This is a genomic window from Rhizomicrobium sp. (assembly GCA_037200385.1).
Classification (GTDB): Bacteria; Pseudomonadota; Alphaproteobacteria; order Micropepsales; family Micropepsaceae; genus Rhizomicrobium.
Genome location: JBBCGL010000001.1, coordinates 3004312 through 3057646, shown reverse-complemented (window position 1 = coordinate 3057646; position 53335 = coordinate 3004312). Strand labels below are relative to the sequence as shown.

63 protein-coding genes (2 of these 63 running past the window's edge) are annotated in these 53335 nt (G+C 67.1%); 31 read left to right on the top strand and 32 right to left on the bottom strand.

Annotated features, from left to right (window positions below):
* Positions 1-585 carry the end of a glycoside hydrolase family 31 protein gene (locus WDM91_14510; GenBank protein ID MEI9995805.1) on the top strand. It extends 1770 nt beyond the left edge of the window, so the window shows 585 of its 2355 coding nt (coding positions 1771-2355); the start codon falls outside the window, past its left edge; its stop codon occupies positions 583-585.
* A 30-nt stretch (positions 586-615) separates the two neighbouring features.
* On the opposite strand, the gene WDM91_14505 is transcribed toward WDM91_14510, so the two are convergent.
* From WDM91_14505 to WDM91_14490, 4 genes are all read right to left on the bottom strand, one after another.
* Positions 616-1998, bottom strand: coding sequence for an MFS transporter (locus tag WDM91_14505; protein MEI9995804.1), 1383 nt, complete (start codon positions 1996-1998; stop codon positions 616-618).
* A 40-nt stretch (positions 1999-2038) separates the two neighbouring features.
* Positions 2039-3121 (bottom strand): acyl-CoA dehydrogenase family protein, encoded by a 1083-nt coding sequence (locus WDM91_14500; GenBank protein ID MEI9995803.1) that lies wholly within the window; start codon positions 3119-3121, stop codon positions 2039-2041.
* Positions 3122-3125: 4 nt separating this feature from the next.
* Positions 3126-4307 (bottom strand): acyl-CoA dehydrogenase family protein, encoded by a 1182-nt coding sequence (locus WDM91_14495; GenBank protein ID MEI9995802.1) that lies wholly within the window; start codon positions 4305-4307, stop codon positions 3126-3128.
* 221 nt (positions 4308-4528) lie between these two features.
* Complete coding sequence (locus tag WDM91_14490; GenBank protein MEI9995801.1) at positions 4529-5701, bottom strand: acetyl-CoA C-acetyltransferase; 1173 nt, start codon at positions 5699-5701, stop codon at positions 4529-4531.
* 163 nt (positions 5702-5864) lie between these two features.
* Here WDM91_14490 and WDM91_14485 point away from each other — a divergent pair, with 163 nt between their 5' ends.
* From WDM91_14485 to arsC, 4 genes are all read left to right on the top strand, one after another.
* Entirely contained in the window at positions 5865-7427 is a 1563-nt protein-coding gene (locus tag WDM91_14485; protein MEI9995800.1) for an alkaline phosphatase D family protein, read from the top strand.
* 24 nt (positions 7428-7451) lie between these two features.
* Entirely contained in the window at positions 7452-8615 is a 1164-nt protein-coding gene (locus tag WDM91_14480) for a PLP-dependent aspartate aminotransferase family protein (GenBank protein MEI9995799.1), read from the top strand.
* A gap of 61 nt (positions 8616-8676) precedes the next feature.
* Positions 8677-9303: a hypothetical protein gene (locus WDM91_14475; GenBank protein MEI9995798.1), complete on the top strand. Its 627-nt coding sequence runs from the start codon at positions 8677-8679 to the stop codon at positions 9301-9303.
* Entirely contained in the window at positions 9300-9683 is a 384-nt protein-coding gene (gene arsC / locus WDM91_14470; GenBank protein ID MEI9995797.1) for an arsenate reductase (glutaredoxin), read from the top strand. The genes WDM91_14475 and arsC overlap by 4 nt, the downstream gene beginning before the upstream one ends.
* A 12-nt stretch (positions 9684-9695) precedes the next feature.
* On the opposite strand, the gene WDM91_14465 is transcribed toward arsC, so the two are convergent.
* The 3 genes from WDM91_14465 to WDM91_14455 form a co-directional block, all read right to left on the bottom strand.
* Entirely contained in the window at positions 9696-9968 is a 273-nt protein-coding gene (locus WDM91_14465; protein MEI9995796.1) for a hypothetical protein, read from the bottom strand.
* A gap of 64 nt (positions 9969-10032) precedes the next feature.
* Positions 10033-10236 (bottom strand): cold-shock protein, encoded by a 204-nt coding sequence (locus WDM91_14460; GenBank protein MEI9995795.1) that lies wholly within the window; start codon positions 10234-10236, stop codon positions 10033-10035.
* 488 nt (positions 10237-10724) lie between these two features.
* Entirely contained in the window at positions 10725-11003 is a 279-nt protein-coding gene (locus WDM91_14455) for a helix-turn-helix transcriptional regulator (GenBank protein MEI9995794.1), read from the bottom strand.
* A gap of 1075 nt (positions 11004-12078) precedes the next feature.
* Here WDM91_14455 and WDM91_14450 point away from each other — a divergent pair.
* Complete coding sequence (locus tag WDM91_14450; protein ID MEI9995793.1) at positions 12079-13224, top strand: reverse transcriptase domain-containing protein; 1146 nt, start codon at positions 12079-12081, stop codon at positions 13222-13224.
* Between the two features lies 1 nt (position 13225).
* Here the strand turns inward: WDM91_14450 and uvrB are convergent, their stop codons facing one another.
* Positions 13226-15679: an excinuclease ABC subunit UvrB gene (uvrB, locus tag WDM91_14445; GenBank protein MEI9995792.1), complete on the bottom strand. Its 2454-nt coding sequence runs from the start codon at positions 15677-15679 to the stop codon at positions 13226-13228.
* A gap of 130 nt (positions 15680-15809) precedes the next feature.
* On the opposite strand from uvrB, the gene WDM91_14440 reads away from it, so the two are divergent.
* Entirely contained in the window at positions 15810-17612 is a 1803-nt protein-coding gene (locus WDM91_14440; GenBank protein ID MEI9995791.1) for a RiPP maturation radical SAM C-methyltransferase, read from the top strand.
* Positions 17613-17640: 28 nt separating this feature from the next.
* Here WDM91_14440 and WDM91_14435 read toward each other — a convergent pair whose 3' ends face one another.
* The 3 genes from WDM91_14435 to WDM91_14425 all read right to left on the bottom strand — a co-directional run bounded on the left by WDM91_14435 (position 17641) and on the right by WDM91_14425 (position 19927).
* Positions 17641-19197, bottom strand: a complete 1557-nt coding sequence (locus WDM91_14435; GenBank protein ID MEI9995790.1) for a hypothetical protein — start codon at positions 19195-19197, stop codon at positions 17641-17643.
* Between the two features lie 19 nt (positions 19198-19216).
* Positions 19217-19588, bottom strand: coding sequence for a hypothetical protein (locus WDM91_14430; protein ID MEI9995789.1), 372 nt, complete (start codon positions 19586-19588; stop codon positions 19217-19219).
* Positions 19589-19666: 78 nt separating this feature from the next.
* Positions 19667-19927, bottom strand: coding sequence for a hypothetical protein (locus tag WDM91_14425; protein MEI9995788.1), 261 nt, complete (start codon positions 19925-19927; stop codon positions 19667-19669).
* Between WDM91_14425 and WDM91_14420 the strand changes: the two genes are divergently transcribed.
* Positions 19926-20486, top strand: coding sequence for a TIGR00645 family protein (locus WDM91_14420; protein MEI9995787.1), 561 nt, complete (start codon positions 19926-19928; stop codon positions 20484-20486). The two genes, WDM91_14425 and WDM91_14420, sit on opposite strands and share 2 nt — an antisense overlap.
* A gap of 142 nt (positions 20487-20628) precedes the next feature.
* Here WDM91_14420 and WDM91_14415 read toward each other — a convergent pair whose 3' ends face one another.
* Positions 20629-21435, bottom strand: coding sequence for a glutathione S-transferase family protein (locus WDM91_14415; GenBank protein MEI9995786.1), 807 nt, complete (start codon positions 21433-21435; stop codon positions 20629-20631).
* Here WDM91_14415 and WDM91_14410 point away from each other — a divergent pair.
* Together WDM91_14410 and WDM91_14405 are read left to right on the top strand one after the other, a co-directional pair.
* Complete coding sequence (locus WDM91_14410) at positions 21434-21853, top strand: PaaI family thioesterase (protein MEI9995785.1); 420 nt, start codon at positions 21434-21436, stop codon at positions 21851-21853. The two genes, WDM91_14415 and WDM91_14410, sit on opposite strands and share 2 nt — an antisense overlap.
* A 10-nt stretch (positions 21854-21863) precedes the next feature.
* Complete coding sequence (locus tag WDM91_14405) at positions 21864-22595, top strand: YafY family protein (protein ID MEI9995784.1); 732 nt, start codon at positions 21864-21866, stop codon at positions 22593-22595.
* 2 nt (positions 22596-22597) lie between these two features.
* On the opposite strand, the gene WDM91_14400 is transcribed toward WDM91_14405, so the two are convergent.
* The gene (locus tag WDM91_14400) at positions 22598-22744 is read right to left on the bottom strand and encodes a hypothetical protein (protein MEI9995783.1); all 147 of its coding nucleotides are present in this window, start codon (positions 22742-22744) and stop codon (positions 22598-22600) included.
* A 243-nt stretch (positions 22745-22987) separates the two neighbouring features.
* Between WDM91_14400 and WDM91_14395 the strand changes: the two genes are divergently transcribed.
* Both WDM91_14395 and WDM91_14390 read left to right on the top strand, forming a co-directional pair.
* Positions 22988-23431, top strand: a complete 444-nt coding sequence (locus WDM91_14395) for a hypothetical protein (protein ID MEI9995782.1) — start codon at positions 22988-22990, stop codon at positions 23429-23431.
* A 91-nt stretch (positions 23432-23522) separates the two neighbouring features.
* Positions 23523-24074, top strand: a complete 552-nt coding sequence (locus WDM91_14390; protein ID MEI9995781.1) for a hypothetical protein — start codon at positions 23523-23525, stop codon at positions 24072-24074.
* A gap of 77 nt (positions 24075-24151) precedes the next feature.
* On the opposite strand, the gene WDM91_14385 is transcribed toward WDM91_14390, so the two are convergent.
* Both WDM91_14385 and WDM91_14380 read right to left on the bottom strand, forming a co-directional pair.
* Complete coding sequence (locus WDM91_14385; protein ID MEI9995780.1) at positions 24152-24544, bottom strand: hypothetical protein; 393 nt, start codon at positions 24542-24544, stop codon at positions 24152-24154.
* Positions 24545-24551: 7 nt separating this feature from the next.
* A complete protein-coding gene (locus WDM91_14380) occupies positions 24552-25229 on the bottom strand; it encodes a lipid-binding SYLF domain-containing protein (protein ID MEI9995779.1) in 678 nt (225 codons plus the stop codon).
* A gap of 238 nt (positions 25230-25467) precedes the next feature.
* Here WDM91_14380 and WDM91_14375 point away from each other — a divergent pair, with 238 nt between their 5' ends.
* Positions 25468-25824, top strand: coding sequence for a hypothetical protein (locus WDM91_14375; protein ID MEI9995778.1), 357 nt, complete (start codon positions 25468-25470; stop codon positions 25822-25824).
* 5 nt (positions 25825-25829) lie between these two features.
* Here WDM91_14375 and WDM91_14370 read toward each other — a convergent pair whose 3' ends face one another.
* Positions 25830-26432 carry a hypothetical protein gene (locus WDM91_14370; protein MEI9995777.1) on the bottom strand — a complete coding sequence of 201 codons (603 nt, stop codon included), beginning with the start codon at positions 26430-26432 and terminating at the stop codon, positions 25830-25832.
* Positions 26433-26512: 80 nt separating this feature from the next.
* Complete coding sequence (locus WDM91_14365; protein ID MEI9995776.1) at positions 26513-27124, bottom strand: glutathione S-transferase; 612 nt, start codon at positions 27122-27124, stop codon at positions 26513-26515.
* 156 nt (positions 27125-27280) lie between these two features.
* Between WDM91_14365 and WDM91_14360 the strand changes: the two genes are divergently transcribed.
* Genes WDM91_14360 through WDM91_14340 form a run of 5 tightly spaced genes read left to right on the top strand, consistent with a single transcriptional unit; the run spans position 27281 to position 30370 of the window.
* Positions 27281-27607, top strand: coding sequence for a hypothetical protein (locus WDM91_14360; protein ID MEI9995775.1), 327 nt, complete (start codon positions 27281-27283; stop codon positions 27605-27607).
* A 10-nt stretch (positions 27608-27617) separates the two neighbouring features.
* Positions 27618-28496: an MBL fold metallo-hydrolase gene (locus WDM91_14355; protein ID MEI9995774.1), complete on the top strand. Its 879-nt coding sequence runs from the start codon at positions 27618-27620 to the stop codon at positions 28494-28496.
* 31 nt (positions 28497-28527) lie between these two features.
* Positions 28528-28794: a type II toxin-antitoxin system prevent-host-death family antitoxin gene (locus WDM91_14350; GenBank protein ID MEI9995773.1), complete on the top strand. Its 267-nt coding sequence runs from the start codon at positions 28528-28530 to the stop codon at positions 28792-28794.
* Entirely contained in the window at positions 28791-29174 is a 384-nt protein-coding gene (locus tag WDM91_14345; GenBank protein MEI9995772.1) for a type II toxin-antitoxin system VapC family toxin, read from the top strand. The genes WDM91_14350 and WDM91_14345 overlap by 4 nt, the downstream gene beginning before the upstream one ends.
* Complete coding sequence (locus tag WDM91_14340; GenBank protein ID MEI9995771.1) at positions 29171-30370, top strand: amidohydrolase family protein; 1200 nt, start codon at positions 29171-29173, stop codon at positions 30368-30370. Before WDM91_14345 ends, WDM91_14340 begins: the two co-directional genes overlap by 4 nt.
* Before the next feature lie 2 nt (positions 30371-30372).
* On the opposite strand, the gene WDM91_14335 is transcribed toward WDM91_14340, so the two are convergent.
* Positions 30373-30675, bottom strand: a complete 303-nt coding sequence (locus WDM91_14335; GenBank protein MEI9995770.1) for an NIPSNAP family protein — start codon at positions 30673-30675, stop codon at positions 30373-30375.
* Positions 30676-30749: 74 nt separating this feature from the next.
* Between WDM91_14335 and WDM91_14330 the strand changes: the two genes are divergently transcribed.
* Positions 30750-31448, top strand: coding sequence for a winged helix-turn-helix domain-containing protein (locus WDM91_14330; GenBank protein ID MEI9995769.1), 699 nt, complete (start codon positions 30750-30752; stop codon positions 31446-31448).
* 7 nt (positions 31449-31455) lie between these two features.
* Here the strand turns inward: WDM91_14330 and WDM91_14325 are convergent, their stop codons facing one another.
* Together WDM91_14325 and WDM91_14320 are read right to left on the bottom strand one after the other, a co-directional pair.
* Complete coding sequence (locus tag WDM91_14325; protein ID MEI9995768.1) at positions 31456-32220, bottom strand: DUF1499 domain-containing protein; 765 nt, start codon at positions 32218-32220, stop codon at positions 31456-31458.
* 10 nt (positions 32221-32230) lie between these two features.
* Positions 32231-33865 (bottom strand): 3-(methylthio)propionyl-CoA ligase, encoded by a 1635-nt coding sequence (locus tag WDM91_14320; protein MEI9995767.1) that lies wholly within the window; start codon positions 33863-33865, stop codon positions 32231-32233.
* A gap of 165 nt (positions 33866-34030) precedes the next feature.
* Between WDM91_14320 and WDM91_14315 the strand changes: the two genes are divergently transcribed.
* Complete coding sequence (locus WDM91_14315; protein ID MEI9995766.1) at positions 34031-34165, top strand: hypothetical protein; 135 nt, start codon at positions 34031-34033, stop codon at positions 34163-34165.
* Positions 34166-34333: 168 nt separating this feature from the next.
* Here WDM91_14315 and WDM91_14310 read toward each other — a convergent pair whose 3' ends face one another.
* The gene (locus WDM91_14310; GenBank protein ID MEI9995765.1) at positions 34334-36910 is read right to left on the bottom strand and encodes a hypothetical protein; all 2577 of its coding nucleotides are present in this window, start codon (positions 36908-36910) and stop codon (positions 34334-34336) included.
* Between the two features lie 395 nt (positions 36911-37305).
* Between WDM91_14310 and WDM91_14305 the strand changes: the two genes are divergently transcribed.
* From WDM91_14305 to WDM91_14295, 3 genes are all read left to right on the top strand, one after another.
* A complete protein-coding gene (locus WDM91_14305; protein MEI9995764.1) occupies positions 37306-38691 on the top strand; it encodes an aminotransferase in 1386 nt (461 codons plus the stop codon).
* Positions 38692-39151: 460 nt separating this feature from the next.
* Positions 39152-39667 (top strand): MarR family transcriptional regulator, encoded by a 516-nt coding sequence (locus tag WDM91_14300; protein ID MEI9995763.1) that lies wholly within the window; start codon positions 39152-39154, stop codon positions 39665-39667.
* Entirely contained in the window at positions 39660-40979 is a 1320-nt protein-coding gene (locus WDM91_14295; protein ID MEI9995762.1) for a S41 family peptidase, read from the top strand. Before WDM91_14300 ends, WDM91_14295 begins: the two co-directional genes overlap by 8 nt.
* Before the next feature lie 136 nt (positions 40980-41115).
* On the opposite strand, the gene WDM91_14290 is transcribed toward WDM91_14295, so the two are convergent.
* Together WDM91_14290 and WDM91_14285 are read right to left on the bottom strand one after the other, a co-directional pair.
* On the bottom strand, positions 41116-41955 hold the full coding sequence (locus WDM91_14290) for a DUF4037 domain-containing protein (GenBank protein MEI9995761.1): 840 nt from the start codon (positions 41953-41955) through the stop codon (positions 41116-41118).
* Positions 41948-42196 carry a hypothetical protein gene (locus WDM91_14285; GenBank protein MEI9995760.1) on the bottom strand — a complete coding sequence of 83 codons (249 nt, stop codon included), beginning with the start codon at positions 42194-42196 and terminating at the stop codon, positions 41948-41950. The genes WDM91_14290 and WDM91_14285 overlap by 8 nt, the downstream gene beginning before the upstream one ends.
* A gap of 217 nt (positions 42197-42413) precedes the next feature.
* Between WDM91_14285 and WDM91_14280 the strand changes: the two genes are divergently transcribed.
* From WDM91_14280 to WDM91_14270, 3 genes are all read left to right on the top strand, one after another.
* The gene (locus WDM91_14280) at positions 42414-43052 is read left to right on the top strand and encodes a superoxide dismutase (protein MEI9995759.1); all 639 of its coding nucleotides are present in this window, start codon (positions 42414-42416) and stop codon (positions 43050-43052) included.
* Between the two features lie 128 nt (positions 43053-43180).
* Positions 43181-44431 carry a rhomboid family intramembrane serine protease gene (locus WDM91_14275; GenBank protein ID MEI9995758.1) on the top strand — a complete coding sequence of 417 codons (1251 nt, stop codon included), beginning with the start codon at positions 43181-43183 and terminating at the stop codon, positions 44429-44431.
* Between the two features lie 177 nt (positions 44432-44608).
* Positions 44609-45031 (top strand): MerR family DNA-binding transcriptional regulator, encoded by a 423-nt coding sequence (locus WDM91_14270; protein MEI9995757.1) that lies wholly within the window; start codon positions 44609-44611, stop codon positions 45029-45031.
* Here WDM91_14270 and WDM91_14265 read toward each other — a convergent pair whose 3' ends face one another.
* The gene (locus tag WDM91_14265; protein ID MEI9995756.1) at positions 45032-45490 is read right to left on the bottom strand and encodes a PIN domain-containing protein; all 459 of its coding nucleotides are present in this window, start codon (positions 45488-45490) and stop codon (positions 45032-45034) included. It lies immediately after the preceding gene.
* Positions 45480-45821, bottom strand: a complete 342-nt coding sequence (locus tag WDM91_14260) for a type II toxin-antitoxin system Phd/YefM family antitoxin (protein MEI9995755.1) — start codon at positions 45819-45821, stop codon at positions 45480-45482. Before WDM91_14260 ends, WDM91_14265 begins: the two co-directional genes overlap by 11 nt.
* An 18-nt stretch (positions 45822-45839) precedes the next feature.
* On the opposite strand from WDM91_14260, the gene WDM91_14255 reads away from it, so the two are divergent.
* Both WDM91_14255 and WDM91_14250 read left to right on the top strand, forming a co-directional pair.
* The gene (locus tag WDM91_14255) at positions 45840-46742 is read left to right on the top strand and encodes a crotonase/enoyl-CoA hydratase family protein (GenBank protein ID MEI9995754.1); all 903 of its coding nucleotides are present in this window, start codon (positions 45840-45842) and stop codon (positions 46740-46742) included.
* A 126-nt stretch (positions 46743-46868) separates the two neighbouring features.
* On the top strand, positions 46869-47870 hold the full coding sequence (locus tag WDM91_14250) for a DUF4424 family protein (protein ID MEI9995753.1): 1002 nt from the start codon (positions 46869-46871) through the stop codon (positions 47868-47870).
* A gap of 308 nt (positions 47871-48178) precedes the next feature.
* Here the strand turns inward: WDM91_14250 and WDM91_14245 are convergent, their stop codons facing one another.
* Together WDM91_14245 and WDM91_14240 are read right to left on the bottom strand one after the other, a co-directional pair.
* Entirely contained in the window at positions 48179-48445 is a 267-nt protein-coding gene (locus WDM91_14245) for a hypothetical protein (GenBank protein MEI9995752.1), read from the bottom strand.
* A complete protein-coding gene (locus WDM91_14240; GenBank protein ID MEI9995751.1) occupies positions 48442-48768 on the bottom strand; it encodes a hypothetical protein in 327 nt (108 codons plus the stop codon). The genes WDM91_14245 and WDM91_14240 overlap by 4 nt, the downstream gene beginning before the upstream one ends.
* Positions 48769-48873: 105 nt before the next feature.
* On the opposite strand from WDM91_14240, the gene WDM91_14235 reads away from it, so the two are divergent.
* The 3 genes from WDM91_14235 (at position 48874) to WDM91_14225 (ending at position 50838) form a co-directional block, all read left to right on the top strand.
* Positions 48874-49428 (top strand): hypothetical protein, encoded by a 555-nt coding sequence (locus tag WDM91_14235; GenBank protein MEI9995750.1) that lies wholly within the window; start codon positions 48874-48876, stop codon positions 49426-49428.
* A 271-nt stretch (positions 49429-49699) separates the two neighbouring features.
* Complete coding sequence (locus tag WDM91_14230; GenBank protein ID MEI9995749.1) at positions 49700-50050, top strand: helix-turn-helix domain-containing protein; 351 nt, start codon at positions 49700-49702, stop codon at positions 50048-50050.
* The gene (locus tag WDM91_14225) at positions 50047-50838 is read left to right on the top strand and encodes a DUF6456 domain-containing protein (protein MEI9995748.1); all 792 of its coding nucleotides are present in this window, start codon (positions 50047-50049) and stop codon (positions 50836-50838) included. Before WDM91_14230 ends, WDM91_14225 begins: the two co-directional genes overlap by 4 nt.
* Positions 50839-50848: 10 nt before the next feature.
* On the opposite strand, the gene WDM91_14220 is transcribed toward WDM91_14225, so the two are convergent.
* The 5 genes from WDM91_14220 to WDM91_14200 form a co-directional block, all read right to left on the bottom strand.
* The gene (locus WDM91_14220; GenBank protein MEI9995747.1) at positions 50849-51313 is read right to left on the bottom strand and encodes a MaoC family dehydratase; all 465 of its coding nucleotides are present in this window, start codon (positions 51311-51313) and stop codon (positions 50849-50851) included.
* Between the two features lie 45 nt (positions 51314-51358).
* The gene (locus tag WDM91_14215) at positions 51359-51655 is read right to left on the bottom strand and encodes a hypothetical protein (GenBank protein ID MEI9995746.1); all 297 of its coding nucleotides are present in this window, start codon (positions 51653-51655) and stop codon (positions 51359-51361) included.
* Positions 51656-51911: 256 nt separating this feature from the next.
* The gene (locus WDM91_14210; GenBank protein MEI9995745.1) at positions 51912-52385 is read right to left on the bottom strand and encodes a hypothetical protein; all 474 of its coding nucleotides are present in this window, start codon (positions 52383-52385) and stop codon (positions 51912-51914) included.
* Positions 52382-53173, bottom strand: coding sequence for a hypothetical protein (locus tag WDM91_14205; GenBank protein MEI9995744.1), 792 nt, complete (start codon positions 53171-53173; stop codon positions 52382-52384). Before WDM91_14205 ends, WDM91_14210 begins: the two co-directional genes overlap by 4 nt.
* Positions 53164-53335, bottom strand: partial view of a hypothetical protein gene (locus tag WDM91_14200; GenBank protein ID MEI9995743.1) — the 3' portion only. Its footprint extends 332 nt past the window's final position; only the last 172 of its 504 coding nucleotides appear in the window; the start codon falls outside the window, past its right edge — the gene reads right to left on this strand; its stop codon occupies positions 53164-53166. Before WDM91_14200 ends, WDM91_14205 begins: the two co-directional genes overlap by 10 nt.

Here is a 53335-nt window from a genome sequence, read left to right as displayed (position 1 = left end):
CTGCTGTGGCGCTATGCGCGCGACTATGAGCCGGCGATCCGCCCCACCTTTCTCGATTTCCCGGACGATCCGCGCACGTATGACGACAATGACGAGATGCTGCTGGGCCGTGCCTTGCTGGTCGCGCCGGTGGTCGAACCGGGCGTCGCGTCGCGCGAGGTCTATCTGCCCGCCGGCACGCGCTGGTTCGACTATTGGTCCGGCGAGATCTTCGATGGTGGGCGCGTGGTCGCGCGTCCCGCGCCGTTCCGGCGGCCGCCGCTCTTCGCCCGCGAAGGCAGCGTGATCGCGCTGAACGTCGCCGAACAGCATTTCCAGGCGCGGGGCGACACGCGCGCGTTCCAGATATTCCCGCTCGCGCGTGGCGCGTTCGAGGCGGAGATCTTCGACGACGACGGCGAGAGCGAAGCCTGGCGCGAAGGCCGCTGCCGCCTGTGGCGGGTGCGGGTGGTCTGCGATGCCGCCACCATCGTCATCGCCGTGAGCGCGACGGAGAACGACGCGGCGGTGGACTGCGACGTACCGATCGTCCTTCCCGCCACCGAGAAGCGCGATGTGACGGTCTCGGGCGGTCATCCCGCCTGATCCGATCGCACGCCGGAGCGGCGCCCGGTCCTATGGCTTGCGGAGCGGGCTTTGGCCCGTGCGATCGAAAAGCCGCAGGCTGGAGACGGCTGCTGCGACCAGGGAAAATCCGGCGCCGACATAGAGCGAGACGATCGCGCCGCCGCCCGGCGCGCGCGCGAACAGGAGCGCCACCAGCGCCGCGCCGATCGTCTGGCCGAGCAGGCGCGCGGTACCCAGCATCCCACTCGCGCCGCCCGAGCGTTCCCGCGGCGTCGCGCCGATCATCGCGCGGTTGTTGGGCGACTGGAACAAGCCGAAACCCGCGCCGGCCAGTGCCATGCGCCAGGCGATATCCGCGACGGCGGGATGCGCCGGGAGGAAGCCGAGTGCCAGCAGGCCGGCGGCGAAGACGATCAGGCCGATGGCACCCAGGAGACCCGCGGGATAACGGTCGGCGAGCCGGCCGGCAATGGGCGAGACGAGTGCGGTGGCAATAGGCCAGGGCGTGATGAGCAGGCCGGTCTGCACCGCGCTGAACTGCATCTCGCTTTGCAGCAGGAAAGGCAGCGCCACCAGCGCCAGCATCTGTGCTGCGAAGGAGCAGATCGAGGTGCCGATGGAAAGCGCGAAGATCGGAATGCGCATGAGGTCGACCGGCAGCATGGGCGCCGGCGTGGTCGCCTCCCGCCGCACCATGATGAATCCGATGGCGAGGGTGGCGGCGAATTCGGCGGCGGACAGCGCGAGGGACTCGCCATGGCCGAAGGCGTCGATGCTCGCGATCAAAAGCCCGAACATCAGCGCCACCAGAAGGGCGCCGGGGACGTCGAAGGCATGCTTGGCGCGAGGCGTATGCGGCAAAGCGCGGAGCGCAATGACGATCGCGGCCAGCCCGAACGGAATGTTGACGGCGAACAGCCAGGGCCAGGTGCCGAGCGACAGGATGGCGCTCGCGACCGTCGGCCCGGCCGCGGCGGAGATCGCCACGATCAGCGTGTTGAGCGAAAGCCCGCGGCCCAGCTTGGCGTGCGGATAGATGAAGCGGACCAGGGCGGCGTTGACGCTCATGATCCCGGCGCCGCCGAATCCCTGCATGACGCGCGCGATCGCGAGCAGCGGCAGCGTATGGGCGAGAGCGCAGAACAGCGAGGCGGCGGTAAAGAGGATGAGGCCTGCGGTGTAGATCTTGCGATAGCCGACGATGTCGCCCAGCGCCGCAAGCGGCAGCAATGAGATGGTGATCGCGAGCTGATAGCCGTTGACGATCCAGATCGAGAGCGCCGGGCTGGCGTTGAGGTCGGCCGCGATGGTCGGCAGCGCGACATTGGCGATGGCGGAATCCATCACCGCCATGATGATGCCGAGCGCGATGGTGAGAATGGCCCAGTGGCGCTGGGGCGTGGGAAGTCCGTCGGGATGAACGATCGTCATGCGTCCCTGTACCTTCCCTTTCAGGGGAGGTACAGGTCGGTTAATTCCCCACCCAGCCCTGCGCCACCGCTGCATCGTGGCGGACCTTCTCCGGCCCGCCCAGCGCCTGGCGGTCGAAGCCGATGCGCTTGAACCAGTAATGCAGGCCGAGGAGGTCGGTGAAGCCCATGCCGCCATGCACTTCGGTCGCGGTGCGGGCCACGAAGGTGCCGACCTCCGAGGTATGGGCCTTGGCATGCGCCGCCATCCGCCGTGCCTGGTCGGGGAATTCATCGAAAGCGTAAGCCGCGTACCAGATGAGCGCGCGGCAAGGCTCGAGCTCGGCGATCATCTCGGCGCATAGATGCTTGACCGCCTGGAAGGAGCCGATGACGCGGCCGAACTGCTTGCGTTCCTTGGCGTAATCGACCGCTTTCTCGATCATGCGGCCGCCGGCGCCCAGCGTATCGGCCGCCAGCATCACGCGGCCCGCATCGACCATGCGGTCGAGCGCGGCTTGCGGATTCTCGGACAGCGGCTCGGCGTCGACGGCGTCGAAGTTCAGCTCGCCGATGGCGCGGGTTGCATCAATGGTCGGGAGCGCGGTGCGCTCCAGCCCTTTCGCCTCGGCGTCGACGATGTGCAAGCCGCCGAACGCGTCGGCGACGACGAAGATGTCCGCTCCCGCGAAGTCGAGCACGAACAGAGCCTTGCCCGAGAGCTTGCCGTTCTTCGCCGCCACGCCCGCTTTCGCGCGCGCGCCCGCGGCGTGTTCGGAAAGCGCGACGCCGGCGATCAATTCGCCGGTTGCGAGATTGGGGAGGTATCGCTCCTTCTGCGCCTGGGAGCCGGCGCCGAGCAAGGCCAGCGGCGCCATCACCGAACTGGCGATGAAGGGCACCGGCGCGACGTGGCGTCCGAGCATCTCCGCCGCCAGCGCCGCATCGAGCAGCCGCAGGCCGAGGCCGCCGAATTCCTCGGGCACCAGGATCCCGGTGACGCCGAGTTCTGCGATGGCCTTCAGCACGTCCGGCGCGGCGCCGTCCGCCGCCTTGCGCACCCGCTCGAGCGGGCAGACGCGCTCCAGCGTGCGCCCCAGGCTCTCCTGCATCATCTTCTGGTCGGAGGTCAGGCCGAATTCCATTGCGCTAAACCTTCGCCGGCTTCGGCTCGCGCGGCATGCCCAGCCCGCGCTCGGAGATGATGTTCTTCTGGATCTGCGCCGTGCCGCCGCCGATGATCAGGCCGAGGTCGAACATGTAGCTCCATTGCCAATTGCCGCCGTTCCGGATGTGCGGCGAATTGTTGTAGAGCATGCCGAGCTCGCCCAGCGCGTCGATCGCGAACGCCGCGAGCTGGTGGTTGAGCTCGCAGCCCATCAGCTTGACGATCAGCCGCGCCACGCCGGGATCCTCGCCCTTGAGGCCGGCCGTCAGCAGGCGCAGGCCGTGGAATTCCATCGCATGCACCCGCGCCTGCAGCTTGAGCAGGCGGTCGCGCAGCGCCGGATTGTCCATCAGGCGCCGGCCGTCGACATCCTCCGTCTGCATCAATTCGACGATGGCCTTGAGCCGCGTGCCCGCCTGGTTGGGATCGCCCAGCATGCCGCGCTCATGCTTGAGCGTCGCGTTGGCGACCATCCAGCCTTGCCCGCGCCCCGCGACGACATCGGTCTTGGGCACGCGCACATCGGTGAAGAACACTTCGTTGAACTCGGCGCGCCCGGTCATGGTCACCAGCGGCCGCACCTCGATGCCGGGCGTCGTCATCGGGAAGATCAGATAGGAGATGCCTTCATGCTTGGGCGCGTCGGGCTCGGTGCGCACCAGGCAGAACATCATGTCGGCCTGCGCCGCGGTCGAGGTCCAGATCTTCTGGCCGTTGATGACGAAGTCGTCGCCGTCTTCGATGGCGCGGGTGGTGAGCGCCGCAAGGTCGGAGCCGGCGCCCGGCTCGCTATAGCCCTGGCACCAGATGATCTCGCCGCGCAGCGTGGGCGCGATGTATCTGCGCTTCTGTTCCTCGGAGCCGACTTCCAGCAAAGTGGGCACCAGCATGGAGATGCCCTGGCCGCTCATGCCCATGGGCAGGCCGGCGGCGAGGAATTCCTCCGCGATGATGCGCGACTTGAGGACGTCCGGCGCGGCGCCGAAGCCGCCATAGGCCTTCGGGATGGTGCGCGCGGCATAGCCGTGCTCGATCAGCAGGAGCTGCCAGTCGCGCATGTCGCCGCCCAGGGCGCCGCGCGGCGCGCGGTCCGCATATTTCGCCGTGAAGGCGCGGACTTCGTCGCGGAAGGCTTGATATTCGGGGCCGTAGGAGAGGTCCATTTTAAGCTCCGCTGTCATCCCCGGCGAGCGCTCGCGTCAGCGAGCGTGAGGGACCCCGTAGCGACAGCGTGCGGGGACCCAGGTGTTGCCGAAAGAAAAACTCTCGACAGATTATCTGCACCGCACTTGTCGCACCACCTGGGTCCCCGCACGCTGTCGCTACGGGGTCCCTCACGATCCTTCGGATCGTTCGGCCGGGGATGACAAGCGCAGCTTGTTACTTACAGCCGCTCGACGATCGTCACATTGGCGAGGCCGCCGCCTTCGCACATCGTCTGCAGGCCCCACGTCTTGTTGCGATCCTTGAGCGCATGGAGAAGCGTGGTCATCAGCTTGGTGCCCGAGGCGCCGAGCGGATGGCCGAGCGCGATGGCGCCGCCGTTGACGTTGAGGCGCGACGGATCGGCGCCTGTGTCCTTCAGCCAGGCGACGGGGACCGAGGCGAACGCCTCGTTGACCTCGAACAGGTCGATGTCGTCGATCTTCATGCCGGCCTTCTCCAGCGCGCGCTTGGTCGCGGGCAGCGGAGCTTCGAGCATGATCACCGGATCGCCGCCGATCACCGTCATGTGATGGATGCGGGCGAGCGGCTTGACGCCGAGCGCCTTCAGGCCCTTCTCGTTGACGACCAGCACGCCCGAGGCGCCGTCGCAGATCTGCGACGAGGTCGCCGCGGTGATCGCGCCGCCTTCGCGCAGCAGCTTCACGCCCTTGATGCCGTCGAGCGAGACGTCGAAGCGGATGCCCTCATCGGCGGTGTGCTGCGACTCGGTGCCGTCCTCGGCCTTGATCGCCAGCGGCACGACCTCGTCCTTGAACTTGCCGCCCTGGGTCGCCGCGATCGCCTTCTTGTGGCTGTCATAGCCGAACTGGTCGAGCATCTCCTTGTTGAGGCCGTACTTGGTCGCCATCATCTCGGCGCCGATGAACTGGCTGAACTGGATGTTCGGATACTTCGCCTGCAGCTGCGGGCTCATATAGGTGCCCATGCCGTTCTGCATCGGCAGCGCGGCGCTGGCGCCCATCGGCACCCGCGTCATGCTCTCGATGCCCATCGCGATGACGGCGTCCATCGCGCCGGACATCACGGCCTGCGCCGCGAAATGCAGCGATTGCTGCGACGAGCCGCATTGGCGGTCGACCGAGGTGCCCGGCACATGCTCGGGCAGGCGCGAGGCCATCACCGCATTGCGCGCGACATTGATCGCCTGCTGGCCGACCTGGCTGACGCAGCCGCAGATCACGTCCTCGATCAAGGCCGGATCGGCTCCGCTGCGGTCCAGCAAGGCGTTGATCACCTGCGCGCCGAGATCGACCGGATGCCAGTCCTTCAGCTTGCCGCCGCGCTTGCCGCCCGCGGTGCGTGCCGCGGCCACGATATACGCTTCACCCATGACTCTAACTCCCGTGTTTTCTGGCGGTTGTTTTAGCACCGGGGAAAGCGCGCCGCACCGCCCAATATTGCGTCTTTTTAATTGCCGCAGCGGAAACGGCCTTGCACCGATACCAGACCGTCATGCAACTCTGCTTTGAAGCGGTGCTCACCGGAGGAATCCCATGGTCGACCTCGTCCTGCCGTCGCGGCGCACGCTTCTCAAAGGCCTCGGTCTGAGCGCCCTCGCGGCGCCTGCCCTCGCGAAAGGGCTGGCGGCGCCCTCCTGGAGCGGCAATCCGTTCAGCCTCGGCGTCGCGGCCGGCGCACCGTCGCGCGACGGCTTCGTGCTGTGGACGCGGCTGGCGCCGCAGCCGCTGGCCGACGACTCCGGCATGACCGGTGGGTCGCAGCATATCGGCTACGAGATCGCGAGCGACGATGCGATGCATCGCATCGTGCAGCGCGGCACGGCGGTCGCCGACGCGGCTTATGGCCATTCGGTGCACCACCAGGTGCGCGGCCTCGAGCCCGGGCGGCCCTATTGGTATCGCTTCACCTCGGGTGCGGCGGACAGCACGATCGGGCGCGCCATGACGTTGCCCGATCCGCGCAACGCGGCGCTGAACTTCGCCTATTTCTCCTGCTCGAATTACGAGGCGGGCTATTTCTCCGCCTACCGCCACGCGGCGGAGGAGAATCCGGATTTCGCGATCTTCCTCGGCGACTACATCTACGAATATGTCGACACCAAGCATCCCACGGTGCGCACCCATTCGGGCGGCAAGGAGTGCGAGACGCTCGCCGAATACCGTGCCCGCTATACCCAATACCGCCTCGATCCCAATCTTCAGTTCCTCCATGCGAGCGTGCCGGCGCTGGTGACCTGGGACGATCACGAGGTGCAGAACGACTATGCCGACAAATGGGGCGAGGATTTCCAGGATCCGCAGGCCTTCCTGGCGCGCCGCGCCGCCGCCTATCGCGCCTTCTACGAATTCATGCCGGTCAAGCCGGTGTTCTCGCAGCCGCATGGCCCGAACATGCGGCTCTACGACCGCTATGATTTCGGCGACCTGCTGCGCGTCGATCTGATCGACGGGCGGCAATATCGCAGCCGCGAGGCCTGCTACGGCCAGCCCAAGAAGGGCGGCGGCCATATCGAGACGCCGGCGAGCTGCCCGGAGCTGATGGACCCGTCGCGCTCGCTGATCGGCCTCGTCCAGGAGAAATGGCTGTTCGACGGACTGGCGACCTCGAAGGCGCACTGGAACGTGATCGCCAATGACGTGCTGATGGCGCGTCTGCGCCAGGGCGGACAGGACAGCTATTGGACCGACGACTGGGACGGCTATCCCAAGAGCCGCGAGCGCCTGCTGCAGCATATCGCGGCGGCGAAACCGTCCAATCCCGTCGCCATCACCGGCGACATCCATTCCTTCTGGGCCAACGATCTCAAGGCCGATTTCGACGATGCCGCATCGCCGGTGATCGCCAGCGAGCTGGTGGGCACCTCCATCACCTCGAACCCGCCGCCTTACGAGGTGTTCAAGGGCTTCCTGCCCGACAACCCGCATGTGAAATTCTTCGACAGCCGGCCGCGCGGCTATGTCAGCGTCGCGCTCACCGCCGACGCGATGACGGCGAAATTCCAGACCGTCTCCGACGTGAAGGATCCCAACGCGGCCCTGTCGACGCTCCAGACCTTCGTGGTCGAGAACGGCAAGCCCGGGCCGGTTGCCGCGTAACGCCGGGCCATGCGAGCATCACGCATGGCCGGTAACGACGATGCGCCGAAGATGAGCCCCGCGACGGTCGCGGCGCAGGCGCTCGGCTGGATCGACGAGAAGACGCGCGGCGTCTCGCCGCCGCTGCATCCCTCCTCGACCTTCCTGCGCGATCCGGACAACCAGTACCGCTCCGGCCGGGTCTATGCCCGGGCCGACAACCCGACCTACGACCAGGCGGAGGCGGTGCTGGCGAGCCTGGAGAACGGCGCCGGCGCGGCGCTGTTCGCCAGCGGCATGGCGGCGGCGACCGCGGTGTTCCTGTCGCTCGAACCCGGCGACCATGTCGTGGCGCCCAAGGTGATGTATTGGCTGCTGCGCAGCTGGCTGCTGGACTTCGCGACCCGATGGGGCCTCGACGTCGATCTTGTCGACATGACGGATCTCGCGGCGCTGAAGGCCGCAATGCGTCCGGGCCGGACGAAGCTGGTCTGGCTGGAGACGCCGGCGAATCCCACCTGGGAGATCACCGATGTCGCAGCCGCTGCCGAGATCGCGCATGCGGCGGGCGCGCGGCTGGCGGCGGATTCGACGGTGGCGACGCCGGTGTTCACCCGGCCGCTCGATCTCGGCGCCGATCTCGTGATGCATTCGGCGACCAAATATCTCAACGGCCATTCCGACCTCGTGGGCGGCGCGCTGGTGACGCGGACGGAGGACGCGGCCTGGGCGCGGCTGAAGACGCTGCGCTCCCAGCTCGGCGGCGTGCCGGGGACGTTCGAGGCCTGGCTGCTGCTGCGCGGCATGCGCACGCTGTTCCCGCGGGTCCGCACCGCGGCGGCGAGCGCGATGGCCATCGCCGACCATTTCCGCGGCCACCCCCTGGTCGAGGATGTGCTCTATCCCGGGCTGACGAATTTTCCCGGCCACGAAATCGCGGCGCGACAGATGACCGGCGGCTTCGGCGGCATGCTGTCGATCCGCGTCAAGGGCGGCGAGGCGGCGGCGATCGCGACCGCCGCGCATGTCCGGCTGTGGAAGCGCGCCACCTCCATCGGCGGGGTCGAAAGCCTGATCGAACAGCGCGCCAGCGTCGAAGGCCCCGACACGTCGTGCCCGAAGGACCTGCTGCGGCTTTCGGTGGGGATCGAGGAAACGGCCGACCTGGTCGCCGATTTCGCGGCCGCGCTGGCGGCGGCGCAGCGCTGACGCGGCCTTCACGGGCCGCCGCGAATCGTGCAAGGCGGGAGGCGAGGCAAGAGCGAACCGCATGACCGCAAGGCTGGAACTCATCGTCGGGCCGATGTTCTCGGGCAAGACCGAGCTGCTGATCGCGCGGCTGCACCGCGCGCTCTATGCCAGGAAGCGGCTGCGCATCATCAAGCCGGCGCATGACACGCGGACCCAGGGCTTCATCGCGTCGCGCGCGGTCAATCCCGACGGCACGACCGAGGTGACCGACACGCTCTCCGCCGCGATGGTGCGCTCTGAAGAGGAGTTCTGGCGCATCGCGGGCGCCGACGACTACGACGTGCTGGCGGTCGACGAGGCGCAGTTCTTCCCGCTGGACGCGCCGCTGCGCGACAGCCTGGGCTGGTTCGGCCGCGCGGTGCGCGCCTTGCTGCGGCAGCGGCGCGACAGCGCGCTGCGCATCATCGTCGCCGGGCTCGACATGGACTTCCAGGAGAATCCGTTCGGGCCGATCCCCGGCCTGATGGCCATCGCGGATTCGGTCGAGAAGCTCACCGGCGTCTGCATGGTGTGCGGCAGCGACCATGGTCACATCTCCCACCGCATCGTGCCGGGCGAGGCGCAGCTCGTGGTCGGCGACGCCGGCGAATACCAGGTGCGCTGCCGCGCCTGTTACGCGCCGCTTGGTGTGGAGAGCGGCGCATGACGGTCACGCTCTATCACAACCCGGCGTGTTCGAATTCGCGGGGCGCGCTGGCGCTGCTGACGGCACGCGGCATCGCGCCGGTGATCGTGGACTATCTCGAGACGCCGCTGTCGCGCGAAGCGCTGGCCGAACTCGCGAACCGTCTCGCGGCGACGGCGGGCGCAGCCTGGCCCGGCCTGCGCGACGGGATGATGCGGACGAAGGAAGCGGCTTACACCGAACTCGGCCTCGCAGCGGCCGGCGATGCGGCGCTGCTGGACGCGCTGGCGGCGCATCCGGTGCTGCTCAACCGGCCCATCGTGGTGGTGGAGCCGGGCGGCGGCGCGCCGATGCGGGCGGCGCTGTGCCGTCCGCCGGAACGCGTGCTGGATCTGCTGTAACGGCGCGGCGCGTCAGCCGAGGATGAAGGTCTTGCGCGGCTTCTTGGGCTTGGGCGGCGGCGCGTTCGCGGCGGCGAGGGCGGCGGCTTCGCGGTCGCTCTCTTCCTTGGCGAGGCGCAGGGCGCGCAGCTTGGCGGTGTTGGCGTCGGCGGCGACGCGCTCGAGCGCGAGCTCGCGCTGGATGGTGCCGCCGGGCTGGCGCGGCACGGCGAACTGGTCCATCGCCTTGCGGCGGATGCCTTCACGGCTGCGTGGCGGCGGATTGCGGGGATCGTGGAAGGCCATGGGATGTCCTTGCGGAGGAGGCGGCGCGGCGGCGACCGGAGCCGCCGCCGCGCGCCGATCCGACTTAGGCCGACTTCAGATTGACGGCTTTGCTGCCCTTGGCATCGGGCTGCGTGTCGAAGGAGACCTTGTCGCCTTCGTTGAGCGTGCGCATGCCGGCCGCTTCGAGGGCCGTGGCGTGGACGAACACGTCCTTGCCGCCGCCGTCCGGTGCGATGAAGCCGAAGCCTTTGGAGGTATTGAAGAACTTTACGGTGCCGATCGTCATGGTCGTTTTCCTGGTCTAAAGCGATTTCCCGCGCGCGCGATCATCGCGCGAACGGACGGGCGGCACGGACATCAGGATTGTCGGGAAGGGTTTCCATCGGCCGGCGCGCCTGCTGAGCGGGTCAGTGTCTTGGGAGCGCTTCGTCTGACGGGGCCGTGAAACCACGTAAGCCGGATAAGCGCCTTTCCTAACGGAATAGCAAGAGAGGAACGGGGGAACCCGGGACACCCGTCGCCGGCAAGATTGTTGCGCGAGACGTGGCCGGGACGGCGGTGCGCAATTTTCGCCCATTCAAACCACGGAAAGAGAGGGGGAGGGGGCGCCGCCTGTCCGGCATGCCAATCGGGTTCTCGGCTCTCAAGTGACTGATCGCGCGGGACGATCGGTCTCGCAGCGCATACCGCGAACCCGCCCGGCGCCACCGGCCGGGCCGCGAGCGCAGAACCGCCGCGCCGCGCGCACCGTCAAAGCTTCCAACACGCGCCAGACTAGCCCGCCTTGGACAGTTTGATCTCGACCTTGCTGCCGGTCGCCTTGGCGTGTTTGCGCAGCGAGGCGAGCGACGGCGACCGCCCGCTCTCCAGCCGCGCCACGGCGGACTGCGAGGTCCCCATGCGCCGCGCGACCTGCGCCTGGGTGAGCTTGGCGCGGGTGCGCGCGGCGAGCAACTCGTGGATCAGCGCGAACTCCTCTTCGAGCGCGTCGTAGGCCGCTTTGACCCTGGGGTCTTTCAGCTGTTGGCGCTTCCAGGCGGTAAAGCTCTTCATCCCCGAAATATACCAGAAATGAGATAGCTTGAGCCCCTTCCCATCGTCATCGCCCGCGCATGCGGGCGACCCAATTTTCCTAAGCCACCAAATGCGTACCCGGCGCATCACCTTCTCGAAGACCTGGTGACGGCGGCGCCACCGCGGGACCGCGAGGTGGAGGCGGCAAAGGCGAAGGCGCGCAGCAGGGAGAGGTTTGGAGTGCTCGGAGATAAGAGGCCAGGGGTGGTTTCCTCGCTAGCGAACACAGACTGCTTCACTCAGTCTGGCTAGGGGCCTGCGGATTCCTCGATCTTCTTTCGGTTGTCGACAGGAAGATTGCGCAACTGCTCTTGATCCGACTCGCTCAGTTCCCCATGTTCCATCTGTTTCGATCGCGCTGTCGCGGGCTGGGTCTTCGGATGCTGGTGCTGAGGGGCGCGGACGACACGACGGCCTAGCCGTGGTGTTGGGGATCGACGCGGCGCTAGACCACGGTCAAGCGTCGTGCTCCGAGAGACGCCGACCCTGGTCCATAAGCCTCAACGCCGAGGCCACGCTACGAATAATCGTACATCAATCGGCGAATAGGTTTTCTTACACGGGCAGGGCGGTCGCCGGGGTCGCTTTGCGGCTTGACTTTGCCAAAAACCCGCTAGGGTAGAGGCTGGAGAGATGCAAATGCGGTTCTGTAAAAACGCGCCAGATTGGCGCAACTGATTGTTGCGCTTTGCGCAATAATCGCGGCTTCGATCGCGCTGTCGCGGGCTGGGTCTTCGGATGCTGGTGCTGAGGGGCGCGGACGACACGACGGCCTAGCCGTGGTGTTGGGGATCGACGCGGCGCTAGACCACGGTCAAGCGTCGTGCTCCGAGAGACGCCGACATCTGAGGGTCGGGACTGCGTGGCAACAGTGAGCCCCAACCAACACAAGCATTCATTTCTCTTTGACAGGGCAACCAGTCGAGCGGTGCTTGAGGCCGCGTGGCGGCGCGTACACCCACGCTTGGAAAAATCAAAAGATGCTCGGACTCGTGCAGATGCAGCCGCCTTCGGCGATAGCGTTTATCTCAGCGTTACTAGACTTCAGAGATCCTTGAGAGACGGCAGCTATAAATTCTCACCTCAAAAAGGCATTTTGAAGAAACGTAAATCGAGCCCAGGCGAACCTCCAAAGGAACCCCGGCCCATTGTGGTCGCTCCTGCCAAAAACCGGATTGTGCAGCGCGCCATACTAGATGTCTGCCAGTCTGACGATATGACCACTAAGAAGAGATTGGGCGGACTGATCGAGGTCTTGCGGTGCCCCACTAGTGTCGGGGGGCTGCCAGAACGTGGCGTGCCCGAAGCCATAGCTCTGATTGGTCAGGCGATGGCAGCCGGTGCAACGTGGTATGTTCGCTCAGATTTGAAGGACTTCTTTCAGGCGGTTCCAAAACAAGCCGTGAAGGATTTTTTGGCTCAGAATATATCCGATTCAGAGTTTGTACGCGTATTCATGGATGCTCTCAGCACAGAGCTCGAAAATGAAGACGAAGTTCGCGCTCTCTTGCGCCTATTTCCAAAGGGCGAAATCGGCGTGCCGCAAGGCTCAGCGCTGTCTGCGCTATGCGCCAACATCGTTCTTGCGCAATTTGACTCTGAGTTTAATCGACGTGGCGTCGTTACAATTCGTTATTTGGACGACTTCGTAATATTGGGCCGAGGCAAAATAGCCACCGAAAAAGCATTTCGCGCTGCCGCGGCGCTGCTGAAGAAGTTGGGATTTGAATGTCACGACCCATTTGACAAGGGCTCCAAGAAGGCTGCCGCAGGGCCAGTTCACGTTGGATTTCAGTTTTTGTCGTTTGACCTCAAGCCGTCTCGCTTAGCTCCGTCCCGACAAGCTTGTGGTGACTTTCTTGCAGATATTGACGAAGCGATCGCCAAAGCGAAGAGCGCAATTGCAGGTAACGAAGATCAGCTGCGTCGTGCTGAGCCACGCTACATCCAGAGCCTCGCCCTGATTGATAGAAAAATTCGTGGTTGGGGCGATGCATTTCGCGCGTCGAATGATCGTTTGTTATTCGCTCAACTAGACTCGAAAGTCGACCAAAGGATCGCAGCATTTCAGAAGTGGTTTGAACGTCAAATTGCGGCCCGAAAAATTGAACAACGAAGGCGGCTTCTCGGCATAGCTCTGTTGAGCGACACGCCTAGCAATGATGCAGAAGAAAAGGCCAGCCGACTTCGTGTTGTTTGACCTACCGACTCCGACTCCCAAACGTCTTCGGCACGCCCGGCCGGCTCGCGCGCTGCATCCGCTTCCGGCTCGTCTTCTGGTGCTTCGGCCCGCCGCTGCGGCCACCGCTCTCGCCGTCTTCGTTCCCGGACCCATCGCGCACCGCCTTCAGGAACGCATCATCCACCGCGCGGTCCACTTCGCTCTGCCGGGCGAACGGGTCGTCGCTGATCGCCAGCTCCGTCGCGGTCAGGCGTTTGAGCTCGTCGCGCAGCCTAGCGGCCTCCTCGAACTCCAGGTCGGCGGCGGCCTCTTTCATCCGCTTTTCGATGTCGGCGATGGTGGCTTTGATGTTGTGGCCGACGAATTCCTTGCCGTCCTCGCTCATCCCCGTGTCGACCACGACATGGTCGCGCTCATACATCGAGCCCATGATGTCGGCGATGTTGCGCTTGATCGTGGTGGGCGTGATGCCGTGCGCCGCGTTGTAGGCGCGCTGCTTCTCGCGGCGCCGGCCGGTCTCGGCCATGGCGCGCTCCATCGAGCCCGTGATGCGGTCGGCATAGAGGATCACCTTGCCGTCCACGTTGCGCGCGGCGCGGCCGATGGTCTGGATCAGGCTGGTCTCGCTGCGCAGGAAGCCTTCCTTGTCGGCATCGAGGATGCAGACCAGGGCGCATTCGGGGATGTCGAGGCCCTCGCGCAGCAAGTTGATGCCGATCAGCACGTCGAAGGCGCCCAGCCGGAGGTCGCGGATGATCTCGATGCGCTCCAGCGTCTCGACGTCCGAGTGCATGTAGCGCACGCGGATGCCCTGCTCGTGCATGTATTCGGTGAGATCCTCCGCCATCTTCTTGGTCAGCGTGGTGACCAAAGCGCGGAAGCCCTTGCGCGCGTTGTCGCGGCATTCGGCAATCAGGTCGTCGACCTGGTGCTCGACCGGGCGTATTTCCACGGGCGGATCGATCAAGCCCGTCGGGCGGATCACCTGCTCGGTGAAGATGCCGCCGGTGCGCTCCATCTCCCACGGGCCGGGCGTCGCGCTGACATAGACGGTGGCGGGGCGCATCGCGTCCCACTCCTCGAATTTCAGCGGCCGGTTGTCGATGCAGGAGGGCAGGCGGAAGCCGTATTCGGCGAGCACCGATTTGCGGCGGTAGTCGCCTTTGTACATCGCGCCGATCTGCGGCACCGTCACATGGCTCTCGTCGGCGAAGACCAGCGCCTGGTCGGGGAGATATTCGAACAGGGTCGGCGGCGGCTCGCCGGGCTTGCGCCCCGTCAGCCAGCGCGAATAGTTCTCGATGCCGGCGCAGCTGCCGGTCGCCTCGATCATCTCGATGTCGAAGGTCGTGCGCTGCTCCAGGCGTTGCGCTTCCAGCAGCTTGCCGTTGGCGCGGAAGTTCGCGAGCGTCGTGATCAGCTCCGCCTTGATGCCCTTGATCGCCTGCTGCAGCGTCGGGCGCGGCGTGACGTAGTGCGAATTGGCGTAGATCTTGATCGTATCGAGCCCGCCATAGGGCCGCCCGGTCAGGGGATCGAACTCGGTGATGGAGTCGACCTCGTCGCCGAACAGCTCGACGCGCCAGGCGCGGTCTTCGTAATGCGCCGGGAAGATGTCGACCGTGTCGCCGCGCACGCGGAAGGCGCCGCGCACGAAATTGTTGTCGTTGCGGCGGTATTGCAGCGCGCTGAGCTGCTGCTGCATCTCCATCCGGTCGAGCTTCCTGCCCTTGGTGATGGTGACCGCGGTGCCGCTATAGGTCTCGACCGCGCCGATGCCGTAGATGCAGGAGACCGAGGCGACGATGATCACGTCGTCGCGCTCCAGGATCGCGCGCGTCGCCGAATGGCGCATGCGGTCGATCTCCTCGTTGATCGAGGAATCCTTCTCGATATAGGTGTCGGTGCGCGGGATATAGGCTTCGGGCTGGTAGTAGTCGTAATACGAGACGAAATACTCGACCGCGTTCTCCGGGAAGAAGCTCTTGAACTCGCTGTAGAGCTGCGCCGCCAGCGTCTTGTTGGGGGCGAGGATCAGGGCGGGGCGCTGGGTACGCTCGATCACCTGGGCCATCGTATAGGTCTTGCCCGAGCCGGTGACGCCGAGCAGCACCTGGTCGCGCTCGCCGATCACGCCATGGTTGACGACGTCCGGATTGTTCAACCCTTCGACGAGGTCCTTGATCGCGGTCGGCTGGTCGCCGGCCGGCTGGTATTCGGAGACCAGCTTGAAGCGCTTGCCGCCCTCGGATTTTTCCGGGCGGGTGGGGCGATGCGGCACGAAGACGGCGGCCTGGTCCGCGACGATCGCGGTTGCCTGCGTGTCGGCTCCGCCGACGGGGGGCGGCGCCGGATCATAGGCATCGCCGGCCGGCGCCAGTGGAACCGCTGCGACTGCGGCGCGGAACTTGGCCGCCGCCTCTTCCATCCCCTTGGAACGCGAGCCCTTGCCGCTCGATTTGCGGGGAACCATGCCGTTATTGTGCGCCATGGGGCCAATATAGGCGTTCACGGACGCCTTTGCAGCCCGGCCGCCGTCGCCTGCTGACAGAAAGATGCAGGGGGGCGCGTTCCACGCTAAGCTGGCGCAGAGGGAATCCCGCATGCACGCGACCGTTCGACAGACCGACATCTGCTTTGTCGTACCGGCTTTCGCGTCGGTGCAGCACTCGCCGCTGGGTGCCGCGGTGCTCACGGCCGCCTGCCGGTCCCGGGGGTTCACGGTCGGCTCGGTCTTCGCCAACCTCCTGCTCGCCGTGCGCGCGGGTTACGACCTCTATGAGGAGGTCTGCGCGGTCCTGCCCACGAAGCAGACCGGCGAATACGTCTTCAAGCCCTTCGCCTATGCGCCCGAGACGCTGTCGGACATTCCGGAGTTCGGCCAGCCGCCGCGTTCGCGCGAGCTCATCGACCTCATGCAGCCGTCGATCGCCGGGCACCTGGACGAGGTCGCCGCCGCGATCGCGGCGCACAATCCGCGCATCGTCGCGCTCACCAGCACCTTCCAGCAGAGCATGGGCGCTTTCGCGATCGCGCGCCGCGTGCGCGCGGTGCTTCCCGAGGCGCTGATCGTGCTCGGTGGCGCCAATGTCGCGGGCGTGATGGCGACGGGATTGGCCCGCGTGTTCGACTGCATCGACTATTTCTTCGACGGCGAAGGCGATATCGTCTTTCCGGCGTTCTGCGAGGACTACCTGCGCCGCGGGATACGGCCGCCGTCGCGCATCGTGCCCTGCGAGCCCGTCGCCGACATGGCGACGGTGCCGGCCGCGGACGAAACCGATTTCGCGGCGGCGTTGCGCGGCTTCCAGGCCGCCGGCCGGCTGCCGGCGTCCCTGCCGCACTTCGCCGATTACGAATCCTCGCGCGGCTGCTGGTGGGGCGCCAAGCACCACTGCACGTTCTGCGGCCTCAATGCCCGCGGCATGGCCTTCCGCGAAAAGACCGCCGACCGCGTCCTCGCCGAGATCGCCCAGGTCGCGGAGACCTGGCCCGGACGGCTGATCCGCACGGTCGACAACATCATGCCGACCAGCTTTTTCGACGCCGTCCTGCCGCGTCTCGCCGCCAAGACAAGCCGGCCGGACCTGTTCTACGAGGTCAAGGCGAACCTCAAGGAAGCGCAGATCGTCGCGATGCGGCGCGCCGGAATCGTCTCGATCCAGCCGGGGATCGAGTCGCTCTCGACCCCCGTGCTCAAGCTGATGCGCAAGGGCGTTTCGGCGCATCAGAACATCAATCTGCTGCGGCTGTGCGAGACCCATGGCGTGCGGGTCGGCTGGAACCTGATTTATGGCTTCCCCGGCGAGCAGGTCGAGCACTATCGCGAGGTCCTCGCGTTGCTGCCGGCGCTCGTCCATCTGTGCCCGCCGGACGGCTTTTCGCGCATCATGCTCGATCGCTTCAGCCCCTATCACAGCGACGGGCCGAGCTTCGGCATTTCCGCGATGGAGCCGTTCGAGAGCTATTACGGTCTTTATCCGCCGGACGCGCCGCTCGACGACATCGCCTACCACTTCTGGGGGCGTTATACGACGCCGTTCCTCGACGATGCGGTGCTGCGCGCCGCGTTCGCGGACGCGGTGAAGCGCTGGCAAGCGTCGTGGCGGGACGGGCGCAAGCCCAGGCTGCAGCTGGTCCGGACCAAGGGCGGCAAGCCGATGGTCGCGGACACGCGCGGCCTGACCTTGCCGGCGATCATCCCGCTTTCGGACGATGCCGACGAAGCGCTCGCCTTCTTCGAACGGCCGCGGCGGCCGGGCGAGCTGTCCCGCGCCGCGGCCGCCCATGCGGACGAACTCATCGCGCGCCGCTTCGTCGTCGCACATGAAGGCCTGCTGCTCAGCCTCGTCGTGCGTGAAGCGTCGCGCGAGACGGTTGCGGCCGTTGCCGCGGCCACAGCCTAGTCCCGCCGGAGACGTCTCCAGCGGCCTGCTAATCGTCGCCGAACAATTTGTAGGGATCGCTGGGCGAGTAGCTCAGCGACAGCATGATGGTCTTGTCGTCCAGCGTGGTCACGGTGCCGCCCGAGGCGCCGTAGGTGGCGTTGACCCAGACCCCGTTCTGCGGCGGATCCGACGTGCCGTTGGCGAAGAAGGTGCCGTTCAGCAGGCCGCCGAACAGCTTGTCGGCGCGCACGGACGCCGAGACCAGCCAGCGCGTGCCGGACTTGGAGAAGGTCTTGAACGCCGCGTCCGTGGCCTCGGTGTCCATATAGCCGATCTGGGCGGCGAAGCGCGTGCTGGCGGAATAGCGCTCCACTCCCACCCAGGCGTCGAACACGTTGGCCTTGAAGAGCGGCGTCGCCGTCACGCCCGTGGACACGTCCTCGGCGAAGCCCGCCCGCAAGGCGCCGCCGAGCATGAGGCTCGTCGTGTCGGAACCCAGATTCTTGGCGCTGGTGACGCCGGGATCGAAGACCCCGATCGGAAGCCGCCCGGAGATCCAGATCACGCCGCTGGTATCGGTGAAGTTCTCGACCTTGCCGGGCGTCCCGGACCACACCACGCCGCCGCCGATATCGAGATCCGCGCCCAGACGCGCGGCCGCGTTCGCCTTCGTCACGCAGGCATCGAGCGCGGTGGCGATGCCGAACTTCTTCGACAGGGTCTCGGCCGACGTGTCGATCGCGGCCCGGACTTTCGGGTCGAGGGCCCGCATGGCTTGCAAGGCGCCCGGCAGGTCCTTGGCGTCGACGGCCTTCTGTATCGCCTTGTCGGCATCGAATCGCGCACAGACCTGGCCCGGCTTCAGGCAGTCGTCGAGCGCGGCATAGCCGTCCGCCACGGCCGCCGCGACGCCGGGGTTGTCGGTGGCGTTTTCGACGCGGTCGGAGGTGCGGGAAAAGAAGTTGTAGGCCATGACGTCGTTGTCGCCGTTGAACGCGACCTTGTATTGATTCATCGCCGTGCCGTCGAAGACCCCGTCGACGCAATCGCTCCAGACATAGCCGCCCTTCGCGTCCGTCGCCGTGAGCGGATCGCTTTGTCCGAAGAGCGACGCGCTGAAGCCGAAGGCCAGGCGCGACGCCTTCGCCTTGGCCGGGCTGCCGCCGCCGTCGTCACCCATGAACAGCGCACCTTGGAGGCGCGTGCGATACGGCAACTGCTCCCAGAAATGGCCGTCGATGTATTGTTGATACGTGTCGGTCTGGGCCGAGCCCAATTGCTCCAGCCCCCACATCGCGGAAAAATCGAAGGAGAAGGCCTGCGAATCCTTCGAGCCGCCCCAGCTCGCCGGAACCGAAAAGACGAAGGGCTTCAGGGCGGCGGAGGGCGACGATATGGCGTTCGTCGTTCCGACCAGCGCCAGTGCCGGAGAAGTCGGGATGCCATAGTCGAAGGTGAACAGGTTCTTGTTGGTCGCAGCCTGCTGGATGATCTGCAGGGGTGCGGCCGGACTGGGCGCGTCCGCCAGGGCGGCGGAAAAGGGTGCCGCGCACAGCAGCACGGTGAGCGCGCGCAGATGCGCGCGCGATCGCAGAATCGTCATTTTGGACCTCGCACGGATATCAGTTGAAGGAGATTTTGATGTGCTCGGCGTCGGTCACGCCTTCTTTCGTGACCGAGCTGAGCCAATCGTTGGAATGGCCCGGCGCCTGCTCGCTGTTTTGGAGGGCGGCGCCTCCCTGGGTCGCGGGGACGGTGACATCCGCGCTCGTCGCGCCGTTGAATGCGGGCGTCGTATCGAGCCGCAAAGTCGTCATCGTCGCCGCGGGCCCGCCCGGCACGGCGAATGTGCCGTTTTCCTGCTTTGCGATTGCTGTTGCCGAGCCGTCGTTTGCGATCGCGTAAAGATCGAAATTCGCCTTAACGCCCGGGGTGATATTGCTTATCTGTGGCTTCAGAATGACGGGCTGGCCCGCCTTGGCTTTGAATTTCACGATACACGCCCCCTCCATGACTAGGACACGACGGTATTCGTCAATGGATGACGCGGGATACATGCGCGCTGTTCTTATTCACAGACGATTTGTTTTTTCCCCGAAGCGTAGATCGACTTGAAAACCGAATGTAATCAAACAGGTCCAAAGAAAACGAAATAAAACTTCGGGCGCGGCCTCCGGAAAAGAGTGTGGACAAACGAAGCCGGCGCCGCCTTCGAAGCCGATTTGCGGGGCCGGGCGGGAATCGCCGCCGCTGCGATGAAGCGGTTGCCGCCGGCATGCCGCGCAAGCATAGTCGGCGCCGTTCGAACGCCTGTCGGGAAAGACCAGCACCATGCATACGCGCAATGCCGTCGAGAAGGCGCTCGAATCGCTGCTTTTCAATTCGCGCTGGCTGCTCGCGCCGATCTATCTCGGGCTGGTCGTGTCGCTGGTCATGCTGCTCTTCGCCTTCGGGCGCGAACTGTTCACGGCGCTGCCCAATTTGCTGCACCTGACGCCGGAGGAGGTCATCCTTTCGGTGCTGTCGCTGATCGACCTGTCGCTGGCGCTCAACCTCGTGCTGATCGTGGTGTTCTCGGGCTATGAGAACTTCGTCTCCAAAATCGACACCGGCGGCAGCGAGGACCGGCCGGACTGGATGGGCACGCTGGATTTCTCCGGCCTCAAGATGAAGCTGATCGGCTCGATCGTCGCGATCTCGGCGATCTCGCTGCTGCGCGCCTTCATGACGGTGCAGGAGAGCATCCAGCCGGTGGACGAGGCGCGGCTGCGCTGGATGGTGATCCTGCACCTGACCTTCATCGTCTCGGGCGTGCTGTTCGCGCTGATGGACTGGCTTGCCTCGCTGACGGACAAGGACCTGCCGGCCCGTCTGCCGCCGGGCGAAGGGTAAGGCCGATCTGATGTGAGTTGACCCATTTAGGTCCGTCGTCGCCCGCTTCATGCGGGCGATCCATTTTGTCTTCTGTGCCGAGAGATGGATTGCCCGGACGAGCCGGGCAATGACGGACAGGTTTTCTCAAGCCAAGACTGCCCTAAGCCGCGCCCGCGAACGCCGGATAGAAGCGCGCCATCATTCGGTCGCGATAGGCGACGAGGTTGGGATGGTCCAGCGCGGTCGCGCGCAGCGGCGTGTCGAAATGCGGCGTCAGCACGCCCGCCAGCATCGCGAAGGCCGTGGCGTCGGCGCCGCAGGGCGCTTCGCCGATGAGATAGGGCTTGTCGCCCAGGATCGCGGCGAGGCTCGCGATGTCCTTCGCCGCGAGCTGCGCAATCTCGGCGGGCGAGTGCCGGCCGAGGCCCTGGCCCTGCAGGTAGTCCCGCGTCCGCTGGCGCGCCGCCTCGCGCACGCCGTCTGGCGCGCCTTCGAAGAAGAGCGCCGGGCCCTTGGCGAAATTGCCGTCGTCGATCCAGCGGGCGTGCAGCAGCGCGAAGTAGAGGTGATCCTCGAGCATGCGCTCCACCGCCCAGGCGAGCGCCTTCTGCTCCGCCGTCAGATGGGCGTCGAGATCGACGCCATGGACCTCCTCCAGATGGGCGCGGATGAAGGTCGAATCGCCGATCCGGAAGCCGCGGTCCTCGATGAACGGCACCTTGCCCTTGGGTGCGGCGGGTGGCGCGGCCCGCTCGCGGACATAGGGCAGGCCACTCATCTGGAGCTGGACCTCGGTCTTCATCACGAACGGGCTGGGGTCGGGCAGGCCGAAAGCCGGGCCGAAGGAGAACAGGATGAGCATGGAAAATCCCGCGTCGAAATCGGCGCTTCTCTTAAGGGCCCACTGCTGACAACATGCTGTCAGCAGTCTGGCAGCAGGATCGGCGGCCAGATGGAGGACTGCCATGCCCCTTTCCGTGTTCGACCGCTTTGCCATGCCGCCTTGCGCCGCGCTGCTCGGCTGGCATCTGATCGACGCGGATGCCGCCAAGGGCCGGGTGCAGGTGGGCTTCGAGGCACGCGCCGAATTCTGCAACGGCTCTGGCTTCGTGCAGGGCGGTTTCGTCTCGGCGATGCTCGACGACACGATGGGGCCGGCGGTGCTGGTCGCCAGCGCGGGCCGCGCCTATGTCGTGACCATCGGGATGCAGGTGCAGTTCCTCCGCGCGGCGCGGCCCGGCCGCTTCACCGGCGAGGGCCTGGTGCTGCAGCTCGGCAAGACGGTCGCCTTCATCGAGGCGCGGCTCAGCGACGCCGACGGCCGGCTCGTCGCCACCGCGACGTCGAGCGCGCGGCTGATGCCGATCGAGAAGCTCGCGGCATGAGGAAGCGGCCATGAGGCGGGCCGAGCGCCTGTTCCAGATCATCCAGATCCTGCGCCGCTCCAGGCGGCGGCCGATCACGGCGGGCGACATCGCGAGCGAGCTCGAGACCTCGCTGCGCACGGTCTATCGCGACATCTCGCAATTGCTGGCCGAGCGCGTGCCGATCCGCGGCGAGGCCGGAATCGGCTATATCCTCGAAGACGGCTTCGACATGCCGCCGCTGATGCTGACCGCGGACGAGATCGAGGCGGCGATGCTCGGGGCGCAATGGGTGATGGGGCGCGGCGACGAATCCCTGACGCGCGCGGCGCGCGACCTCGTCGCCAAGATCGGCGCGGTGGTGCCGGCGCATCTGAAGCCGCTGGCGCTGGACTCGACGCTGGTCTCGCCGAACTGGCGGCGCATCGCGGTCGATGCGGTGGACATGGCGCGGGTGCGCGCCGCGATCCATGCCCAGACCAAGATCGCGCTCGCCTATGCCGATGAGCAGGGCCGCGCCAGCGAGCGCGTCATCTGGCCGATCGCGGTGTCTTATTGGGATACGGTGCGCGTCGTCGTGGCATGGTGCGAGCTGCGCAAGGCGTTCCGAAGCTTCCGCACCGACCGCGTGCGCGCCGCCGACTTTCTTGCGGAACGCTATCCCACGGCGCGGACGCGGCTGACGGCGCAATGGCGCAAGGAGATGGCCGAAGCGATCGCGCGCGGCGAGCACCGGCCGCGTCCGGATGAGCGGCGGATTTGACCTTAGTGCGGCAGGACGTGCCCGAACTGCAAGATGCCGGCTGTCGCCCATAGCGCCATGATGAACGCCACCACCGCCGGGTGCGGCAGCCAGCTCGGGCGGACGCGGGCATCCGTCCGGTACGGCCGTCTGTTTTCGTATGCCGCCATGCTTTCCATCCCAGCCTGTCTTTTTTGAACGCGCCAGCGCGCAAACCGCTCCCGCATTCCAAAGTTCCGTCGCTGCACATGATGGGTAGGCCGCCCGGGTGCAACCGCGCCGAACGTCGCGGGAAGCGCCGTGATACCCATTTTGGGCGTGCCCGATCTGGTGACAACCGGAGACACTTGCTAGCGAGGCAGCGCAGCTTTCGCTTGTATCGCACCGCTTGGCGTTTGCTGCGAGGGGGACACATGGCGCATGTTGATGGCGTAAAGGACGACGCGGTGGCTACAGCCGCCCGGCTTGCGACCGCCTATATCTTGAGCCTGGTCGGCGAAGTGCTGCGGACGATTCCCATCGACCTCGTCGATCTGCTGATCGTCACCGCCGTCTCGAATGCCAATCTCGCAGCCGGTCCCGGCGACACGGCTCTCGGGGCACGGCGGACGCCGGCGCATATCGGGATCAGCCGCAATGCGGTCAGCCGCGCGCTCAACATCCCGTTGGAGACGGTGCGCCGCCGGGTCGCCGGTCTGATTGCGCGCCAGGTGCTGGCGGCGCGGCCGGACGGCTTGGTGTTCATGCCGGACAATCCGCTGGGGCTCGGCGACAACGCGGCCCTGCAGGCCTTCAATCTGCAGCAGCTCCGCACCCTGTTCCACAACCTGAAGGCGCTGGGCGTAGCTCTGGACTAGAGCGCGGCTGGTAGGCTTAGACTCCGGGGTGGCCGCGGAGTCGGCCATGCCCCGCGATGCGACTCAGCCACCGGGAGCGAAAGGACCCCCTATGGCCGAGGCGAGCAAGAAGCGTGATCCCGGTGCCGTTGCGGCGCCCCTGCCGCGCGCGGTTCCGCCCGGGGGTCTGGCCGAGCCCGGCCCCTCGGTGCGCGACCACCCCCATTCGCGCCTGGTCGCGCATTTCGTCTCGGAGTTCATCCTGCGCTCCGCCGAAGGCGTCAGCGAGGTGTTCGATCACGACTACGAAGCGGCGATCCTCTTCATGACCATCTCCAACCGCAATTCGGAGAAGGTGATGAGCGATCCCAAGCTGCGCGAGATCTACGGCAGCTACAAGACCACGATCCCGCCGGAGCATGCGTTGCTGATCAGCCGGATGGCGCTAGCGCGCGCGACGGGCCTGCCGCGCGAGACGGTGCGGCGCAAGGTGGCCAAGCTGCTGGCGAAAGGCTGGATCCTCGAATTGCCGGGCGGCCTGCGGGCCATGCCCGATCTCAATCGCGCGCCGGAATATATCGCGGCGCTGGAACCGCAGGCGCAGAACCTGCGCCGGCTGTTCACGGTGCTGCTGAACAGCGGCGCGCTGAATGGCGGCGGCTGAAGACGGCGAGAAACGATTTCGGGGAGGGATGGGCATCCCTCCCCGAATGGTTTGTCGCTCGCGCGAGGGCCGCCGATCTATTTGATCGCCATCAGCGTCGCCGCGGCGTCGGACGCCTTTTTGTGCGCCGTCGCCAGGTCGGGCGCGGCGAGGCCGGCCCGTGCGGTGTCGGCCGCGGCTTCCAGCGTCGCTTTCTTGCCCGCGTCCGCCGTATCGGGGATCGCGCCGGCGCCGGCATTGGCGCAAGGGTTGAGGCTCTTGGCGTCGAAGCCCGCCCCGCCCGGACCGACCAGGCAGTTGAGCGCATGATGCAGATGCATCTGCGTCCCCGCGAGATCGCCGGCCTTGGCCGCGAGATCGGCATGAGTCGAGGCCGTCACGATCTCGCCCGCGGGATCGGCTGCCAGGACCGGCAGCGGCGCCAGCAGCAGCGCCGCCAGCGCGGCGCCGGTCAGGACATCGCGTTTCATGTGCACCTCACCACACCGAAGCGAGATTGCGCTGCAGCGGCGCCGTCGCGCGATTCTTGAAGCGGTTGGCGAGAATGCCCGAGACGCTGGCGTCGCGGCCGTAGAAATCGGCGTTGCGGTCCTCGTCCGCCTTCACCACCGAGCCGTTGAAAGTCAGGCCGCCATAGGCACCGGTGCCCGAGCTCCACACGATGATGTCGCCGCCGCGCACCGTGGTGGCGCCTTCCGCGGCCGAGCTCAGCGTCACGACGGTGAGGCCGGCGCCGGCGCCGAGCTTGGTCTCGCCCTGCTGGATGCCGCGCAGGCCGCGCTCGGTCATGATGATCATCACCAGCTCCGCCTGCTGCAGGCCGATCTGCAATCCGAACGACGCCGAGGCCAGCGTGAAGAACGCCGGCGAACTCCAGCTGCGGCCGCTGCGCTTGAGCAGCACGCCGTCGCCGCCCTCGGCGCCGAAGATGAAGCCGCCCTTGACCAGGCGCGGCACGATCAGCACGGCGCGGGCGGAATGGATCGTGCGCGCGGCCTGCGCGAAGGCGGGGTCGCTGCGCAGGTGGCTGACGGTGCGATCGGCGCGCGACAGCAATTCGGTCTGGTCCGAGGCCTGGGCCGGCAGGAATGTTGCGGCCGCGGCGAGTGCCGCGCCGAGTGCGAACCGAGTGGCGAGCTTGTGCAATCCGAGCATGAAATGATCCTCCTGAAGTTGGCCGGAGCCTAGACCATTTGCCGCCGCACGAGAACGGCGAAGCGCGCGGAAAGCGCGCTGCCATCGATCTTTTCGCTGACACGCAGCGATGACGGAGCGATGGCGGAACGCATCATGCGCCGCTGCGTTATCATCAATCGTGTCGGAGGGCGTGGGCGATTTCCTTGGCGGCCAACCCGCCGATCCCCATCTGACAAGCAGTCTCCGGGAGAGCCGCATGACCGACGTCCAGCCTCCGATCGTCGCGCCGCCGATTACCGAGACGCGCACACTGGTGATCATCGTCTACGGACTCTATCTCGCCGGCGCAGTGACCTTCGGCGCCGCCGGTCTGGTCGGCGTCATCCTCGCTTATATCAAGCGGGACGAGGCGCGGGGCACCGTCTGGGAGACGCATTTCAACAACGCGATCGAGACGTTCTGGATCTGGTTCGCGCTCTATGTCGTGGGCTGGGCGACGACCTGGCTGTTCTTCGTCGGCTTCCTGGTGATCGCCGCGGCCTTCGTCTATTTCCTCTACCGCACCATCCGCGGCCTGCTCGCGGCGCTGGACTCGCGGCCTTATATCGCCTGAACGGCTCAGTCGCGATGCGTGAAGCGCTCGTCCGGGAAGCGGTGCGGGTTGGCCGTCGCATGTCCTGCCGCCGGCCGGACGCGCAGCAGGAACCAGCCGATGGCACCCAGCATCAAGGCCAGCGCGAAGGAATACGGCACGAAGCCGTAGATCAGCCAGGGCACGCTCGCCGCGGTGTGGAAGCTCATTCCCATCTGCGCCCCCCACAGCGTGCAGTCGCCGATGCCCGCCTCGCTGACCGAGCAGCCGGGATAGAGCGCGCTGTGCACCACCGCCATCGGCAGCATGAGGCCCGCCAGCGGCAGGAGCAGCAGCGTGAACGCAGCTAGCAGCGGACGATGCGCGAACAGGCACGCGATCGCCGCAAGCAAGGCGACGCCGACCAGCACCATCGTGTCGCCATTGACGATCCAGGCGAGATCGAGCGCGTCGCGCAGGCCGCCGCCGAGCGCCAGGCCGCGGCAGACATCGGGGCCGGGCGCGCATCGTGCCGCCAGCGCGACGCCGCGCACGCTCCAGGCCAGCAGCGACGGGCCCAGAACCAGCGTCAGGCATGCCAGCCAGACATTGCGCGCGAGATGACCGCCGCTATGGTCCGCGTTTTCCATGCCGGAATGTTAAGCATGTCCCGCCGCTGTTTTGTGGCGGATTCTCCGGCCATGCTTAACGCCGGTTCCCGCCCGGAACCTCAGGCCTTGGCGGACGGGCGGTCCTTCACCCGGACGAACCAGGCGGTGAGATTGCGGAATTCCGGATTGAGCGGCTGCCCCACCTGGCCGCCGAAATCGAGGAAGCAATAGAGCAGCACGTCGGCCAGCGTGAAGCGGCTGCCCGCGACGAAATCCTTGCCCGCCATCTGGCCATCGAGCCATTTGAGGCGATCCTGCGCGACGCGCTTGAGACCGTCGGCCGCCTCCGGCACCGTCACGACGCGGTTCTGGAACAGCGGCAGCCCCTGGCTGTAGCGAAAGCCGTTGGCCAGCGGCTCGCAGATGTTGAGGTCGATGCGCCGGGTCCACATCCGCGTCTCGGCCTTCTCCTCGGGCGTGCTGCCGATAAGGGCGGGCGTCGGGCTCTTGTCTTCGAGATATTCGCAGATCGGAACGATCTCGGAGAGATAGGACCCGCAGTCCAGTTCGAGGCACGGCATCTGGCCGTGCGGATTGCGCGCCAGATGCGGCTCCCGGCGGTTCTCGCCCGCCATCAGGTTCACCTCCTCCAGGGGAAGCGCGATGCCCTTCTCCGCCATGAACATGCGCACGACGCGCGGATTGGGTCCGATGGAATTGTAGAGCTTCATGATCGCCTCCCGGTGTTTTGCGTGGACGCTAGGCAGGCCAGCCGGGGGCGTCAAACACGCCGCAGCGGAAAGCCGCGGCGTTCCTTTTCCGTCCCGCCCGCATTATCATAGGCGGGACTGACACAGCGCGGCGCGTGCCGCGCATCGGAACAGGTTTTGCGCAAAATCCTCATTCTCGCGGCGGGTTGGGTCCTGACGGTGATCGGCGCGCTGCTGACCCCCATGCCGATCCCGATTCCGCTGATCGGCCTGCTGCCGCTGATGGCGGGACTGGCGATCCTGATCCACCATTCGCGCACCATGCGGCGCGCGATCCAGCGTGCCCGCCACCGCGTGCGCTGGCTGTCCTACATGCTCGAGCATTTCGCCCGTCGCGCCCCCAAGAAGATCGGCCGGATCGTGCACCGTTCGCATCCGGCGGCGATCCTGCGCAAGCAGCGCATCATGACCCGCCCGCCCGACGGCACGGACGGCAACAGCTAGGACGTCCGGCATGGCCATCCCCTTCATCCGCGAATTCGAGCCTCGCTATGGCGAGGAGGTGCGCGTCACGCCGCTGGTCTCGCGCATCGTCGCGAACAATCCCGGGCCGTTCACCTTCATGGGCACGGGCGTCTACATCGTGGGCGGCGACGAGGTCGCGGTGATCGATCCGGGTCCCGACCTGCCCGAGCACGTCGAAGCCCTGAAGCGGGCGCTGGCCGGACGCCGCGTCACGCATATCCTCGTCACCCATTGCCACAGCGACCACTCGCCGGCCGCAAGGCCGCTGAAGGCGTGGTCGGGCGCCAAGACCTATGCCTTCGGGCCGCACAATGCGGGACGCCAGGACGGTCCCAAGCTCGAGGCCGGCGGCGACCTGGATTTCATGCCGGACGAGCGGGTGACCGACGGCCAGCTGCTCGCCGGCAAGGACTTCAGCTTCGAATGCGTCCACACGCCAGGGCACACCTCCAACCACATGTGCTTTGCGCTGCGCGAAGAGCGGGCGCTGTTCACCGGCGACCACATCATGGGCTGGTCGACCACGGTGGTGACGCCGCCCGACGGCGACATGGCGGACTACATCGCGAGCGTCGAGAAGCTCGAACGCCGCGACGACCGCGTGCTCTATCCCACCCATGGCGCGCCGATCGCCGCGCCCAAGCCCTTCCTCGCCGCCTATCGCGAGCACCGCATGGACCGCGAGCGCCAGGTCCTGGCCGCGATCACGGCCGGCCTCGACACCATTCCCGCGATGGTCGCGCGCATCTATGCCGACGTCGATGTACGGCTGCATCCCGCCGCCTCGCGTTCGGTCCTGGCGCACCTGATCAAGCTGGACCGCGAGGGAAAGGTGCTGCGCGACGGCGATAAATATCGGTTGTCTTGACACGGTAGCTACCGGTAGCTACTTTTTTGCCATGACGACCGTCTCGATCAAGGACGCCAAAAACCGCTTCACCGAGCTCGGCCGCGCGGCCGAGAATGGCGAGACGATCACAGTCACGCGGAACGGCAAGCCGGCCTTCGTCATCGCGCCGCTGGGCAAGCGCGGCGGGCTGGATCTGGAAGCCGGTCACAGGTACCTCACCGAACAAGGCATCGACGGCTTCTTCGGCGACGTTCCGCGCGATTTCGACGACCCGCTTCCCGAAGACATCCTTCTGCGGCCGTTGCCGGAGAAATGAGGCTCCTTGCCGATACGCATATCCTGATCGCGCTGGCCGAGCGGACAGTGCTCCCCGGTCGTTTGATGAAAGCCATGATGGACGCCGACAATGCGTTGTTTGCCAGCGTCGCCAGTCTTTGGGAGATCGCGATCAAGGTACGCCTCGGCAAACTGCCGCTCACCCGGCCGCTCGATGCCTTTCCGGGCTTTCTCGAGCGCGCCCGCTTTTCCGTCATCGACATCTCGGCGGATCATGCGCTCGCGCTTGCCCAGCCTGAGCCGCCAACGCGCGACCCCTTCGATCGCCTCCTGCTCGCGCAGTGTCAGGTCGAGGGTCTTCGTCTTGTGACGGTGGACCGCGCCTTGGCGGCGCATCCGCTGGCCTGGCGCGAAACATGATCGCGCTGCATCCCGCCCGCGTCTGGAGCGCCGGTGACGGCGTGCGCGTGGGGCTGTCGGTCCTCATCGACGGGACGCACATCGCGAGGATCGCGCCGCGGAGCGAACTGGGCGCGGCGGCGCAGGACGTCGAGCTGCCGGGCTGCACCTTGCTGCCGGGCCTGATGGACCTGCATTCACATCTGTTTCTCCATCCCTACAATGAGAGGTCCTGGGACGACCAGGTTCTGAAAGAGGCCGAGGCCTATCGCACCGTGCGGGCGGTGAACCACGCGCGCGCCACGCTGGCGGCCGGCTTCACCACGCTGCGTGATCTGGGGACCGAGGGTGCGGGCTATGCCGATGTCGCGCTCAAGCGCGCCATCGCGGACGGCGTGACGCCGGGGCCGCGCCTGTTCGTCGCCGGCCCGGCCGTCGTGGCGACCGGCTCCTACGGTCCGGCACGGCGGAATTACCGGCCCGATTGCTGCTTCCCGCAAGGCGCCGAAGAAGCGAGCGGCATCGACCAAGTGGTGCGCGCCGTGCGCCACCAGGCGGCGCATGGCGCGGACTGGATCAAGCTCTATGCCGACTACGGCGCCGGGCCACGGGGCGAGACGGTGCCGACCTTCTCGATCGACGAGCTGCGCGCGGCTTGCGACACGGCCCATTCCCTCGGGCGGCCGGTGGCCAGTCACGCGACCTCGGACGAAGGCATGCGCCGCTCGATCCTGGCGGGCGTCGACAGCATCGAGCACGGCTATGGCGGCAGCCCCGCGACCTTCGCGCTGATGCGGCTCAAGGGCATCGCGTATTTCCCGACCCTGATGGCGGCGCAGGCGATCAGCCTCTACCGCGGCGAATATACGCCGGGCGGTCCACCATCGCCGCGCATGGCGGAGGCCGCACGCGCCTTTGCCGCGGCACGCGATGCGGGCGTGACCATCGGCTGCGGCAGCGATGTCGGCGTCTTCGCGCACGGCACCAATCTGGACGAGCTGCGCGCGATGGCGCGGCTGGGGATGACGAACGAAGAGGCGCTGACGGCCGCGACCGCGGTGAATGCCGCTGTGCTGCGGCGGGCGGACACGCTGGGCCGCGTCGCGGAGGGGTTCGTCGCCGATCTCGTCGCGGTGGGCGGCGATCCCGTGGCGGATCTCGATGTGCTCGCGAACCCCGCCTTCGTGATGACGGATGGGAGATGGTTCTCCGATTAGCGTCACGCCCTGCGCAGAAACGTCCGCTCTTCGCTCACGATGAAGCGCTCGCGTTGCGCGAAGGCGAAATTCTCCATCGCTTTCGCGTCCGCCCTCAGCCGCGCGCGGTATTGCTCATAGGCGGCCAGCGACGGAAACGAGATCAGCGCCAGCGCGATGTTGTCCGTCCCTTCATGCGGCATCCAGTAGCCGACGAGATCGCCGCCGCAGGCCGGGATGATCGATGCCCACGCCTTCGCATAGGCCTCGAACGCGTCGCGCTTGTAAGGATCGAGCACGTAGCGGATGCAGCAGGTCACGGTCACGGTGCGGTCTCCATCGAAGGATGGCGGCAGGCTAGGCCATGGACCGGCGGCCATGTTTCGACTACGCTCGAAGGATGAAATCCGGCCCCGACATCGCCGCGCTTGCTGCCCTGCTGGGCGATCCGGCGCGCGCCAACATGCTGACCGCGCTGCTCGGCGGCCAGGCGCTCACCGCGGGCGAGCTGGCGCGCGAGGCCGGCGTCACGGCGCAGACCGCCAGCGCGCATCTGGGCAAGCTCAGCGCCGGCGGGCTGGTCGTGCCGCGCCGCCAGGGCCGCCATGCCTATTACGCGCTGGCGGGCGCCGATGTCGCCGGCCTGCTCGAAACCCTCATGAGCCTCGCCGAGCGGACCGGTCATCGCCGCGCGCGCACCGGGCCGGCCGAGCCGGCGCTGCGCCGCGCCCGGGTCTGCTACGACCATCTGGCGGGCGACCTCGGCGTCGCGCTGTTCGACGGGATGATGGCGCGCCGTCTGCTCGCCCGCCGCGGCGACGGGCTGGCGTTGACGCGCAGGGGCGAAGCGTTCCTGCGCGCGTTCGGAATCGATCTCGCAGCGGCGATGTCCGCGCGGCGGGCGCTGTGCAAGGACTGCCTCGACTGGAGCGTGCGCCGCAGCCATCTCGCGGGCGCGCTGGGCGCGGCGCTGCTGGCGCGGATCTACGCCCTGGGCTGGGCGAAACGGGAGAGGGATTCGCGCGCGGTGACCTTCACGCCGCCGGGGTTGAAGGCGTTCGAGAAGATGTTTGTCGGCACCGTCGTCCCAGCGGAGTGACGGCGTGCTACTTCCCCTCGATCGCCTTGAGATAGGCCATGACCAGCGCGGCGCTGGCGCCCATGTCGCTCTCGCCGCTGCGGCTCTTGGCGCGGATGTCGAGGCGGGCGCCGATCCGGCCCGCGGGCATCACCCGGATCGAGATGTCGGCGACCCGCCCGAACCAGAAGCTGGTATGGGTCGCCTCGATGCGGCCGTCCTTCTCGCTGAAATAGACGACGTTCCAGCCCATGTCCTTGGCCCGCTCGAAGGCGCGCCAGAAGATCACCGAGGGCTTGGAGAGCAGCCGCGCCGGCTTGATGTCGGGATAGGCCTTCTTCTGCGCCGCCGCGACATGGGTGCGCTTGCCGCCATAGGTGACGAGCTTCATGCCGTCATACTCCGGCCCGTTCGGCGCGCCCGCCCGCAGCGGCAGCAGCGCTACGAAGGGCGGCGGATATTCCGGATCGGTCGAGATGTCGTGGATCGGCGGCGAGACGAGATAGAGCCGCAGCTGGTTGAGCGGAAAGAAGATCAGCAGCAGCGAGCCCGCCAGCCCCAGCGCGCCGGACTTCCAGCCCGCGCTGTCGTTGAGGTTCAGCGCCCGCGCCAGCCACAATCCGCCGGCCCCGGCGCCGACCAGCCCGAGCAGGAAGCCCGGCGCCGCGATCTCCAGCCCGCTCTGGTAGCTCCACCAATGATGGCTCACGCCATGCGAGGCGGTCAGCGCGATCGCCGCGCCGAGGACGAAGCAGACAAGCGAAAGGACGGCTGCGACGTACTGTGAGCGCATGACGCTGAGGCTACTCCGCGGCGGTGGGCAGGCGATAGGCGCCGAACTGCTCGCGCAGGGCGGTCTTCTGGATCTTGCCGGTCGCGGTGTGGGGGATCTCGGCGACGAACTGCACGTCGTCGGGCATCCACCACTTGGCGATCTTGCCGCCCAGATAGCCCAGAATCTCCTCGCGCGTCGCGCTCTTGCCGGGCTTGAGCACGACAATCAGCAGCGGCCGTTCGTCCCATTTGGGATGGTGCACGCCGATCACCGCGGCCTCGGCGACGGCCGGATGGCCGACCGCGAGGTTCTCGATCTCGATCGACGAGATCCATTCGCCGCCCGACTTGATCACGTCCTTCGAGCGGTCGGTGATGGTCATATAGCCTTCCGGGTCGATGGTCGCGACGTCGCCGGTGTCGAACCAGTCGTCCTTGTCGAAGGCGTCGCCGCCCTCGCCGCGGAAATACGCCTTCGCGACCGCCGGGCCGCGCACCTTCAGGTGGCCGAACGCCTTGCCGTCGCGCGGCAGCGCCTTGTCGTCGTCGTCGGTGATCTTCATCTCGACCCCGAACACCGCATGGCCCTGCTTGACCTTGTAGTCGAGCTGCTGGTCGTAAGGCAGCTCGGCGACATGGTGCTTGAGCGTGCCGGTGGTGCCCAGCGGGCTCATCTCGGTCATGCCCCAGGCATGGATGACCTGCACGCCGTATTTGGTCTCGAACGTCTCGATCATCGAACGCGGGCAGGCCGAGCCGCCGATCAGCACGCGCTTGAGGTGCGGCAGGGTGCGGCCCTGGGATTCCAGATATTGCAGCGCCGCCAGCCACACGGTGGGCACCGCGGCAGTCATCGTGACCTTCTCGTCCGTCATCAATTCGCAAACCGAGGGGCCATCGAGCTTGGGGCCCGGCATCACCAGCTTGGCGCCGACCATCGGCGCGGTGAAGGCGAGCGCCCAGGCATTGGCATGGAACATCGGCACCACGGGCAGGATCGAGTCGCGGCCCGACAGGCCCTGCGCATCGGTCTGCGCCGCCATCAGCGCATGCAGCACGTTGGAGCGGTGGGAGTAGAGCACGCCCTTCGGGTTGCCCGTCGTGCCCGAGGTGTAGCAGAGCCCGCAGGCCGCCGTCTCGTCGACCGCCTTCCAGGGGAAATTCTCGTCGGCGCCGGCGATGAATTCCTCGTAGGCCACGAGATTGGGGATGTTCGCCTTGGGCAGATGCGCCGCGTCGGTCAGCGCGATGTAGAGCTCGACAGTGGGCAGGTGCGGCGCGAGCTGCTCGACCAGCGGCGCGAAGGTGATGTCGAAGAACAGGACTTTGTCCTCGGCATGGTTGGCGATGTAGGCGAGCTGGTCGGGGAACAGCCGCGGATTGAGGGTGTGATAGACCGCGCCGATGCCGGCGATGCCGTACCAGGTCTCGATATGGCGCCAGGTGTTCCACGCCAGCGTCGCGACGCGGTCGCCTTCGCGGATGCCGAGCCGGTCCAGCGCCGCCGCCACCTTGTGCGACCGTGCGGCGATCTCGCCATACGTGGTGCGATGGATCGGCCCCTCGACCGAGCGGGTCACGACTTCGCGGTCGCCGTGGTTGATCGCGGCGTGGTCGATGATCTTGTGGACCAGCAACGGCCAGTCCTGCATGAGGCCCTGCATGGCGTAACCCTCTGTTTCTTGCCGATATAATAGGAAGCCCGAGCGGCGCGGGCAAATGTGCCGCTTTGTCGTCGCGGCCGCGCCGGATGCAGCGCATTTGGCGGCGCCCCCTGCCGCGCTATAAGCGCACGAGGGATTCCATGGCCGATAACGCGGACAACAGGCATGGCTGAGGGCGAGGACGGTGCCTCCGGCGGCGGCGCCGCGGCCGAAGCGCTCGACGACGCGCGCAAGCAATTCGCCGTCGCGCGCGGGCTGTACCTGACGGCGGCCGAGCGCGGGGCGCTGGGTAGGTTATAGACACAACTTGTCATCCCCGGCTGAGCGCGAGCGTCAGCGAGTGCGAAGGGAAGGGGACCCAGGTGGGAACACCGTGACGGAATTTGCCACCTGGGTCTGCGTACGCGGTCGCTACGCAGTCCCCTCACGCCGCGACGCGGCGTTCGCGCGGGGGATGACAACGGAGCCTTACGGTCCCCCGCCCGCCGGCGGCAGCTTCGGCAGCGTCACGGTCGTCACCTTCAACGGATCGCCGCGGCAGGCATAGAGGCTGCGGCCGCCCAGGTCGCCGCCGGTCTTCCACGCCGTGCCGGGCAGGGTCAGCGTCGCGACCAGGTTGCGGCGCTCCGCGACATTGCCGCAGGTCGCCATCGAACCGTCCCAGATGAAATCGGCGACCCGTTCCGACAGCGACCAGTTGAGCGGGATGGTGAAATCCGGCGCGCTGTAGAGATAGAAGTCGAAGAAGGCCTGCTGTCCGCCCTCGCCGCAGAAATCCTCGAGCGCCTGCTGCAGCAGGGCGCGCGAATGGCCGCTGCGCACCGCGGCCAGGCCGATCAGCGGCACGAGGAATTGCGAGTCGCGCGGCTGCGCATTGGCGACGCCGGGATTGAGCGGCAGCAGGTTGCCGCAGCGCGGGATGTCGCGCTCCTCCTTGCCCGGATCGGCGTCGGCGATGGCTTCGACCACGATCGGCCAGACCGGCCGCCCGATCAGGCTCGGCCCATAGGCCTTGAGCCATGCCGCCAGCTCCATCGCGCTCATGATCCCGTCATTCTCGAAATAGCCGCCGTCGATGATCTGCGCGTCGTCGGGCTTCTTGACGCCCGGCGGCTTGGGATTCCACAGCGGGGTGAGCTCGCCGGACGGGCTGAGGAAGGGGAAGCGCGAGGTGTTGTCGATCGCGGTGGAGATCGGCACGTCGGCGCGCATCAGCGTGAGCACGTCGCGCGCCGCCAGGAACGGCCCGCGCGCCTGCCAGAAATAGGCGGCATGCGGCTTGCCGCAGCCGGGCTGCGGGATATCGTCCGGCGCGTACCATTTGCCGTCGCCGGTGCAGAAGCGCTCGGCATTGACCGCGAAGGGCAGGGTGAGCAGCCGGTCGCCGGTCGACACGTCGGTGCCGTTGCTGATCCACAGCGGAACGTCGCCGCGCGGCGTCGCGCCGGGACCGTAGAACAGCGAGAGATAGGGCCGCTCCAGCCCGAGCGGCGGCGCCTGCACGGCCTTGATGGAATCGACGCCGTTGACCTGCCAATTGTATTCGAAGGCGCGCTCCAGCGCCTCGGCACGGTCGTTGGCGCGCAGCAGCCGGATCTGGTCGCTGTGGTCGCTTTCGGCGCGCAGCAGGGCCTGCACCTTCACGACGGGCCAGGCGAAATAGGCGGCCAAGGCGCGCGGCGCGTCGCCCAGCATGGTGCCGGCCAGCGCGGGGCCGATGGCGTCGGCGCGCATCGCCTCGATGGTGGCGATGTCGCGCGTCTCGTTCGGCACCGGGGGCAGGGCGCAGGCGGTGCCCTTCTCCGACAGGCCGGCGCGCATCGCGAGATAAGCGGCGGTGCCGAGCGAGCCGCCCGAGACCGAGCTGACCGCGAAGATCGAGGCGCTCTTGCTGCCGCTCCGGCGCACGCTGTCGTCGACCACGTCGAGCACGCGCGCCGCCCACAGGCTGGCGCGGCTGGCGCCGCCCGACACCGCGACGATCACCGGCTGCACCGGCCCGTCGCCGGGGGCGCATTTGGCGACCCAGGCCTTGAACAGCACGGAGAGTGGCTGGCGCTGCTCGGGCGTCATCGCATTCGGCTCGTCGACGAGGCGCAGCGCGTGCAGGTTCAGGATCTGCGCCCCGATACCCATCAGGACCAGCAGCAGGGTGAGCACCGGCGCATAGCGCAGCCGGCGCGGCGTGCCCCACCAGCTGATCGACCGCGTCGCGTTGTCGACCACATAGGTGAGCACGGTGAGCGGCGCGACACTCAGGCCCAGCAGGAACAGGAAGACCGACGGGCCGGGCAGCAGATGCGCGAGATAGGTCTTCCACAAGATGGAATGCGGCACGAAAGCGGTGAGGAAGCTCAGGACGAACAGCGCGCTCGCAAAGGCCAGCGACCACGCCGCCATCCAGCGTCCCAAGGGCGCGTAGTCGAGCAGCTCCTTCAGCCGCTGCCACAGCCGCGCGAGCCACCAGCGGCCGGGCGGCCGCGGCGGGATCGCGGCCGCTTCGTGGATGCCGAGCCGCGCCTGGATGGCGAGGCGGTGCTCGAGCAGCCAGTAGAGCGCGGCGCCCCACACAAGCGCGATCGCCGCCTGCAGGTATTTGTCGCTGCGGATCGTCGCCAGCGCGGCGGCGAGCGCGGTGCCGACCGCGAGCGCCCGGGGCAGGAAATCGAAGGCGCGGCAGGCATTGGCGCGCTCCGCCGCGAGGCCGGCATTCGCCGTCGCGGTGCCGAGCAGGCTCTTGAACGCCGCGCGCGACTGCTGGTTGTCGGGGATGCGGAACCAGGCGAGCAGCACGGCGCGGGCCCAGTACCACAGGCCCACCGCCATCAGGATCATGGCGAAATGGAAGCCCAGCGCGTGCAGCCAGGCCTCGGTGGACATGTCGACGCTGTCCGCGAGATTGGCCAGCATGTCCTGGACCTGCGGCGGCAGGATCAGCGCCAGCGCGGCCAGCCCGAACACGGCCAGCGCGGCGCGCGCCCGCCAAGCGATCCCGCCCCACCAGACCCGCTCCCCCGCGCGGTCCGATTTTTGCGCCTCGTCCATGTGAGCCCCCGCCCGCCAGAATAAACGGTGCGACAATACTGTGATTTGTTTGGAAAGCGAAGTATTCGATGCACGCCCGTGCAGATTTCGCGAAGGTCGTTTGCCCGGTGCTGGGCGGCGGCTACGATCCGATCACGCCCATCGTGCTGCGAGCGCTTTTCGCGACATAGTACTCGCCTGTCATCGCCGGCTGAGCGATGCGTCAGCATCGCGAAGGGACCCCGTAGCGACAGCGTAAGGGGACCCAGGCGGGAAACACCGTGACAGTATTTCTCACCTGGGCCCCCTTCCGCTCACGCCGCTTCGCGGCGTTCGGCCGGGGATGACAAATGAGCTGCATTTCGAGATGCGTCCCGACGTCTGCTATACAGCGAGCCGTTTATCGGAGTCCCCCCATGCCGCTTTCCAATGCCCAGATGCGCGACGTGCAGAGCGTGCTGCACCCCTACACCAATCTCATCAAATTCCGCGAGACCGGACCGATGATCATCGAGCGCGGCCAGGGCGTGCGGGTCTATGACGAGAGCGGCAAGGATTACATCGAGGCGATGGCGGGGCTGTGGTGCACCGCGCTGGGCTGGGGCGACAACGAGCTGGCCGAGACCGCGGCGGAACAGATGCGCAAGCTGTCCTTCGGCCATCTGTTCGGCGGCAAGAGCCACGAGCCGGCGATCGCGCTGGCGGAGAAGCTGAAGGAGATCGCGCCCTTTGCCGTCGGCAAGGTGTTCTTCGCCAATTCCGGCTCGGAGGCCAACGACACCCAGGTCAAGCTCTACTGGTACGCCGCGAATGCCCGCGGCCAGGGCAAAAAGAAGAAGATCCTGTCGCGCACCAAGGCCTATCACGGCGTGACGCTGGCGAGCGCCTCGCTCACCGGCCTCGCCAACAACCACCGGAGCTTCGACCTGCCCTTCGACTTCGCGCGCTTCGCCGACTGCCCGCACTATTACCGCAATGCCGAGCCCGGCGAGAGCGAGCAGCAATTCTCCGCGCGGATGGGCGCGAACCTGAACGCGCTGATCGAGGCCGAAGGCGCCGACACCATCGCCGCGATGATCGCCGAGCCGGTGATGGGCGCGGGCGGCGTGATCCTGCCGCCCGAGGGCTATTTCGACGCCGTCGTCAAAGTGCTCGCGCGGCACGGCATCCCGCTGATCGCCGACGAGGTGATCACCGGCTTCGGCCGCACCGGCAATTGGTTCGGCAGCGCGACTTACGGCTTCGAGCCGGACAGCATGTCGATCGCCAAGGCGCTGTCGAGCGCCTATCTGCCGATCAGCGCCGTGCTGCTGTCGCCCGAGCTCGCCGACATCGTCGAGCAGGAGTCCGGCAGGATCGGCACCTTCGGCCACGGCTTCACCTATAGCGGCCATCCGGTCTCGGCCGCCGTCGCGCTCAAGACCATCGAGATCTATCAGCGCCGCGATCTGGTCGGGCACGTCCGCCACGTCGCGCCGCTGTTCCAGCAGCGGCTGAAGGCGCTGGCGGAGCATCCGCTGGTCGGCGAAGCGGTGGGCGTCGGCCTGATCGGTGCGATCGAGCTGGTCGCCGACAAGAAAACGAAACAGAGTTTCGAGGCGGCGAAGCAGGCCGGTGCCACGTTGATGAACTTCGCGCAGGAAGAGGGGCTGATCGTGCGTGCGCTTCTGGGCGACCGCGTCGCGCTCTGCCCGCCGCTGGTGATCACCGAAGCCGAGATCGGCGAGCTGTTCGACCGGCTGGAACGCGCCCTCGCCAAGGCGCTCGACTGGGCGACGCGGGAAAAGCTGATCGCGGCGTAGGATTGATCGCGTTCAAGCAGCGCAATCGAACTGTCATCCCGGCCAAGCGATGCGTCAGCATCGCGCCGGTCCGTAGCGACAGCGTGCGGACGGACCCATCGCATATCGCGTCTCGATGGGTCCCGGCTCTCCCCGGCTTTCGCCGGGGTCGGCCGCGATGACAAGGTATTTTCGGTTTAGGGTCCGTACTCAATTGCCCTGAGTCATTCAAAGGCTTGTCATGGCCCGCCGGAGAGCGGGCCATCCCGTTGGTGCGCTCGTGCTTTCGACGATTGTGGCGGCGTCACCTGGAAGGCCCGCTTTTGCGGGCCATGACAGTGACACTGCGAATCCCAATTGAGTCCGGACCCTAGATCGATCGGCTCCGGACACTAGTCGGCGACGCCTCCCATCCGCGCAATGCCGCCCCGCGCGCGGCCGCGCTTGCCGGCATTCCGCCAATTGTGTAAGCACTTACGGAATGAGCGACATTCTCCGCGAAAAACGCTTTGCCGCCTTCGGGACGCGCCTACGGCGGCTGTCGGAGCGGCTCGACCGCCAGGTCGAGGCGGTCTACCGCGCGCAGGCGGTCGTCTTTCAGCCGCGCTGGTTCGCCGTCGTCACCTTGCTGGACGAGCGTGGCGCCATGAGCGTGGGCGAGCTCGCGTCGGTCCTGGGCATCAGCCATGCCGCGGTCAGCCAGGTGCGCGGCGAGGTGATCAAGGCCGGCCTGGTGGCGGGCCGCGCCGACCCGGCGGATCGCCGCCGCCAGATCCTCGCGCTGACGCCCAAGGGCCGGCGCGCGATCGCCGCGCTCACGCCGCTCTGGACCGCCATCGCCGACGCCGTCGAGACGATCTGCGCGCAGGCCGCGCCCGGACTGATCGATGCGTTCAACCGGATCGAAGACGCGATGGCGCAGACGCCGGTGCCGCAACGCGTCGCCGAACTGCTCCGCAAGGCACCGAAGGCAAAAAGGAAAAAAGCCCATGACTGATATCGCCAGGCGGCTCGTCGTCGCGGCCGGTCTGCTGTTCTGCGGCTGGTCGGGCGCCGGTGCCGAAGCGCCGCCGGCCCTGACGCCGGCCCAGGATCACGCGGTGATCGACGAAGTCGCGCGCCTGGTGTCGGCGCATTACGTGTTCCCCGACATGCGCGCCGGCATCGTCGCGGAGCTGCGACGCCGCGAGGCCGCCGGCCGCTACACGATCGCCAATCCGGCGGAGTTCGCGCGCGTCCTGAGCGACGACATGGTCGCCATCTCACAGGACCGCCACATGTGGTTCGCCTACGACCCCGCCGCCTACCGCGCCGCGCTGCTGCCGCGCGATGCGAACGACAGCGATCCGCTATCCGACGCCGCGGCGCTGCGCGACAACCAGGGCTATGAGGAGATGCGCATCCTGCCGGGCAATGTGCGCTATGTCCGGCTCAGCGGTTTCGAATGGAGCGGCGACGTCACCACCCGGGTGGTCGCCGACGTCGCGCGCTTCCTGCACGGCGCGGACGCCATCATCCTCGACATCGCCGGCAATGGCGGCGGCTCGGGCGACGCGGTGAAGGCGCTGGTGAGCTATTTCCTGCCGCCCGACGGCAGGGTGCTGATGAATTTCCACGACACCTTCGAAGGCAAGGACTTCTCCACGCGGGTGATCGACAAGCTCGATGCGCCGCGCCTCACCGGTATTCCGCTCTATGTCCTGATCAGCAGCCATACCGGTTCCGCGGCGGAGGAGTTCACCGCCCATATCCGCTATTTCAAGCTCGGCACGCTGGTGGGATCGAACACGGCGGGCGCGGCGAACAACGATCACGGCTTCCCGATCGCGCCCTTTTTCGTCCAGAGCATCTCGGTCGGCCGGACCGAGCATCCCGTCATGCACGGCAATTGGGAGCGCATCGGCCTGGCGCCCGACGTCGCCGCCGCGCCGGGCCAGGCGCTGGCGCAGGCCGAGGTGCTGGCGCTGACCGGACTGCTCGCCCGGCCAAGCGATACGGCGCATCGCGAGGACTATGCCTGGGCGCTGGTCGCCGCCGACGCCGCGCTGCATCCGCCGCGCCTCGACGCCGCGGCCCTGGCCGCCTATGCCGGAAAATACGGCGCGCGGAAGATCTGGCTCGCCGATGGCGTGCTGCAGTACCAGCGCGAGGGCCGCGAAGCGACCACGCTGACGCCGCTGGCCGACGACCTCTTCGCCTTGGACAACAATCCGGAGGTCCGGGTGCGCTTCCGGCGCGCGGGCGGCAAGATCGCCGGCTTCGACTCGATCACTGCCGACGGCCAGGCGATCCCCGCGGCGCGCGATTGAACCGCTCCCGGCGGTAGGATAAATCGTACTTCTTCCTGCCATCGCAGGCCGCCATGGCCGGCAAGGTCCAGAAGATCTCCATCGCCCTGCCCAAGGGATCGCCGAAGGCGCCGCTTGTCGGGCAAGGAGCCGTGATTCAGGCCAGCGCAGCCGCCTCGTCGAACAGATCGGCGATGGCGCGCAGGCAGGACAGCATGCCTTGCGGGCCGGCAGCCAGCTCGGCCAGCGCGCCTTCGAGGTTGAGGCGCAGATCCTTCGGCGCCCGCGCAAAGCCAGCCGCCAGCGCCGCGGCGCCCTTCTCGTTCAGCAGCCATTCGCGGTTGATCGCGAACACGACCTGCAGCAGGCAGGACGCGGCCCGGAAGGCGCAGCCGGTGACATAGACCAGGTCGCCGCGCGCGGCCGCCTTCTGCGCGATCTCCAGGAAGAACCGTCCCTCACGGCCGAAGCGCGTGATCGCCGCGGCGCGCAGCGCCTCCGGATAAGGCTCCAGCCGCGCCTTGCGCGCCGTGACCAGCCCCTCCGGATCGTGCAGCACGCGGCAGGTCGCGATCTCGCCGGCATAGATCGGCGACGCGAAGCCGTGCGGATGGCCGACGTGATAGGCGATGGTGAATTCGCCGCGTTCGGCCGCATCGATCACGCGGTCGACCCGCGCGAGCTCGCGATAGAGCAGGTCGACGGGCTCGCCGCCGACGACAAGCCAGCCGCCGCCGTCGACCCACTCGCCCCAGCCGCCGGGTCGCGTCATCAAGGGGTCGCCCGGCGCCTTGCCCGGCCCACGCACGGCGCAGCCGTTCAGCAGGACTGCGGCCGCCTCCAGTGCCGCGATGTCGAGACCGCCGGCGCCGTCGTAATAGAGACCGATGTCGTAATCCGATCCCGCCTGCGCCGTGCCGCGGCCGCGCGAGCCGCCCAGCACGATCGCGCGCACCCCGCCGACGCCTTTCAGCGCCGCGGCGAGCGTCTCAAGCAAAGCAGTCGAGTTTTCCCGCGCCATCGGCCGGGCTGTGCGCCAGGAAGCGCGGGGCGTCAAGCCTGTCTTCCGGCCGGCGGTAGATCAGCTCCTTGCCGCTCCACACTTCCAGCACGCGGCAGTCTGCGGGCTTCATCGCATGCGCCAGGATCTTGGCGCGCATCTCGGTCTCGAACTGCACCGAAAAGGCGCAGGCGAGAGACCCGTCTTCTTCCAGATAGCAGATTTCATAGGCAGGCATCGTGTCCTCCAACGAAGTGCCCCGCTGGCATCGGTTCTCTACTCCGGCGCTGTGTAAGTCGAGTGACAATCGCGGTCGGCAAGTTCACGAAGTTTTTGCAAGCGTCGCGGCGACGAAATTTCACACATTTCTCAGGAACCGCCGGCGGCTTCGCGCCTTATCCCGTGTGGCACTGTAAAGCGGGACTGCGTTCCGCGCTGCATCCTTAGAGGACATCATGACCGGACCCTTCGAACTCAAGCCGTTGCCCTGGGCGGAATCCGCGCTGGAGCCCACCATCTCGGCGCGCACCATCGAGTTTCACTATCACAAGCATCACAAGACCTATGTGGATACGCTCAACAAGCTGGTCGCCGGCACCCAATATGCCGACATGCCGCTGGAACGCGTGGTGCAGGCGACGCTGAATGCGCGCGAAGGCACCGACGAGAAGAAGATCTTCAACAACGCGGCGCAGGTGTGGAACCACGATTTCTACTGGCGCTCGCTGACGCCCAAATCCGGCAAGCCGTCGGGCGAGCTGGCGCGCGCGATCGAGCGCGACTTCGGCACGGTCGACAAGCTGGTGGAGAAGCTCGCGACCGACGGCAAGGAGCAGTTCGGCTCCGGCTGGGTGTGGCTCACCTCGCAGGGCGGCAAGCTCTCGGTGGAGAAGACCGCGAACGCGGTCGATCCGATGGCGAAGGGCGTGAACTGCCTGCTCACCCTCGACGTGTGGGAGCATGCCTATTATCTCGACTATCAGAACGAGCGTCCGAAATATCTCCAGGCGGCGCTCGCCAAGCTGATCGACTGGGACTTCGCGGCGGAGAATCTCCGCAAGGAAGACAATGCGATCCGCGCCGCGGCCGAATAGCAGGCGGACCTTGCACCGTACGAAGGCCGCGGCGTCGCCCGCGGCCTTTGCTTTATTTGCGTTCACCTTGTCCCTTAAGTCTTGGGGAACGTCCTCGTCGTAGGGTCCGTCATCCGGAAGAGGCGGCGATGGCGGGGACCTTCGGCAAGCGCGGGACATCCACGGCGCGGAGCTATGCGCCGCGCGCCATGGCGGCAGCGCCGGTGCTGGCGTCCGGCCGGGCGCCGGCAACGGAAATGCCGGCGCGCGCGGCGCGGCCCGCCACCGCAATGCCGGCCTTGCGCGTTCCCATCGTCACCATCGTGCTGATCTTCGTGCTCGCCGCGGTCTTCGCCTTCGAGGTGCACAGCGCGCCGCGGCTCTATCCCGGCATGTCGCCGCCGGTGCGCTCGCTGATCGCCTATGGCGCGATCGACGGCGAACTGGTGTTCGGGCACGGCCAGGTCTGGCGCATCCTCACCGCGCCGCTGCTGCATGGCAGCCTCGGACACCTCATCGGCAACCTCGTCGTCTTCGCCATCATCGGCGTCATGCTCGAGCCGCTGATCGGCGCACGCTGGTTCGCCGGTCTGTTCACCATCGGCGCGATCGGCGGCTCGCTCGGATCGGTCCTGCTCAACGAGCCCGACATCCCCGCGGTCGGCGCCTCGGGCGCGATCATGGGCGTGCTGGGCGCGGCCTTCCTGTGCGGTGCCAGCGCGCGCACCGGCCCCAGGGGCAAGCGGATGCAGAAATGGGCGCTCTGGCTGATCCTGCCCGCGCTCATCCCGATGGCAGCGGATGCCAGCCATCTTAACACCGACTTCGCGGGCCATCTCGGCGGCATCCTCATCGGCCTCGTCACCGGCGCGATATTGCAGATGGTCTGGGCGCCCGGCGAAGACCGCCCCGCCCTGGGCAATCTCGCGGCCGGCATCGCCGCGTTCGGGGCGGTCGCGGCGCTCGCTGCGTTCCTGCTGGGCACCCAGCCCGGCGATGCGCAGGTCGCGGGCGTCCCGCCACCGCCCGCCGGCCTCGTCCCCGAAGGCGAGCTGCCCGCGCTCAACGCCGTGGACTCGGATACGGCGCGCGCGCTGGTGACGCGCTATCCGCACGACCCGCGAGTCCATCTGCTGCGCGGCTATGCTTTCCTCAAATACGACCACGATCTCGCCGATGCCGAGGAGCAGCTGCGCCAGGCCCTCGCGACCAAGGACGTGCTGGCGGCGCAGCTCGCACCGGAATTCACCAAGACCGTCACGGTGCTGCTGGCATTGGTCGTGGCCTATGAGAACCGGCCCGATGAAGCGCGCGCCCTGGGCAACCCGCTCTGCGGCTTCGCGGAGGAGCGCCTGGACACGATCTATGCCGCGCTCCAGGAGCGAAAAGTCTGCGATTGACAGCGGGCTTTCCGTAAAGCCTTGGAAAGGCGCGGAGTTCTCGGTTGTCTGGCACGGGACAAATTTTCTCCAAACCGCTTGACGTTGACGTAAGCGGCAAGCAAAATCCCCGGACTGAGAAATTGTCAGGGAGGCCGGGCGACAAGGCGAGCAAGCCGAGCGACCCGTTTGAAACAGATGAACATCAATCGCACTTTCACGATCCGTCAGCTCACCAAGGAGTTCGACGTCACCGCGCGCACGCTGCGCTTCTACGAGGATGAAGGCCTGATCGCGCCCGAGCGGCGCGGCCAGACCCGCATCTATGCGAGCCGCGACCGCGCCCGCATCATCCTGATCCTGCGCGGCCGCCGCGTCGGCTTCAGCCTCGCGGAGATCCGCGAGATCCTGGACCTCTACGACACGCACCATGATGGCGGCGTGACGCAGACGCTGCATGCCCGCAAGAAGTTCGAGGAGCAGCTGCACAAGCTCGAGCGCCAGAAGGTCGACATCGAGGATTCGCTGGTCGAGCTCAAGCGCGCGATCAGCGCGGTCGACGACGCCGTCGCCAAGGGCCGGCTCAGCCCCGCGGCACTGCATCAGGTCGCGGCGGAGTAGTCACGGCGCGAGCGCGGCGGCCGCCGCCGCGCTCAAGCCCTTCGCACCGAACGGATTGCGCACGGCGATGTTTCCGAGGCGCGTCCCGTCCTGCATGTCCTCGCTCAAGAGCATTGTGCAGCCGGCCTCGGCAGCCGAGGCCAGAAGGACACAGTCCCAATAGGAAAACCGCCCCGCCGCCGCCTCGCGCGCCGCGATGCGGTGCGAGTCCGGAGTCGGCTGGAAGGTCGAAAACGTCGCGAGATAATACGAGACGCCGCGGCTCGCCTCGGCGGCCTGCAGGATTTTCTTGCGGGTCGAAGCAACATGGAACTCGCCGACCGCTTGCAAGCCGATCATGCAATCGCGCGCGGGTGCGGCGACGATGATCTGTTCCGCGATCGACTGCTTGATCTTGTCGCGATGGTCGAAAAAATAAACCAGCACATTGGAGTCGAGCGAAAAGCGTCTAGCGCTCATGCATCTCGTCGCGCGTCATCTTGCGGCCGTCGGATTTTCCGCGAATGCGATGTGACAGCTCGATCAGCGATTTGAGCGCGGCCTGCTGCTCGGGCGTGAGAACGCGCGCGGTATCGCGCGACGCAGGTGGATGGATCTCGACCGCAAGCTCCCCATGGCGGTATACCGAGACAGGCTCGCCCGTTTCCTGCACCTCGCGCACAAGCCGGGAAAACCGCTGATTGGCCTCTCTGAGATTGACTTTCCGCACGCCGGCATCTCCAATGTAGCACATATGTAGCACGTCACTGCCCGTGCGGCAACCGCGCCTTCGGTTATGCTTGCGCGACACGCAAGAAGGTCCGTTCCCATGCCGTACAAGGAAATCCTCACCGAGATCTCGGACAACATCCTCACCATCACGCTGAACCGGCCGGAGAAGCTCAACGCCTTCACCGGCACGATGATGACCGAGCTGATCGACGCCTTCCGCGCCGCGAATGCCGATGACGAGGTCCGCGTCATCATCGTCACCGGCGCGGGCCGCGCCTTCTGCGCCGGCGCCGATCTGTCGGCGGGCGCCGCGACCTTCGACGCGACCAAGCGCGCCGACCGGCCGGAGCGCAACGCCGGCCCCGCCGATGCCGAGGATTTCAACTGGTCCGACGAACGGATCCGCGACGGCGGCGGTCGCGTCACGCTGGAGATCTTCGAGTGTCTCAAGCCGGTGATCGCCGCGGTCAACGGCCCGTCCGTCGGCATCGGCACCACGATGCAGCTCGCCATGGATATCCGCATCGCCTCGGAGAGCGCGAAGTTCGGCTTCGTGTTCGCGCGCCGCGGCATCGTGCCGGAAGCGGCCTCGAGCTGGTTCCTGCCGCGTATCGTGGGGATTCAACAGGCGCTGTCCTGGTGCTTCTCGGGCAAGGTGTTCGATGCGCAGGAAGCGCTCGCCGGCCGCCTGGTGCAGGAGGTCGTGCCGCCGGACCAGCTCATCCCGCGCGCCCGCGCCATCGCTAGGGAGATCGTGGACAATGCCGCGCCGGTCTCCGTCGCGCTGATCCGCCAGATGATGTGGCGCGGCCTCGGCATGGATCACCCGATGGAGGCGCACAAGGTCGACTCGCGCGGCATCTATGCGCGCGGCGCCTCGGCGGATGTGAAGGAAGGCGTGGTGGCGTTCCTCGAGAAGCGCCCGGCGAAATTCACCCAGAGCGTCTCGAAGGACATGCCGCCCTATTTCCCGTGGTGGGACGAGCGGACGTATTCGTAAGGCGCGCAACGCACACCCCTTACCTCGGCACGCTTCGCGCGCCTCGCCGGGGACGACAATCCTGTTTGTGTTCGACGGTGCGCCAAGGCACGCTGGAGATGATCAAGATTTGTCTCGGGGGACCACATGAAAGTCAGGCTCGCGCTTCTCGCATCCGTTTTCGCGTTCGCCGCGCCGGCGCTCGCCGACGACAGCTCCGCCATGCTGGGCGCGGGCGGCATCGTGCTGACGAAGAGCGCCGACATCCGCATGGCGAGCGAAGACCTCTACATCAGCCCCAAGGCGATCAAGGTCCATTACACCTTCGTCAACGACAGCGGCCGCGACATCGACACCATCGTCGCCTTCCCACTGCCCGACGTCGACAATTACGAGCTCGCGGAATCGCCGATCGGCACCACCATCGACACCACGCCCAATTTCGTCGGCTTCAAGCTCAGGATCGACGGCAAGGAGGTGACGCCCACGCCGGAAGAGCGTGCCATGCTGAACGGCAGGGACGTCTCGGCCCAGGTGCGCGCCGCCGGCCTGCCGCTCAACATCGTGATCGGCGGCGGCTACGACAAGCTGCAGAAGCTGGCGAAGCCGGCGCATGACGCGCTGCTGAAGGCCGGACTGATCGAGGGAGCGGGCGGCGACGAGGTGGTGCACGCCAAATGGACCACGACCACGAAGTTCTGGTGGAAGATGCATTTTCCGGCCGGCGGCACGGTCGCGGTCGACCATGCCTATCAGCCGGTGACCGGCCAGACCTTCTTCACGACCTATGCCCTGAGCGACAAGGCGCAGGCGGCCGACTACGCCCGGACCTATTGCACGGACGCGCCGGTGCTCGCCGCCGCGCGCGCCGGCTTCGCGGCGATGAAAACGAATACCGGCAGCGACGGGATGTTCAACCAGTACACCACCGACTTCGTCATCGTCACCGCGAACAACTGGAAGGGCCCGATCGGGCGCTTCCACCTGACGGTCGACAAGCTGAAGCCCTCCAACATCGTGTCGTTCTGCTGGCCGGGCGATGTGCAGAAGACCGGCGCGACGCGCTTCGAGTCGACGCTGACGAATTTCGCGCCGAAGGCCGATATCCGGCTGCTGGTCCTGGAACGGCCGACGGCGGAGCAGAATTGAGATCTTCCTCCCCCGTTGCAACGGGGGGGAGGCACCGAACGTGCTACCGCCGGAACAGCGCCTGGAGCGCGCGGCGGACGAAGCGGGGAAGGATGGGGGCGCTCGGCTGCAACGGCTCGAACGGCGCGCGGTTTGAAACCAGCAATCCCAGCATCGCGAAAGCTCCTTATAGAGAGCAATACCGACGTACACGGATAATGTGACAGTTTGCCTGTCACGCGGCCCGGTCAAGCGCCCAATATCGGGGAAAACGGTTAACGGCGCGTTAAGCAGGCCGCCGTGTCCCGCAGGCCACGGCCGCCGCGGCGTCAACGCATGTAATGGGTGAGCCGCTCGCCCCAGGAATCCAGCAATCCGCTGGCGCAGGCCGCAGTCGACATCTGGCTGGTCTGGGCCCGCAGCCAGGGCTCGGCGAGGCTGGCCGCCGCCTGGCGCCGCGCCTTCTCCACCGCCAGGGCGCGGCAAGGATCGGCCTGGCCATAGGCGGCAAACAGCGATCCGAAGCAGAAGAGCAGCACGCCGAACAGCGTCAGCGCCGCGGCGCGAAGCGGCGGCGCCTGCAGCAGCCGGCTCACAATTGTCCCGGGGCCCGGTTCGTCGGCATGCCGCCGATATCGGGATTGGACGTCGCGCCGCGCTCGTTGTTGCAGGTCGAATAGCCGGCCGCCCAGCCCGAGCGGTAGGGCTTGCTCGCCTGGTAGAGCGCGTCGTCGCGGATCGTGTTGCCGCGGCGGTAATCGGTGCCGCGGGCATTGGCGCTGGCGCAGCCGTCGCCGTAGCCGGCCTGGAAGTTGGGATCCTTGCGCATCGCGCGCTCGCGCGGCGTCTCGAAGAAGATACAGCCGCTCAGCGCCAGCGAAAGCGCCACCACGACGATGGTGCGAAAAACGTTTGTCATCGCCCCACTGTATCAGGCCGGCACCGGCTTGCGAACTCGCAGGCGGCGCGATTAACGGCGGTTTAAGCCGCCCTCTTTACGTTCGGAACCTGGGATATGGTGATCATGGACGGATCGGCGGAGATCAGGAATCTGCGGGTGCTGCTCGTCGGCGGGCGCCCGGCGAGCATCGCGGTGCTGCGCACCGCGTTCGGCCTGCTCGGCGTCCGGCAGGTGGGCGTGGTCGCCGAATCCGCGCGCGCGATCGAGATCCTGCGCGCCCAGAGCTTCGCGGCGATCTTCTGCGACGCGGCGGCCGAGCCTTATCGCGGCATGAGCTTTCCGGTCGCGGCCCGCCGCGCCGAGGGCATCCTCGATCCGATGGCGCCGCTGTTCATGATCTACAGCCATGCCCGCCAGCGCCAGGTCGAACAGGCGCGCGACGTCGGCGTCACCGACGTGCTGACCCATCCGGTGAGCGCCGCCACCATCGCGCGCAAGCTCGCCAGCGCGATCACGGCGCCGCGTCCCTTCATCGTGGCGCCGGGCTTCTTCGGCCCCGACCGCCGCGCCCACCGCCACACGCTGTGGAGCGGTGACGAACGCCGCGTCCGCGCCGCCCGCAAGGCCAAGCTGGCCCGCCCGGACGTCACGCCGGTGGATGACGTCGCGCTGGTGTAGGCGCTGGGATTTCCATCTTAGTTACGATTTTTATCCCACAACCTGATGGGTTGCATGAGGGAACTATGGCCGCGGCGTTAACTGAATTTCGCGCCGGCACACCTGTACGAATCCGCCTACGCCCTGTGTGGATAAGTCCGCCTTTGCGGCCTTATTTCTCCAGCGTTTCCCGCAAAAGTTGTAATTGTTATCCAACACCCGCAAAAGTAGGATAGTATTCCTCCAACGGTCGGATTCGGAAGCGGTCCGCCATTGGCAACAGGGGTATTTCATGAATCAGGCATACAGTCCTTCTCGGTCCCGGCAGGACGCGGCGCCGCAACTGCGCGCCGGGATGACCCAACTCGTGGTGGCGCACGCCTATGGCGTGCCGCTCGACGCCATCCGGGCGCGGTCGCGCGGTGTCGGGCGTGCGGCGCGGGCGCGGCAGATCGCGATGTACCTCACCCATGTCGTGTTCTCGATGACCATGGCCGACGTGGCGCGGGGCTTCGGGCGCGACCGTTCCACCGCCCGCCATGCCATCCAGCGGGTCGAGGAGTTGCGCGAGGATCCCGAGCTCAACCGCACGCTGGGCTGGCTCGAGGCGACGCTGCGCGGCGTGCTGGAGCAGGAGCCATGAGCGCCGCCGGCGAGATCGAACGCGAGGCGCGCCGCGTCTTCTGCAAGCTGCTGGTGCCCGGCGCGCATTTGCGCCCCGGCGGCGACGGGCTCTATCGCATCGCGAGCCGCGAGGATGCGGCGCGGCGCAGTGCCCCGCTCGGCGCGGCGGTGGTCGATGCCTTTGTGAAAGCGGGCTGGCTCCGCCGCGCCGGCGGCGCGAAATGCTATGTGCTCAGCGACGCGGGCGAGGGCTGGCTGGCGCGTGCCACCGCCGATGACGAGCCCTTCGCCGCGCAGCACCAGCTGCGCCGCACGCGGCTGGTGACGGATCCGCAGGGCCGGACGCAGCGGGTCGTGACGGACGATGCCGAATCGCCGCTGTCGCGCCTCAAGCAGCGCGGCCTGCTGACCGGGGCGCAGTTCGATGCCGGCGAGAAGCTGCGCCGCGATTTCACCCTGGCGCGGCTGATGCCGCGGCTGGGCGTCGACTATTCGGCGCCGGTGGTGCTGGGGCGGCGCGGCCAGAAGGGCGAAAGCGATTTCAACGACGTCGTGCTCGCCGCCAAGCAGCGCTTCGCCAATGCGATGCGCGCCGCAGGGCCCGGCCTGGGCGATCTCCTGTTCGATGTCTGCTGTCACCTGCGCGGCCTCGAAGAGGCCGAGCGCGCCAATGCCTGGCCGAGCCGCGCCGGCCGCGTGGTGCTCGGCATCGCGCTCGACCGGCTGGCGGAGCATTACGGCCTGCACACGCGCGGCAAGGCCCGGCTGCGCGCCTGGGCGATGGAGGAATCGCAATCCATCCCGTGAGGGACGATCGTCACAGCCTCATCAGGTATCTGTGCACCCCGTCCAGCACCAGCTCGCGCGCCTGGTTGTGCACCGTGGCGCGCATCGCGACGATTCCGGTGCTGTTCTGCCGCGTCAGTTCGGCGATGGTGAGCGCGGGATACAGCGTGTCGCCGGGAAAGACGCCTTTGAGGAATTTCGCGCTCACCTCGATGAAGCCGATCAGCTTCTCGCCGATCACATGCGGAAACAGCCCGGCTCCGGCCGCGGTGAAGCTCAGCACCTGCAGGCCATGCGCCAGCGGCGCCTTGTAGCCGAGCCGGCGGCAATATTCGGTGTCGTAATGGATCGGATGGTTGTCGAGGCTCACCGTCTGGAAGGCGGCGAAATTGGCCTCGGTGAGGGTGCGGGAGGGCAGGGCGAACACCTCGCCCAGGGTCAGCTCGTCGAAGCCGCGCAGCGGCACGACGCGATGGGTTTGCGGATCGAAGCTCATATGGCCTTCTACCCCTCCCGTCCGGAGAGGTCGATCCGCCGGCTTTCAGTGCAGCCTGGTGCTGTTGGCCGCGAGGTCGGCACGCACCTCGTCGATCGAGCGGACCGCGACGTGCTTCAGCCCGCCCCAGCCCTCGAGGATCGAGAGGTTGCCCGCACAGGCCTCCTTGTGCGCGGCACAGGCGTCCTTGACGTCGACCGCCTGGATCAGCGCCCCGATCGAGGCGGGGGTGGTGGCGGCCGCCGCGGCGCCTTGCACACCCGGACGTCCGAAGCCCAGATCGGGCTCATGCGGCATCAGGAGGGAGATCAGGCCCACCCAGAAGATCGCGCGCAGTATCATTTGGACCCACCTTGTTCGGCTCGTTCGCCTCTCATGCAGCGATCATGCGCAGGGCCCTTTTCGCGGGACTGAAACGTTTCGGTAAAGTTCGAAACAATCCGGTTAATTCAGGCGCTTGCATGCCTTTCCGGAAACGAAAAACTGCCGATTTCGTTCGGGCTTGAGTCGAGTTTTGTGCGAATTCGCGACGAGTTTTCGGCGTCGTTGAATCAAATTTGAATCGGATTGTGCCGAGATGGGACGGCCGCGAGGCGCGTTATTCGCAGCGGCGTCCGTCGGGCGTGGGATGGGCCACGACATCGCCGCCGCCCAGCCGCGTCGTGCCGGGCGCATTGGTCCGAAGCGAGCAGAAGCCGCGGGCGCAGTCGGAATCGAAGGCGTCGGCCGCCTCTTTCGACAGGCCGACCAGCGAGAAGCTCAGCGGATAGCGCGATACGTCGGACACGGTGAAGGTCTCGATGGAGCTGTCCGGGCCCGGCTGCAGCCGGTCGTCGTGGAATTGCGGCCAGTACGCCACCGAGCCGTCCTTCGCGACGAGATCGATACGCGCATACTGGCCCGCCGGCAGGCCGTTCCAATCGACGGTCACGCGAAACCGCGCCTCGCCGGCGCCCGCGCTGTAATCTTCGAGGCACAGATGCGCATAAGGGGCCCGGTCCTGTGAAAGGGCGGGCGCCGCGGCGAACGTCGCGAATGCGAGGACGGCCGCCGCCTGACGAAGCTTTCTCATATGTCCTTACCTCCCTTGGCGCGGCCGATGCATAGCTGCCAATAGGTCGCGCCGTTCAAACCGGAATAATGAATGCGGCGAAGGATCGTGAACTGGCCGGCGACCGGCGCGGTGCGGCATTCGTCGGTCACGCAGGCGATGGACGCCGAATAGACCGGCGCCGGATATCGCGGCGAGAACGTCAACACCTCTCCCACGCCGGGCAATTGATCGGGCCGCCCCGATCGCGAGGCCGGCTGCGCCGCAAAATGCACGTCATAGACCGTCTGTGTGCCATGCGCTCCGACATAGGCGGCCGCGGCAAGCCAGCCCACGGCGTCGGGACCGTCGCAGTTCGGCAGGACCTCGCCGGGATCGCTCTTGAGCCGGATGCTCGCCAGCACGTCACGCGGCTGCGCGTCCGGGGCGACCTCGATCGGCCGGGTTGGCGGATGGCGGGCTTCGATAGGCCTTTGTGGCGCCGCCGCCGGCATCGAGGTTGCGGGCGGCGGCGCGTGCGTCGATAGCGCGTGCGGCGGCGGCGCGGCAGGAGCCGGCTGGGTGATCAGGGGATAGAAGGCGCAGCCCTCAATCTCGCGTTTTATCGCCGTGCAAACGTTGCGCATGGACAGCTGGAGCAGATGTGCCGCCTGCTGCTGTTTCATCTCGCAGATGGCGATGTGGCGGAATGTCGTTTGTGCGCGCAGCTGACGGCAATCGTCCGACTCCTCGACGCCGCTCGCGGAATGCGGGAGGGCCCAGAACGCGGCGCATGCGAAGAGGAGGGCCGGCACCGCTCTCAAGGACATCGGTAATACGTCTTCTGCGGCTGGGCATCGGCGCTCACGACCAGATGGTCGCCTTCGCGCCGATAGCTCTGCACGGCCTTGTCGGGGAGGCTGTGGACGACGATCAGGTCCGGCGTCGATTCCTGCATGTAGACCGCATAGCGGTGCGGCAGGTCGGCGGTC

What these genes read in the sequence shown, in the direction of transcription:
- WDM91_14505 (MEI9995804.1), bottom strand. Translation starts at nt 1,998, where the DNA reads ATGACGATCGTTCATCCCGACGGACTTCCCACGCCCCAGCGCCACTGG.
- WDM91_14500 (MEI9995803.1), bottom strand. Translation starts at nt 3,121, where the DNA reads ATGGAATTCGGCCTGACCTCCGACCAGAAGATGATGCAGGAGAGCCTG.
- WDM91_14495 (MEI9995802.1), bottom strand. Translation starts at nt 4,307, where the DNA reads ATGGACCTCTCCTACGGCCCCGAATATCAAGCCTTCCGCGACGAAGTC.
- WDM91_14490 (MEI9995801.1), bottom strand. Translation starts at nt 5,701, where the DNA reads ATGGGTGAAGCGTATATCGTGGCCGCGGCACGCACCGCGGGCGGCAAG.
- WDM91_14485 (MEI9995800.1), top strand. Translation starts at nt 5,865, where the DNA reads ATGGTCGACCTCGTCCTGCCGTCGCGGCGCACGCTTCTCAAAGGCCTC.
- WDM91_14480 (MEI9995799.1), top strand. Translation starts at nt 7,452, where the DNA reads ATGGCCGGTAACGACGATGCGCCGAAGATGAGCCCCGCGACGGTCGCG.
- WDM91_14475 (MEI9995798.1), top strand. Translation starts at nt 8,677, where the DNA reads ATGACCGCAAGGCTGGAACTCATCGTCGGGCCGATGTTCTCGGGCAAG.
- arsC (MEI9995797.1), top strand. Translation starts at nt 9,300, where the DNA reads ATGACGGTCACGCTCTATCACAACCCGGCGTGTTCGAATTCGCGGGGC.
- WDM91_14465 (MEI9995796.1), bottom strand. Translation starts at nt 9,968, where the DNA reads ATGGCCTTCCACGATCCCCGCAATCCGCCGCCACGCAGCCGTGAAGGC.
- WDM91_14460 (MEI9995795.1), bottom strand. Translation starts at nt 10,236, where the DNA reads ATGACGATCGGCACCGTAAAGTTCTTCAATACCTCCAAAGGCTTCGGC.
- WDM91_14455 (MEI9995794.1), bottom strand. Translation starts at nt 11,003, where the DNA reads ATGAAGAGCTTTACCGCCTGGAAGCGCCAACAGCTGAAAGACCCCAGG.
- uvrB (MEI9995792.1), bottom strand. Translation starts at nt 15,679, where the DNA reads ATGGTTCCCCGCAAATCGAGCGGCAAGGGCTCGCGTTCCAAGGGGATG.
- WDM91_14440 (MEI9995791.1), top strand. Translation starts at nt 15,810, where the DNA reads ATGCACGCGACCGTTCGACAGACCGACATCTGCTTTGTCGTACCGGCT.
- WDM91_14435 (MEI9995790.1), bottom strand. Translation starts at nt 19,197, where the DNA reads ATGACGATTCTGCGATCGCGCGCGCATCTGCGCGCGCTCACCGTGCTG.
- WDM91_14420 (MEI9995787.1), top strand. Translation starts at nt 19,926, where the DNA reads ATGCATACGCGCAATGCCGTCGAGAAGGCGCTCGAATCGCTGCTTTTC.
- WDM91_14425 (MEI9995788.1), bottom strand. Translation starts at nt 19,927, where the DNA reads ATGGTGCTGGTCTTTCCCGACAGGCGTTCGAACGGCGCCGACTATGCT.
- WDM91_14410 (MEI9995785.1), top strand. Translation starts at nt 21,434, where the DNA reads ATGCCCCTTTCCGTGTTCGACCGCTTTGCCATGCCGCCTTGCGCCGCG.
- WDM91_14415 (MEI9995786.1), bottom strand. Translation starts at nt 21,435, where the DNA reads ATGGCAGTCCTCCATCTGGCCGCCGATCCTGCTGCCAGACTGCTGACA.
- WDM91_14405 (MEI9995784.1), top strand. Translation starts at nt 21,864, where the DNA reads ATGAGGCGGGCCGAGCGCCTGTTCCAGATCATCCAGATCCTGCGCCGC.
- WDM91_14400 (MEI9995783.1), bottom strand. Translation starts at nt 22,744, where the DNA reads ATGGCGGCATACGAAAACAGACGGCCGTACCGGACGGATGCCCGCGTC.
- WDM91_14395 (MEI9995782.1), top strand. Translation starts at nt 22,988, where the DNA reads ATGGCGCATGTTGATGGCGTAAAGGACGACGCGGTGGCTACAGCCGCC.
- WDM91_14390 (MEI9995781.1), top strand. Translation starts at nt 23,523, where the DNA reads ATGGCCGAGGCGAGCAAGAAGCGTGATCCCGGTGCCGTTGCGGCGCCC.
- WDM91_14385 (MEI9995780.1), bottom strand. Translation starts at nt 24,544, where the DNA reads ATGAAACGCGATGTCCTGACCGGCGCCGCGCTGGCGGCGCTGCTGCTG.
- WDM91_14380 (MEI9995779.1), bottom strand. Translation starts at nt 25,229, where the DNA reads ATGCTCGGATTGCACAAGCTCGCCACTCGGTTCGCACTCGGCGCGGCA.
- WDM91_14375 (MEI9995778.1), top strand. Translation starts at nt 25,468, where the DNA reads ATGACCGACGTCCAGCCTCCGATCGTCGCGCCGCCGATTACCGAGACG.
- WDM91_14370 (MEI9995777.1), bottom strand. Translation starts at nt 26,432, where the DNA reads ATGGAAAACGCGGACCATAGCGGCGGTCATCTCGCGCGCAATGTCTGG.
- WDM91_14365 (MEI9995776.1), bottom strand. Translation starts at nt 27,124, where the DNA reads ATGAAGCTCTACAATTCCATCGGACCCAATCCGCGCGTCGTGCGCATG.
- WDM91_14355 (MEI9995774.1), top strand. Translation starts at nt 27,618, where the DNA reads ATGGCCATCCCCTTCATCCGCGAATTCGAGCCTCGCTATGGCGAGGAG.
- WDM91_14350 (MEI9995773.1), top strand. Translation starts at nt 28,528, where the DNA reads ATGACGACCGTCTCGATCAAGGACGCCAAAAACCGCTTCACCGAGCTC.
- WDM91_14345 (MEI9995772.1), top strand. Translation starts at nt 28,791, where the DNA reads ATGAGGCTCCTTGCCGATACGCATATCCTGATCGCGCTGGCCGAGCGG.
- WDM91_14340 (MEI9995771.1), top strand. Translation starts at nt 29,171, where the DNA reads ATGATCGCGCTGCATCCCGCCCGCGTCTGGAGCGCCGGTGACGGCGTG.
- WDM91_14330 (MEI9995769.1), top strand. Translation starts at nt 30,750, where the DNA reads ATGAAATCCGGCCCCGACATCGCCGCGCTTGCTGCCCTGCTGGGCGAT.
- WDM91_14325 (MEI9995768.1), bottom strand. Translation starts at nt 32,220, where the DNA reads ATGCGCTCACAGTACGTCGCAGCCGTCCTTTCGCTTGTCTGCTTCGTC.
- WDM91_14320 (MEI9995767.1), bottom strand. Translation starts at nt 33,865, where the DNA reads ATGCAGGGCCTCATGCAGGACTGGCCGTTGCTGGTCCACAAGATCATC.
- WDM91_14315 (MEI9995766.1), top strand. Translation starts at nt 34,031, where the DNA reads ATGGCTGAGGGCGAGGACGGTGCCTCCGGCGGCGGCGCCGCGGCCGAA.
- WDM91_14310 (MEI9995765.1), bottom strand. Translation starts at nt 36,910, where the DNA reads ATGGACGAGGCGCAAAAATCGGACCGCGCGGGGGAGCGGGTCTGGTGG.
- WDM91_14305 (MEI9995764.1), top strand. Translation starts at nt 37,306, where the DNA reads ATGCCGCTTTCCAATGCCCAGATGCGCGACGTGCAGAGCGTGCTGCAC.
- WDM91_14300 (MEI9995763.1), top strand. Translation starts at nt 39,152, where the DNA reads ATGAGCGACATTCTCCGCGAAAAACGCTTTGCCGCCTTCGGGACGCGC.
- WDM91_14295 (MEI9995762.1), top strand. Translation starts at nt 39,660, where the DNA reads ATGACTGATATCGCCAGGCGGCTCGTCGTCGCGGCCGGTCTGCTGTTC.
- WDM91_14285 (MEI9995760.1), bottom strand. Translation starts at nt 42,196, where the DNA reads ATGCCTGCCTATGAAATCTGCTATCTGGAAGAAGACGGGTCTCTCGCC.
- WDM91_14280 (MEI9995759.1), top strand. Translation starts at nt 42,414, where the DNA reads ATGACCGGACCCTTCGAACTCAAGCCGTTGCCCTGGGCGGAATCCGCG.
- WDM91_14275 (MEI9995758.1), top strand. Translation starts at nt 43,181, where the DNA reads ATGGCGGGGACCTTCGGCAAGCGCGGGACATCCACGGCGCGGAGCTAT.
- WDM91_14270 (MEI9995757.1), top strand. Translation starts at nt 44,609, where the DNA reads ATGAACATCAATCGCACTTTCACGATCCGTCAGCTCACCAAGGAGTTC.
- WDM91_14265 (MEI9995756.1), bottom strand. Translation starts at nt 45,490, where the DNA reads ATGAGCGCTAGACGCTTTTCGCTCGACTCCAATGTGCTGGTTTATTTT.
- WDM91_14255 (MEI9995754.1), top strand. Translation starts at nt 45,840, where the DNA reads ATGCCGTACAAGGAAATCCTCACCGAGATCTCGGACAACATCCTCACC.
- WDM91_14250 (MEI9995753.1), top strand. Translation starts at nt 46,869, where the DNA reads ATGAAAGTCAGGCTCGCGCTTCTCGCATCCGTTTTCGCGTTCGCCGCG.
- WDM91_14240 (MEI9995751.1), bottom strand. Translation starts at nt 48,768, where the DNA reads ATGACAAACGTTTTTCGCACCATCGTCGTGGTGGCGCTTTCGCTGGCG.
- WDM91_14235 (MEI9995750.1), top strand. Translation starts at nt 48,874, where the DNA reads ATGGACGGATCGGCGGAGATCAGGAATCTGCGGGTGCTGCTCGTCGGC.
- WDM91_14230 (MEI9995749.1), top strand. Translation starts at nt 49,700, where the DNA reads ATGAATCAGGCATACAGTCCTTCTCGGTCCCGGCAGGACGCGGCGCCG.
- WDM91_14225 (MEI9995748.1), top strand. Translation starts at nt 50,047, where the DNA reads ATGAGCGCCGCCGGCGAGATCGAACGCGAGGCGCGCCGCGTCTTCTGC.
- WDM91_14220 (MEI9995747.1), bottom strand. Translation starts at nt 51,313, where the DNA reads ATGAGCTTCGATCCGCAAACCCATCGCGTCGTGCCGCTGCGCGGCTTC.
- WDM91_14215 (MEI9995746.1), bottom strand. Translation starts at nt 51,655, where the DNA reads ATGATACTGCGCGCGATCTTCTGGGTGGGCCTGATCTCCCTCCTGATG.
- WDM91_14210 (MEI9995745.1), bottom strand. Translation starts at nt 52,385, where the DNA reads ATGAGAAAGCTTCGTCAGGCGGCGGCCGTCCTCGCATTCGCGACGTTC.
- WDM91_14205 (MEI9995744.1), bottom strand. Translation starts at nt 53,173, where the DNA reads ATGTCCTTGAGAGCGGTGCCGGCCCTCCTCTTCGCATGCGCCGCGTTC.